This is a genomic window from Paenibacillus sp. IHBB 3054, assembly GCF_051594305.1.
Classification (GTDB): Bacteria; Bacillota; Bacilli; order Paenibacillales; family Paenibacillaceae; genus Paenibacillus_AQ.
The window spans coordinates 57,672-115,342 of the sequence record NZ_JBOFBG010000021.1; the positions used below are offsets into that span (position 1 = coordinate 57,672).

Below are 57,671 nucleotides of genomic sequence, written 5' to 3' on the forward strand. Positions count from 1 at the left end.
AAGATTTTGCTTCCGAGCAAGGACTTACTGTTGACCGTGAAGGCTTTGATGCCGCGATGCAGGAACAGCGTGACCGGGCCAGAGCTGCCCGCCAGGATGGAGCCAGCATGAAGATTCAGGGTGGCGCGCTTGCCGATCTGACGGTTAAAAGTGAATTTGTTGGTTATAATGACTCCGTAACAGAGTCAAAAATACTTGCTATTGTTGTCGGCGGTGAACTTGCCGATACAGCCGGTGAAGGTACCGAGTGCCAGGTGATTTTGGAATCAACACCGTTCTACGCTGAAAGCGGCGGACAGGTCAGTGACACCGGCCTGCTTACTGGAGGCTCTGTCACTGCCAAGGTAACCGGATTGTTCAAAGCACCGCATGGCCAGCATGTTCATCTGGTTACTGTTGAAGCCGGGGAGCTGAAGGTAGGCGAGAGTATCCGCGCGGAAGTGAACCGCGAGCAGCGCGGGGATATCGTGAAGAACCATACGGCAACCCACTTGCTGCATAAAGCGCTCAAGGAAGTATTGGGCGGCCATGTGAACCAAGCCGGGTCTTTAGTAGAAGGCGCACGTTTGCGTTTTGACTTCTCGCATTTCGGCGCAATTACGCCGGAGGAGCTGAGTGATATTGAGCATCGCGTAAATGCTCAAATCTGGCGCGGCCTGAATGTCGTGATCGAGAGCAAGCCGATTGAAGAAGCCAAAGCAATGGGGGCAATGGCCCTCTTCGGTGAGAAGTACGGTAATGTGGTACGTGTCGTTCAGGTGGGTGACTACAGCCTTGAACTGTGCGGCGGCTGTCACGTGTCAAATACCTCGCAAATTGGAATCTTTAAGCTGGTCAGCGAAAGCGGCATCGGCTCCGGCGTACGCCGGATCGAAGCTGTTACCGGCCGCTATGCTTATGAGTTCACGGAGAGCCAGCTTGATTTGCTGAAGCAGTCGGCAGGCTTGCTGAAATCCTCCCTGAATGATGTGCCGAAGCGGATTGACGCGCTGCATTCCCAGGTTCGTGAGCTTTCCCGTGAGAATGAGTCGCTGCAATCCAAGCTGAGCGCTACCTTTGCGGCAGAGCTGACAAGCAGCGTGAAGACAGTGGGCGGCGGTACACAGCTGCTGGCTGTTGCTGTTCAAGCCGGCAATATGGATGCCCTGCGCTCCACGGCCGATGAACTGAAATCCAAGCTGCCTGATGCTGTACTTGTGCTGGGTGCAGCGATGGACGATAAGGTCAACTTTGTAGTCGCCGTACCTCAGGAGCTGGTGAAGAAAGGCTTCCATGCTGGCAAGCTGGTCAAAGAGGTTGCTGCGGTATGCGGCGGCGGCGGTGGCGGCCGGCCGGATATGGCCCAAGCCGGCGGTAAAGATGCCTCCAAGCTTGGCGAAGCACTCGTTAAGGCTGAAGAGCTGGTAGCTGCACTGGCGTAAACATCAGGCTACAGGGATTCCCAAGGTAGCTGTCAACTAACACTAAGGCAGATCAGCCTAGGCTGATACGCTGCCTGCGAACAAGGTAAAAGCATGTGAGACAGAGAAGCAGCGGTACTGAGTGCTCCATATCAGTGCCGCTGCTTTATTCAAAAAAATAAAAAGTTTTGAATTTTTGCGAATATTCGCCTTTCATGGTATTCTGCAATAGCTTAAAAGCCAAAAAAATCTATATTAATGTAGATAAAATGCCAAAAAAAGCGTTATTATTGTGGCAGGATTTCCTCGTTGGGGCATGAATATGTTATGATGAAGGCAGCAAGTAAGCTGTACAGCAGCAACTTTGCGAAGCTGCCCTTTTTGGGTGATTTTGCAGAAGGAAGGTGTCACAAATGGACTCCATGGACAAAACGGTTAAATTCAATGTGAAGGGCGATGAAAAGGAAGCTTCTCCCCAGGAAATCTTGCTCGCCGTATACGACGCGCTCGTGGAGAAAGAATATCATCCGATCAATCAGATCGTTGGATATCTTCTTTCCGGAGATCCGGCTTACATTCCGCGCCATAACAATGCGAGAAGTTTGGTCCGGAGGAAAGAACGTGATGAGCTGATTGAGGAACTGGTCCGTTTCTACCTTGCCAATCATCGGGTGGATCAGCCGAAATGAAGAAGCTGGGTCTGGATTACGGCGACCGTAGAATCGGAGTCGCCACAAGCGATATTTTCGGATGGACAGCCCAGGCTCTAGAGACGATTGAGCGCCGCGGAAACGGGAATGAGTTCGAACGGATCCGCGAACTGGTGAAAGAGCACGAAATTGGAGAAATTGTGGTTGGGCTTCCGAAAAATATGAATGGCTCAGTTGGACCGCGTGGTGAAATCTGTATAGAATTCGCCGGCCAGCTGCGGGAACAACTCGAATTACCCGTACACCTTTGGGATGAGCGTCTGACGACAGTATCCGCTGAGCGGGTGCTGATTGAAGGGGACGTCAGCCGGAAGAAACGCAAAGGGATTGTGGACAAAATGGCCGCAGCCTTGATTTTGCAAAATTTTTTGGATGCTAACAGTAAAAGGTGAGGGGTGCGCGGATATGACAAACGAGCAGATCGGCCAAGAAGAAGAACCGGAAATTATCTATATTCCCGATGAGGAAGGTAATGAAGAGGAATTTGAGGTCATCATGAAGTTTGAAGTCGACGGTTCGGATGCAAAGTATATGATGGTGGTTCCACTCGATTCCGAGGATGAAGAGAGCGATGAGGTGTATGCGTTCCGTTACGAGGAAGATGGTGACGACCTGCAGCTCTTCATGATCGAGAATGACGAAGAATGGGCCATTGTTGAAGAGACTTTCAATACTTTGGTAGACGAATTGGACGGAGGAGCCGAGAATGACTGATTTTTCCGCCGAACAAGCGGTATGGACATCTAAGCTCAAAGAAGTATACGGAGAAACAGTGGAACTGGAAGACGAGCAGGGTAAATCTTCCGTTTACGATATTATTGCCGAGTTTGAAGTCGGTGACCGCGCATATGCGGTGCTGACCGGTTCCGGAAAAGACGCGGAGCAGGAGATTCTGCGGATTGTAGTTTCGCCTGACGGTCTTCCGGAGCTGGAGAGCATCGTTGACGATGAAGAGTGGGAAGATATTTCCGAGCTGTACGATGAGCTGACTTTTCCCGCAGAGGACACGGAATAAGCATCTTTATCTGTATGCAACATTATGTTGAGCATGAAGAGGGCGGAATTTTCCGCGCTCTTTTTGCTTGATATACGACCATAAAAGGTTGATGCAGCGTTCTCATGAAATTTATGTTGAATTTAAGACAATACAATTTTATACTTTATAGTCGGAAAGTGAGGAGTCACATTTGAAAGCCGCAATCCGCGCTGTGCTCATTATTATCCTTTTGCTGGCATTGGCAGGAGGGGGAGGAGCATGGTATATCTGGAATGGCATGCAGCCGATAGAGCCTGCAGGGCCAGCCGTCACGTTTACGATAGAGAAGGGCATGGGGAGTGCGGAAATCGCCAGCCTGCTCGAAGACAACGGCATTATACGTAACGGAATGTTCTTTAGGGGATATCTGAAATGGGTCAAGGAAGGGTCAAGCTTCAAGGCCGGCACCTATACGGCAAGTCCAGGGGACACCTATGATGAGCTGATTGCCCGGCTGAATGCCGGGGATGTAGTGAAGGAAGATACGGTGGTGTTCACCATTCCCGAAGGATTCACGGCGAAGCAGATAGCTGAGAAGCTTGCAGAGGCTTGGAACCAGCCGGCCGATGTGTTTCTGAAAATGATGAACTCGGGGGCGGGGCTGACTGCGGTAAATACGCTGAAGATTCCGGAGGACGCTAGTTTACGGCACCGGCTTGAGGGCTATTTGTTCCCGGAAACGTATGAGCTCGCCAAGGACAGTACACCGCAAGAGGTTATTGAAGCCATGCTGGAGCAGCTGTCGAAGAAGCTGGACAGTATTCCGGACTGGCAGGCGCAGCTTGCGGAGCGCGGATTGTCGCTGCATGAACTGCTGACCGTAGCTTCTCTCGTGGAGCGGGAGGTAGTTGTGGACGAAGAACGTTCGCTTGTAGCCGGTGTTATTTACAACAGGCTGAAGAAAGGCCAGAACCTGGAGATCGACGCAACTGTCCAGTACCTGCTGGACAAGCAGAAGGAAAGACTGCTGAATAAGGACCTGAAGGTCGAAAGCCCGTACAATACGTACCGGAACCCGGGTCTTCCACCTGGCCCTATCGGAAGTCCAGGCCTTGCATCGATTCAGGCCGCACTTGCGCCGAAAGCCTCAGAGTACTATTTCTATGTGACCAAAAAAGACGGCACGCAGGGACATCTGTTCGGCAAGACCTATAAGGAACATTTAGCCAATATCAAAAAAAGTGAACAAAATCAGTAGGAAACCTGTAAAATGATAACTGTTGCCGTTCCAGGAATTCCAGTAGGCGTTTTAGGGTTTAGGGGGGAATTCTCCCTCTATTTTAAATAAATGATGATGAGCTGGACGGATGAATTTAGGAGGAATCAACATGAATAACAAACCGGAGCTGCTGGCAACGGCGGCTTCCTTGGAAGAAGCGCGTGTATTGCTGGATGCCGGGGCAGATGCGCTCCTCATCGGGGATGACCGTTTCGGCATGCGACTTGCCGGACACTTCTCGCTGGAGGACACTGCGGCTGTCGTTAGTCTGGCTCACGGCAAAGGCCGCAAGGTGTATGCCGGTCTTGGCGGGCTGATGACGAACCGTCTGCTGGATGAACTTCCTGCTTATGTGAAGGCGATCGGTGAGCTTGGCGTTGACGGCATTGAATTCGGAGATCCAGCGGTGCTGGCGGCTGTGAAGCATGAAGCGCCGGGCATGAAGCTGCACTGGAATGCGGAAATGACCTCGACCAATTATGCCACAGCGAACTATTGGGGCCGCAAGGGAGCTTCGCGTGTCGTTCTGGCCCGTGAATTGAATATGGATGAGATGACGGGTATGGTACCGCTGCTGGAGATCGAAGCCCAGGTACAGGTCCACGGCATGACGAATATATACCATTCCAAACGCAAGCTGGTAGAGAGCTATATGTCGCATCAAGGCCGTCCGAGTGAAGGAGGAAGCCTTGGCAAGGAGCGCGGCTTATTCCTGATTGAAGCAGAGCGCCAGAATGAGAAGTTTCCGATTTATGAAGATGTCAACGGGACACATATTATGAGTTCCGATGATATTTGCATTCTGGAGGACCTTCATCTGCTGTTGGGTGCCGGAGTACACAGCCTGAAGATTGAAGGGCTGCTGAAGCCAGCTGCCTACAATGCCGCTGTAGTTAAGGCTTACCGCCATGCGATAGACCTCTACACCGCTGATCCGGCAGGTTATGCGTTCCAGGAGGAATGGATGGACGGAATCCGGGCGCTGCAGGACCCTGAGCGTGAACTGACATTCGGCTTTTTCTACAAGGAACAGGTATATTAAAATATAAATAAGCAATGACTCAGCTTTTTAAAATAGCTTGTTGTTTAAGCAACATAAAGGTGTAGCAGTGGAGGGGAAGTTTGGAACTGTAGGAGCGATAGCGTACGCCTTTAGGTTTGGATTTCTACCGTGGCTAACAGTTCAAATCAGGAAATCCAAACCTAACAGCGGCCGGAAGTCCAAACATTCCCCGCAGCTGCGTCCAGCACCAGAATGGAAGGTTTTTAAGCTATTTTAACAGGTGAGGAATATGGAGGGGAGAACAGGAATGGGAACCATGACAAAGCCTAAGTTTAAGGGCAAACGTTACCGTCTGGACAAACCGGAGCTCCTTGCTCCGGCGGGTAATCTGGAGAAATTGAAATTCGCCGTGCATTATGGTGCGGATGCAGTATATATTGGAGGCCAGAAATACGGCCTGCGCTCCGGAGCAGATAACTTCAGCTTTGAAGAAATGCGCGAAGGCGTGGAATTTGCCAAGAAATACGGGGCCAAGGTATTTGTTGCCACCAATATCTATGCCCATAATGAAGATATCGCCGGGATTGAAGAATACCTGCGCAATCTATATGAAGCCGGGATTGCCGCCATTATTGTAGCGGATCCGGCCATCGTCGATACCGCGCGCCGCCTGGTGCCGGGCCTTGAGGTGCATCTCAGTACCCAGCAGTCCACACTGAACTGGCAGGCTGTCTCTTTCTGGAAAGAGGAAGGTCTGCCGCGTGTTGTACTGGGCCGTGAGACCAGCCTTGAAGAGATTGCCGAGATCAAAGCGCATGTGGACATCGAGATCGAGAGCTTTATCCACGGAGCCATGTGCTCCTCGTATTCCGGACGCTGCGTGCTGTCGAATCACTTCACGGACCGCGACTCCAACCGCGGCGGCTGCTGCCAGTCGTGCCGCTGGAAATATGACCTGTTCGAAGATGCCCGCCCGGAGGGCACATGGGTATCCGAAGAAGAGCAGGCCGCAGCCCTTTCGTCCCCGCAGCCTCTTGAGCCCGGTGTAACCCAGCTTCCACTGCATCAGCCGGAGGATAACCAGTTCTCGATGGGCTCCAAGGATTTGTGCATGCTGGAGAGCATTCCCGATCTGATTGAGGCCGGCATTGACAGCTTCAAAATTGAAGGCCGGATGAAGTCGATTCACTATGTGGCGACTGTAGTCAACGCCTACCGCAAGGCCATTGATGCTTACATGGCCGATCCGGAAGGTTATGAGCTGAAGCCGGAGTGGCTGGAAGAGCTGCAAAAAGCGGCAAACCGTCCGCTGAACACCGGATTTTTCTACGACACCCCGGATCATGAGGATCATATCTATGAGCCGGAGGAAAAAGCGGCTCCTTATGATTTTGCCGGATTGGTGCTGGAGTATGATGCCGAAAGCGGCATGGCTCTAATTCAGCAGCGCAACAACTTCAAGCCGGGGCAGGAAGTGGAGTTCTTCGGCCCGGACAACACCTTTTTCAAGCAGACCGTCGGAGAGCTGTGGGATGAAGAAGGCAACCGGCTTGACGTTGCCCGCCACCCGCTTCAGCGTGTCCGCATGAAGGTAGACCAGCCGGTAGCTTATTTCGATATGATGCGGAAGAGAAAATAATTTTATTATTTATTTACAAGGGATGCTCTCATTTTTTTGAAGAGCATCTCTTTTTTTTGCGCTCCCGCCAAAATTCGGGATAATCTTAGGAAATATAAAATATTCTCTGGGAATTTGTAAAGAAAACTAAGAAAAAAGACCCAATATGCCGATATATATTTCGTGAACGCTTACATACATCTTCTAAACTAATTGGTAGGTGATGGTAATGGGGGCTCCCGAGCGTGAAAAAAGAGGAGAACAGCAGAAAGGGAGAAGGATGAGAGTGGGGAAGAACAAGAAGAAACCGGTGACAGTACAAAAAGCAGAGAAAAACCGCACAAGTGAAACACAGACAGCAAGCAAAAGTAAGGTCAAGAAAGTGCGCGACAAGATAACCCTTAAGGGGGTGCTACATACTTCGTTACGTCAGGTGAAAAGGGTCAACCCGCTGAAGTCAGTTGGCGTCAAGCTGTTTTTGATTTTCTTATCTTCAATTGTTATTGTGGTACTGCTCTTGGGACTGTTGTCCTATAACAAGGCCAAGAATACGATTAAAGATAATGTATCAGAAGCTAACCGGCAGACCATTATCCAGACCTCTGATAAGCTTGATATTATTATCAAACAGTATGAGAATCTGGCACTGCAACTGTATTTTGATTCGAAAATGCAAAGTGATTTGACGGATTTGGCTTCCGCAAGTTCCAATTATGATAAATTTGTAGCTACCGATTCAATAAGCAAGAAGCTATCCAGCCAAACGACAACGGATTCGAACATTGTGGCTATTTCACTGATTCCGCAGTCAGCGGACTATAGTGTAATTACAAGCGGCAACTCCGGACTGAAAATGGATGGAATAAGAGATCAGGATTGGTATAACACGGTTGTAGGCCGTACTCAGGAATATGAATATTATTACTCCAAGGAAACCAAAGCATCCCAGAACTACTGGTTCTCGACGGCCATTGAAGGTGATAAAGGGAAGAATATCGCGATGGTAAGATCCCTCAAAAACATGGGTTCCAATTCAGGATATGTAATCATGCTTGAACTGAAAAATACACTGCTGGAGGAAGCCTTCAAAACTGTTTCCCTCGGAGACGGCTCACGGATTCAGCTTGTGGACCCGGATGGTATAGTAGTCGCTTCTAATGTACCTGCTGATGATGGGGTGGCTTCAGAGCTAGCCTTCATCAAGGAGAGCAAGAGCAACAACGCAAGTCAGGAAGCCAGCGATGCCGACGGCAAGGATGTGCTGGCAGTGTATAATCCCTTGACCAAAGCTGACTGGAAGCTGACCGGAGTGGTGCCTACCGGCGAGCTGGTGAAGGCAGCACGTCCGATTCTGTTCACGACTTATCTGGCGGCGCTTGCCGCAGCCGCGCTTGCGGTAGTGCTAGGGTTCTGGATGGTCCAGATGATCGCCAAACCGCTGGCACGCCTGAAGGATCTTATGGTTGAAGGTTCAAAAGGTGACCTGAGCGTGCGTACTGAATACGTATCTAAGGATGAGATCGGCGAACTGTCGGCCTCCTTCAATACAATGATGGAACGGATTACAGAGCTGGTTGCACAGACAACGGACACAGCCCGTGAAGTGCTGGATACCGCTGGTGAGCTTGGTGAAGCTTCCCGCAAGACTGCCATTTCCGCGAAGGAAATTGCCGCTGCTACGGAAGAGATCGCCGGTGGTGCAGGAAGTTTGGCTTTGGAAGCTGAACGCGGCAATGAACTGACGGATCTGATCGCTACGCAGATGCAGAGCGTTATCGCTGCTAATGCAGAGATGGATGAGGCGGCCCGTGGTGTCGGTGAAGCCAGCGGACACGGAGCGAAGCAGCTGGAAGAGCTGCTGAAGCAGACAGGCCGTACCGGAGAGATGACAACCGCGCTAGTGGATCGTGTCAACGATTTGAAAGAAACGGTATTCTCTGTAATCAAAGTGCTTGATGTTATGAAGAACATTACACAGCAGACGAACATTCTCTCATTGAATGCAACTATTGAAGCAGCAAGAGCGGGCGAAGCAGGCCGCGGGTTTATGGTCGTGGCTGGGGAAGTCCGGCAGCTGGCGGATCAATCCAAGCAGTCCATTGCCCTTGTAGCCGGGATCACCGATAAAATCATGGCTGAAATGAACGAGACAGTAACTGTGCTGTCCGAAGTTGCACCGCTCTTCAAGCAGCAGATGAGTTCGGTGAAGAGCACAAGCGATATCTTCGTATCGGTTAAGGGACAGATGGAGGATTTCATTACAAGCCTCGAATCAGTGACTGGAGCCATTGGAAGCCTCAATCATTCCCAAGGTGTCCTGTCAGATGCCATGGGTAATGTAAGTGCGGTAGCGCAGCAATCCTCAGCCACTTCGGAAGAGGTAGCCTCACTCAGCAGCGAGCAGCAGAATGTGAGTGATCACCTCGTTTCGCTGTCAGGCAAGCTGGAGAGCGTTTCAACTCAGCTGAAGGATAAGCTGGCGCTGTTTACCATTAAATAAATCATTAGAGTTCTGCAGGTTTTTGAGCGAATAAGGCCGTTTCTTCCACAGGAAGAAGCGGCCTTATTCCGCTTTAACAGGTTTCAATGCTTCGGCAAAGGGTTATGGAACCAATCTTCGAAGTTAACTTGGAACTTTGCGTGCTATCTTCTTGTACAACCACAAGCTAACACGTATAATGATTTTGTTAGGCAAATTGTTATGAATATAAGAAAAGTTAGGTAAACGCCATTGAAGGAGAAGGGCCGTATGAAAGGTAAACGCAAATACAACTGGTGGTCCTTTATCGGGGATATGAGCATGGAACGCAAGCTGCTCCTCGTCTTTCTGATTATCATTACACTCCCGCTTTCTTTTATCAGTGTAATCAGCTTCAAGAGCTACTCTAAGTCTATCGAGTATAATACCATCGCTTATTCAGAAAAGCTGATCGATCAAATGATGGACGGGATTGATGACTACATAGAGGATATGAAACGAATCTCATCCATGCCCGCTTATGTAAACGATATCAAGCAGAACCTGCTGCGCTCGAACCGTTATTATGAGCAGAAGCAGGCCATGACGGGCGAGACGGACAGTTCATCGATTGCACCCGGTGATTTTGATCTTTTGCTGTCTATACAGCGGGGGATCGAAGGAAATATATCCTTCATCAATAATATCAAACGGGGCACGAATTCCGTGTATATTTTTGACGGCTATGGCAACGGTTATTATTCGGCCAAAGACGGAGGCGTCCGGTTGGATCTGAAGCAAAGCTACAAGTTCTGGAGCGAGCAGGCCAAGTATTCCAGCGGGGAAGCACTGCTTTTCGGCACTCAGGCATACACAAGCAATCTGCAAAGCACCCGGTATGCGTTCACGGTTGTCCGTAAAATTGTCGACGGCCTGTGGAATCCAATCGGACTGATTGCGGTGGATGCCAATATCAGCAACATGGAAAATCAGGTCGCCGAACTGGATAAGGTTACGCATGGCAAGTCATTAATTGTGGATGAGAACGGAAAAGTTGTGTATGACAGCGATCAGAAGCTGCTGACGACGGATATTTCACACACATTGCTGTACCGCAAGGCACAGGGCAGCGCCGGGAGCTTCTACGATACGGTGTCCGGCAGGGATAGGCTGAATATATATTCAAGCTCCTCCAAGACCAATTGGAAGGTGATTATCTCCATTCCGGTCGATGAGTTGACCCGCGATGTGAAGCTGACCCGCAATGTGACCTTTGCCGCAACGCTGATTATTATTGTGCTGGCGCTGATTATTTCGATTATTTTATCCTTTGCTTTGACCAAACCGTTGACTCAATTGATTCAGCTAATGAAAAAGGTGCAGAACGGCGATCTTGATGTCACCTTCCGAGTCAAACGCCGGGATGAAATTGGCCTGCTGGGTCACCAGTTCAACCGGATGCTTGCCCGGATCAGGCAGCTGATCGAGGATATCTACCGGATTGAAGAGCAGAAGAAGGAGGCGGAGCTGCAGGCGCTGCAGAGCCAGATCAATCCTCACTTCATCTATAACACACTGGAGTCTATCCGCATGACTGCAGAGCTTAATGACGATGTGGAAGCCGCCGACATGATCTCCATACTGGGCAAGCTGCTGCGATACAGCACGAGTGAATTAACCGGCAAAACGACGATGAAGCAGGAACTGCTGTATGTGCGCAACTACGTAGAGCTGCTGGGCAGCCGTTATCCCGGGCGTTTCCTGCTGGAGATTGATGTCCCGGAGGAGCTTAACGAATACTCCATCATTAAGCTGGTCTTCCAGCCGATCATAGAGAACGCTGCTTATCACGGATTGGATGACAGCAAGCCGCAGATGCATCTCGGTATTAAATGTGAGATTACGGAGCATAAGCTGCTATTTCATATCAGCGATGACGGCTGCGGTATGGATCAGGACACGCTGGAGAAGCTCAATGACAGCCTGAAACGTGAGACACCTCGAAAGAAAAGCATCAATGGAGGCATCGGTATGAAAAATGTGCACCAGCGTGTACAGCTGCATTATGGTGCGGGTTACGGCATTGAAGTGTTCAGTGAGGCCGGGAAAGGGACGGATGTAATCTTATCCCTGCCACTGCTGGAGCCAAGCGAACGAACGGATGGCGAGAGCTAGAGAGAGGGGGAAACACCTTGAAGAGGATTAAAATGCACTGGCCTGTGCAAACGGTGCTGCTGGTTCTGCTGCTGCTGTCAGCGGGTTGCGAGAATCGCAGCAACAGCAAGGAGCCTGCTGCATCAGCTGCCGTAGACGGGGGCGCATCCAGTCTGTCAGGCACGATTGTCATGCTGACGAATCGAATTGATCTGATTGAGAATGGAACCTTCAAAGGGTATGCCGACCAGTTTAAAAAGAAGTATCCGGAAGCTAATGTGGAATTCGAAGGCTTGTCCAATTATGCGAGCGACATTCTCGTCCGATTATCGACCAAGGACGCCGGGGATGTTCTGCTGCTGCCCGTCAATTTGCCGGCGAAAGAGCTTGAGCTTTTTTTTGAGCCGCTGGATAATGAAATGTCCGCCCAGGAAAGATTCACCACATTCGCCACTTACGGTGGCAAGAGGTACGGATTATCTACAGGTACGACAACCAGTGGGATCGTTTATAACAAGCGGGCTTTCGAGCAGGCGGGCATTACGCAAATTCCGCAGACCCTTGAACAATTCTACGCTGCCTGCGCCAAGCTGAAGGCGGCGGGAATTACCCCCGTCTACTTAAATTACGGAGCCGTCTGGCCGCTGCGGGAATGGGGAAATACTATGGTCAATTTTATGACCGGTGATCCCGAATACTTGAACAACATGGTTCATGAGGACAGCCCGTGGCAGATTGATAATGCATGGGGGCAATCTCTGTCCATTGCCAGAACGATAATTGACAGGGGTTATGTGGAGGACGAGCTGTTCTCAAACAATTGGGAGATTTCCAAGACCAAGCTGGCGAAGGGGGAGGTCGGCATGTATCTGCTCGGAAACTGGACGATCCGCCAGGTGCTGGATGCCGGTGCTTCCGAAGGGGATATCGGATTCTTCCCGTTTCCGTATGACAATAGCAGTGAACATTATGCTCCGCTCAATCCGGACTGGTTCATTGGAGTCAGCAAATTCAGCAAGCATAAGGAGCTTTCCAAGGCCTGGGTGGAGTATTTTGTAAAAGAGACCTCTTACACGGCTGACTGGGGCTTCCTGCCTCCTGAGGGAGCTGCAGAGCCTTCTATGGAGCAATTTCGTGAGTTTCTCTCCTACAATCCCCGGTTGGTTGAGGCTACGGTGCAAAGTGACGCCTTCATAGAAATGGCGAACAGGGCGAAGCTGTCGTTCTGGTCAGGAGATTATATTCAGGAGCTGCTTGCCGCGCCGGATTTACAGCAGTCTTTTGACATGTTGAATGAGAAGTGGAAGGAAGCGCGTCAGGGGCAGCAGGCTTCTCCGCAGCCATAAACGGGAATTGTTTTTTAAATCAAGATTATTTTGGAGGGTTTTCATATGGCTAAAAAGGTTACCATGCAGAAAATTGCCGATCATCTCGGCGTATCCAAGTTTGTCGTCTCCAAATCGCTTTCAGGCAAGGGCGGCGTCAACGAAACAACCAGAGAGCGGGTAATCCAGGCTGCTTCACAGCTTGGCTATTTCACACAGAAGAATGCATACGTGCAAAATATAAAACGTTCCTCCCAGGGCTCAGGGAGCGACCGGAATAAGCAGTCGGTGCTGGTGCTGATGCCCAATATCCGTTCACAGACTCAGGATTCCCTCTATTGGGGCAAAATTGTTGACGGTATCGCACTTGCACTGGATCAGGAAGGCCTCGGAATGGTGATTGTTTCCGAGCATCGTGCAGATAATTTCGTCAATATTTTGAACCCGAACGGTCTTCTCGGTCTGGTTGGGGTAGGACAGATTTCTACCTCGCTGCTGCTGGAGGTGCACCGTATCGGACTGCCGATGGTGCTGATTGATCATGAAGATCCGCTAATTCCGAGTGATACAGTATTCGCCAACAATACTGATTCCATGAACCGGCTGAGCAACCACCTGATGGCAACTGGGCATAAGCTGCTGCATTTTATCGGTAATATCCGCTACTCGCGCAGCTTCCGCGACCGCTGGATCGGCTTCCGCAGCGCCCTGGAAGAGAGTGAGCTGAAGCCCCCTGCCGGTGATGACGAGATGCTTCAGCTGGAAGGTATGGATGACGCAATCATTCAAGAGCAGTTCAACCAATGGATGGCGAAGCGGAAAAAAGCCAAAACCATGCCGACAGCGCTAGTCTGCGCCAATGATTTCATCGCGCTCACAGTCAGCGAGGCGCTGAAGGAAGAAGGCTTCTCCATACCAGGCGATATCTCGGTTACGGGATTTGACAACATCGAGGATGCAACAAGAGGTATTCCGCCGCTTACTACTGTGCATGTACCCAAGGAGGCAATGGGCCGGGCGGCAGTGGAGAAGCTGCTGAACCGCATTCATAATCCGTCAGCACCTCTGGAGAAGATTCTGATCGCTGCGGATATCGTCCACCGGGATTCAGCGGCCGGACCGCAGAGCTAAAGGGAAGGTGCAACAGCGGCCGGAAGTCCAGATATTCTCTGTAGTCACGGCCAATCCCATACTAGAAGAATTATAAGTTTATATAGGAGGAGTTTTAATGAGTTATAATGTACACCTTACCCGGACCGAACATTGGACCGAAAGTATGAATAATCCGATATCCCTCGAAGAGGCAAAGTCCTGCTTTGACCAGAGAGATGATTTTAAGTATACTAATATGCTCTCCTTGAAAGGCCCATTCGGAACAATGAGCCTTGAAGGGGATTTCTTTCATTGGTCTGTCGAAGATTTCAGTGTGCCGTTCAGCTATAAGGAAGGCAGAATTACTGTACACAGAGCGGATGAGTTTGTCATTGACAAAATGATTGAAATCTCTGCTGCGCTGGGAGCAAGAGTACAAGGAGATGACGGCGAACTCTATAGCTGATTCGCTGCTCTACTTTACGATGAAGACAGGAGGAGATGGAATGAACCAGACGTTAGCAGATCCGACAGAACACCCGGATTGGAGACTGCCGCATTCGTTTGAATGGTATGCCGGACTGGGAGGGGCAACGGGGAAATATACGTACCCCTGGAATTCCACGATCACGGGGCCCGATGCGGAGGCGATGTTTGCCGAGGAGGTTGCAGGGCTGGTTCCAGGGAAAAGAGTGCTCGATATCGGCTGCGGCCACGGGGATTTTACGATTCGCTGGAGTCCTGTGGTGAAGCAAATTGTCGGGCTGGACGTCACTGCTGATTTCATTGAAACGGCCAGCAGCACTGCGCTTTCTAATGTTTCTTTTGTTACAGTCAATACCAAGCACAAACTTCCCTTCGAAGACGGACAATTTGATTGTGCTTACAACCGTAAAGGCCCGACCTCCGCATACTCCGATCTTACGAGAATCCTCACTAAAGGCGGGAGGCTGCTTGCTCTCCATCCCGGCGACCGTTTGTCGCCAGAGCTGTCCCGGCTCTTTCCCGGGCTGTTTGCATCTCAGCCGGAAGGAACTCCGGTACTGGACAAGATCAATCAACGGCTCGAGGCAAGTGGATTTACAAGCGCTGAAATCGAGATTGTTACGAGTGTGCAGTATTTTCATGAGCCGCTGGATATTGTGCGGTTGCGCTGTTTTGGCCAGTCACCAGCGGTTCACGAAATGGTGTTGCAATGCATGCCTGAGATCAGCCGGATCTTCAATCAGCACCAGTCATCCCAAGGGTTGCAGGCAACCTTGGATAATTACATCGTTCGCGCAGCGGTGTAAGTTGGTACTAAGTCTGCTTAAATCTCAAATAATAGGAAAAAGTGCAAGTATAGTTTCTCTTTTTGCGCTGTTCCGCCACCTGTATCATTTGGCCTGAATCCAAGAGAGGTTATTGGGGCAATTTAGAAGGCATCATCAGCACCTGTAGCTTTAATTGCATTACCTGCAACTATTCAAGGCATAAGCAGATTATTTCTAGAAATAATTGCATTTCATGCAGTTAAAAATAATAAATTCACCCATTTGATCTGAAATCCTCCAATATAAATGTACGGAATGCAACTATACTCGCGGTGGCAGTGGAATTTACGTTTTTAAGTGTACGAAGTACAATTAAGTCGCACTGAGAGTGGTGAATTCGGCCAAAAAGTCATACGGTCATTCCGCTTGCCGGTCTTACCTCAGCCCATATAAATATATAAAAAGAGTCCGCCAGGAGATCAACCTGGCGGACTCTTTTTACGTAGGAAGTGTAGGTAATTATAGCTGCAAGTTACGGTCGATCAGTGCGATGCGCTGTTGTACGCAGGCATAGGAACGGAGCGGATCTTCCGGTGTATTCAGCACATAGTCGAGCATTTGGTCAACTGTAGTGGTAGCTACATGAATACGGGTGTCGGAGGATGCGTAGTAAATATAGATTTCTCCGTTATCGCGGGCAATTACACCGTTGCAGAACACAACGTTGGATACGTCGCCGACACGTTCTTCACCGTCTGGAGCGATGAAATGGCCGCCAGGAGCATGGGTAACTTTGTTCGGCTCATTCAGGTCCGACAGGAAAGCATAAAGCACATACCGCAGTCCTGCTGCTGTATTGCGCACGCCATGGGCGATGTGCAGCCAGCCGCGCAGAGTTTTGATTGGAGCCGGGCCTTGGCCGTTCTTCACTTCTTTGATGGTGTGATAGTAGCGCTGATCCATAATGGACTCGCTGGTAATTACGGCATTTTCGATTGTATCGGACAATCCCCAGCCGATGCCGCCGCCGGAACCGGCGTCGATGAAGCCATCCTGCGGACGGGTGTAGAAGGCATATTTTCCATCCACAAATTCAGGATGCAGCACGACATTGCGCTGCTGGGCGGAACCGGTCTTCAGGTCAGCCAGACGTTCCCAGGTCTTCAGATCCTTGGTGCGGGTGATGCCGCACTGGGCTACAGCACTGGAGAGGTCGCCGTGCGGAGCATCCGGATCTTTACGCTCGGTGCAGAACAAGCCATAGATCCAGCCATCGGCATGTTTAACCAGACGCATGTCGTAGACATTGATATCCGGGTCTTCTGTTTCAGGTAATACAACCGGATGGTCCCAGAAGCGGAAACCGTCTACACCGCTGTCGCTTTCGGCTACGGCGAAGAAGGATTTGCGGTCATTGCCCTCAACACGGGCTACGATATAGAACTTGCCATCCAATTCAATGGCGCCCGGGTTGAAGATGCCATTAACACCGATTCTTTCAGCAAAATAAGGATTGGTTGCCGGATTATAATCATAACGCCAGATCAGCGGGGCATGCTCCGCGGTGAGCAGCGGATACTGATAACGGTCATAAGTCCCGTTGCCGTAAGGCACCTTCTCATTTTTGCGTCCGATCAGGGCTTCATAACGTGCCGTTAGTTGCTCTTTGCGTTCTTCGAATAAAGTTGTCATTAGATATTCTCCTTTATAGTTGATTTAAGACGTTCGATCATCTCGAAGCAGGCTCTGCTGTTATGATAAGGACATTTCCAGGCGCTGACTTTCGGCTCATGCGCGAGCGGCTGCAGCTTCTCGTCAACACCCCAGTACCATTCGCCATACTTGCGGTCCACTAAATAGCTGTCAATAAAGTTCCAGGCGCCTTCGGCAGCATTCAGGAACCGCTGATTCCCTGTCAGCTGATAGGCATTGAAGAAGCCGACAACAGCTTCAGCCTGCGGCCACCAGTCCTTATCTTTGCTCAGCAGCCCGCTGCCGTCGGCCTCATTCCAGATGCCCCCGTCGCTTGCGATGCCTTCTTCAAGCGCAGCTTCTGCCATGCTCAGGGCAACTGTGCGCACGCGCTGGAGCAGCTTCTCATCGCCAAGCACCTCTGCGGCTTCCACCAGCAGCCAGCTGCCTTCGATATCATGGCCGTAGGAGACGAGCTCGGATTTCACATGCCACTCCTCATCCAGGAACAGGTGGAAATGCTTGCCTTCACCGTCAATGATATGATCAAGCATCGTTTCGATCAGCCTGGACAGCTTAACCTTAAGCTCTTCGGATTTCCATACACGGTACAGGCCGGTATAACCCTCCAGCACATGCAGATGCGTATTCATCGACTTCTTCTCATTCATATCCTTGGCGCTTAGCGACAGATCATCCGTTACTTGCCATTCACGCGACAGTGCTTCGATATATCCTTTATAAAGCGGATCATAGCCGTGCTTCTCCAAGAGACGGAACAGCTCAACCGCTTGTTCCAAGGCTTGCAAATTTCCCGTAGCATGATGGAACTCGGCTAGCGCGTAGATGGCAAAAGCCTGGCCGTATACTTGCTTTTTCGGCTGGGAAGGCGCACCTAAAGCATCAACCATCCAGTAAAATCCACCGTATTCCTTATCTGTGAAATGCTCCAGCAGGTAGCTGTAGGCACGTTCAGCCATGGACAGGTATTCTGCTTTGCGGTACATGCGGTAAGCACTCGCAAACGTCCAGAGAATCCGTGCATTAAGCACAAGGCTTTTCTCTGCGCCTTCGACAACATTCAACTGGTTATCAATTTCGCCAACAAAGCCGCCGTGTTGCTCATCCAGCGTGTGTTCCATCCAGAAGCCGAGAATATTGTCCTGCAACTCCGCTTCCAGCTTCTTTAGCCAATCTTCGGGTGAGTTCTTCATTTTTCTGGTCCACTCCCATCGTTAGTTATTGATTTTGGAGCCATAATACGCTTTAATGACACCTGCTGCCGACTTCCCGTACATGCAGTAATCATCATTGTCTGCCGCCTCTTCAAGCGGGTAGAGGTGTGCAGGCCAATCCCATAACATAAAGCCCCGTACCCATTCACGGCTCTCACAGCTGCCGAACATCGCCTGGTAGAACCGGTGTTGCTCTTCTTCGCTGGGTTCACCTTGTAACGTCCAGTCATTGGGGATAGCGGCGCTCCCGGTACGGCTGGGACAGCCGGCTTCCATAAAGAAGAATGGTTTGTTGTGTAACTTCACCACGGCTTCAATCCGGTCAAGCTGGGCTTCCCAGTCCTGTTCCGGGTAATATCCGCTGGAGGAGATCACATCGAGGTCATCCCACCAGGTCACGTTATCCTCCTGGTATTTGTCGCAATTGTAAGTAATGATCCCGTGGTAGACCTTGCGTACCTCAGCGATCAGGGCCCGCCATTCGGCTTCACGCCGGTCGGTCTGAACCAGCTCACAGCCGATGCAGAACATTTCGCAACCGCTTTCTTCAGCGATCGCAGCATAATGCAGGATAAAGTCAGTATAAGAGCGGAACCACTCCGACCATTTGGGCTCGCAGGGAACATCCTTGTCGAAAAAGTTAATATGAGCGCGCCAAGTGCCGTCTGCACAATTGACAATCGGCTTCAGGCAGACCTTTAAAGTGAGCTCTTTGGCCTTGCGGATCGCCCAGACTACTTCTTCGTCGGTGACTGTCGGCTTCTCCCAGTACGGAATTTCCGTGGATTGCGGAGTGGCCTGAATGGCGCTGAAGGCAATTGCGGTCCAGTTCGCACCCGTAACCGATTTCATAAGCCCCATCGAAGCTTCGGCTGCTTCAGTAGTCCAGGTTCCGCGTCTGCCCATAAAGCCCCAGGTGACACCTCCGACATATTCATTAAGCAGTGACATTTGGAAACCTCGCTTTACTTGGAAGAATAGATAAAATAATGCTAACAAATAATAACTTTTCGTTAATTTGTTATTATAATATTGTTATTTATTAATAACAACAATACAATTTAGTTATATACCTTTTTGTGTTTGATTTCAAGGGGGAATTAATTAAAGTAAACTGAAGACTATAAAAGAGCAACACAACACATTTTCTAACCGGCTAATGAGGCATATAATTGAAATGGTAGCGCAATCATTCGCGAGCGGATTTACAATTGGAGGCGGTTTCGAATTGATTAAGGTCATGATTGCGGACGATGAGGAAGTAATACGACGCGGGCTGGAGAAGATTACTTCCCGCATGGACTTGGAAGTGGAGGTCATTGGCTCATACGGCAATGGACAGGAGGCTTGGGGGCATCTTTCCAAGCTGGCCCCTGAGGATATTGATCTCCTGATTACGGACATCAAGATGCCGAGGATGGACGGCTTCAAGCTGATAGAAGAGGCCAGGGGCCATATGAAAAATTTATCCATCGCTGTGCTGAGCGGATTTAGCGAGTTTGATTATGCCCGGAGGGCCATGCGTCATGGCGTACTGGATTACCTGCTTAAGCCGATAGAGAAGGCACAATTGTACGAGCTGTTGAAGCGGGTGGAGGAGAACAAGGAACTGAAGATTGCCGTACCTGAACAGGAGAATCCTCCAGCTCAGGCTGCCGAGGGTGGAGAGCATTATGTGGTTGAACAGACCAAAAGCATTCTGGAGAAGGAATATGGCCAAAATTTTGAGCTGGAGCGTCTGGCAGAGACCGTTGGCATGAACGCAAGTTATATCAGCCGCCTGTTTAAGTTCAAGACCGGCCAGACGATAACGGATTATCTTATCGGTATTCGTATCGCAAAAGCCAAGGAGCTGCTGATTTGCCAGCCTGATCTCAAAAACTATGAAATTGCCGAAAGGGTCGGTTACAGCGATCCTGTATATTTTAACAAGCTGTTCAAGAAAATGTGCGGAATGACACCAAAGGATTACAAAAGCGGATGCAGGACTCCGAAAAGCTAGCATTCGGCACAAAGTAATCTGCTCTTTAATAGGAAATGATTCGTGAAAAGGGGGGCGAAAGCCCTCCTTTTCAGGTTGTTTAATATAAGATAGATAACAAATTTAAATTTAGAAAAACAAAAATAACAAATTGAAGACCAGAAAAAACAATTGAAACCATCGTTTTGGCTCTGGAAACGATTTATAATATATTTGTAAGCGATACCATCATTCTTTTCATAACGATTGCAGACAAAACACGAGTTAACGGTGATTTATCTCAATCACGAGTGATATGGAGTGTTAGTATTTTGTTATTTAGAAACGTGAATAAAAGAGAGGGGTCAAAAGCAAATGAAGAAAAGCAAAGTAATGGCTGGTTTAATGGGACTTACGCTAATGGCTGGCTTGTTCACAGGCTGTTCATCGAACAACAACGCGGAGAATGAAACAGCGAACAATAAAGGAAACGCCGGAACCAACACGGAGGCTACTGCTGCTCCTGAAGGTGATGCCGCCAAGGACATCAAAGGCGAAATCACTGTGATTACACAAAGAACGGATATTGTTGATACCGTATTCAAAGATTACGCAGCAAAATTCAATGAGAAATATCCGGACGTAAAAGTGAACTTTGAAGCACTTTCCAGCTATGAGGATCAAATCAAAATCCGTATGAGCACCGACGATTACGGTGACGTGCTGCTGCTGCCTACAAGCGTAGCGATCAAGGATCTGCCGGACTTTTTCGAGCCGCTGGGCCAAATGTCCGACCTTGAACAGAAATATACAGGGCTTGAAGAACGTTCGGTAGACGGAGTTTCCTACGGTGTTCCAATCACTGTTAACTTCTCCGGCGTAATTTACAACAAACAAGTATTTAAAGATGCGGGCATTACGGAAACACCGAGAACGATGGACCAGTTCATGACGGCTCTGCAGAGCATCAAAGATAAAACCGAAGCTGTTCCGCTGTACACGAACTATGCAGCCGGTTGGACATTGACTCAATGGGAATCGGATTTGGCTACCGTTGCCGGCAACCGCGACTATGTCAATATCGCTCAAGTGGCTTCCGATGATAACTTCGTTAAGGGACAACCTCACTATGACCTGTACAAAGTACTGTACGATGCAGCTAAGAACGGGTTGATTGAAGAAGATCCTACAACAACAGACTGGGAATCTTCCAAGGCTGACCTGGCTAACGGAAAAATCGGTACCATGATGCTCGGATCCTGGGCGATCGGCCAAATTAAAGGAGTGGCTACAAATCCTGACGATGTAGGCTTCATGCCATTCCCTACCAATGCCGAGAAGGTTCTGGTTCCGCTGTCTGATGACTACAACCTGGGTGTCAGCGTTCACAGTAAAAATAAAGAAGCAGCAAGAGCGTGGTTGGACTGGTTCATTAATGAATCCGGCTATCCGACTACTGAAGGCGGCGGCATGAGCCCGGTTAAGGGTGCTGAGCTTCCTGAAATCCTCAAACAATTTGAAGGCATGGAAGTAACCTTTGATACACTGGCTCCTGCTAAAGCTGGAGAAGAAGGCTGGGTTGATGCCATCGACAAGGAAGCTCAAATTGGCCTATGGCAGCCTGACTTCAAGAAAGTGATCATTGAAGCGGCTATCGGTAACCGCAAAGATTCCTATGACGATATCATGAAAGATCTGAACGATAAATGGAAAGAAGCAAGAGCAAAAGTTACCGCTGCAAAGTAAGTGCCGGTGATTGCTATAACATTTTAACTTGATAAAACGCAGGGTGAAGAAAGATTCAAGAGAACGGGAAGATGCTCAAAGAGGCATTTTCCCCTTCACTTTTGCGGCCTGGAGCTGGATTTGGAGTATAAAGCATTTGTTCTTAGGAGGTGTGGAGAGTGCCCAAATTGTCTAACTTGAGTTATAAAAATCAGCGGATTTTGATTATTTTTCTATTTTCGTTGGTTCCGCTTCTTTTACTGTTAACCTTCTCGTATTTACCGGTGTTCAAGATGTTCCAGTACAGCTTCACGAGCTGGGATGGACTCAGCAAGAAGATGGAATATGTAGGGCTCGAAAACTATAAGACCATCTTCACCAAACCGGAGTATTTTTCCGTATTTAAAGTCAGTTTGTATTACTTCTTCGCTACCTTTATCCAAATGGGACTGGCGCTGTATTTTGCCACCATTCTAAGCTTTAATGTCCGGATGAAAAATTGGTTCAAGGGAATTCTGTTCTTCCCGACACTGCTTAACGGTGTGGCTATCGGTTTTATCTTCCTGTTCTTCTTCAAGCCGGAAGGGACTCTCAATACACTGCTTGATTTGTTGGGACTTGGAGCCTGGCAGCAGAAATGGCTGCTAAATCCTCATCTGATCAATATTTCCCTTGCTTTTGCCTCCGTCTGGAGATACATGGGAATGAACTTTATCATCTTCCTTGGAGCGATTTCCTCTATCGGAAGTGATATTTATGAAGCTTCGGAAATTGACGGCGCCAACCGCTGGCACCAGTTCAGACATATTATTATTCCGAGCATCAAGCGTATATTGCAGCTCAATCTGATTCTCGCGGTAAGCGGAGCGATCGGTGTCTTCGAAATTCCGTATGTCATGACCGGCGGGTCTAATGGCAGCAGCACGTTTGTCATCCAGACCGTCGATGTGGCCTTCAAATACAGCAAGCTTGGCCTTGCTTCCGCAATGGCCGTATTGCTTCTGGGCATAGTTATACTTGTTACCATTTTACAGCGTGTTCTGATCAAGGAGGAGAAGTAAGAACTATGCATACTTTTAAATATACCGCTGCTTCTTTCTTCAAATACCTCACCTTACTGTTAGGAGCGCTGGTGGCACTTATTCCAATAGTTGTCGTCCTTTTCGCTTCACTAAAAACAAACGCCGAATATGCTTCGACCGGACCGCTAACACTGCCGGAAAATTGGCTGAATTTCTCGAACTACACCAAGGCTTTTGTCGACGGCAAAATGCTGCTCGGCTTCAAGAACACGATCATTATCGTGGTGATTTCCATCGCCGGTGCAACGCTGACCGGTTCGATGATGGCTTATATCCTGTCCCGCTTCAAATTCAGAGGCAGCAAGCTGATGATGGGCGCCTTCCTGCTGGCTACGCTGATTCCGGGTGTGACGACTCAGGTGGCTACGTTCCAGATCATCAACTCCCTGGAACTGTTCAATACCCGCTGGGCACCGATTTTGATGTACCTGGGTACAGATATTATCGCCGTTTACATCTTCATGCAGTTTCTGGATTCGATTTCGGAGTCGCTTGATGAGTCTGCGATGCTGGACGGGGCTTCGTATTGGACCATTTACTGGCGGATTATATTGCCGCTGCTGAGTCCTGCCATTGTAACGGTCATTATCGTAAAGGGCGTAAATATCTACAATGACTTTTACACCCCATTCCTGTACATGCCAAAAAGTGACCTGCAGGTCGTCTCGACTGCGCTGTTTAAATTTAAAGGCCCGTACGGTTCGCAGTGGGAGGTTATCTGCGCCGCGATCATGATTGCGATTATCCCGACACTGGTCGCTTTCGTCTCTTTGCAAAAATATATTTATAACGGGTTTGCGCAAGGTTCTGTAAAATAGTTACAGGTTCAGGTTCAGGTTCAACACATTACATTTAAGAACTGCAGCGGAGCTGCAGTACCTTTGGAGGGAGACTTAACTATGAAAGAAGTAAAGTTGATTGGAAATGATTTGCCGAATATCCCATGGCAGGACAGACCTGCAGGAAACGAAAACCCGGTCTGGAGACATAATGACAACCCGGTAATTAAACGCAATCCGGCTAAAGGGGTTGCACGGATTTTCAACAGTGCGGTTGTTGCTTATGATGGCAGCTTTCTCGGTGTATTCCGCGTAGAGGACAACACGACCCGTCCACATCTGCGGATGGGCTACAGTGTTGACGGTCTGGACTGGAAAATCGACGATCAGCCGATTCAATTCATTGATGAAGAAGGCAATCCGTACATGCCGCGTTATGCCTACGACCCTCGTCTGGTGAAAGTCGAAGATACCTATTACATCATCTGGTGTACGGATTTCTACGGCGCGGCTATCGGTGTAGCGAAAACCCAGGACTTCAAAACCTTCATCAGCCTGGAAAATCCGTTCCTGCCGTTCAACCGTAACGGCGTGCTGTTCCCTAAAAAAATCAACGGCAATTTCGTGATGCTCTCCCGTCCGAGCGACAGCGGACATACCCCGTTCGGGGATGTGTTCCTGAGCGAAAGCCCTGACTTCGTCTACTGGGGCAAACACCGCCATGTGATGACCAAAGGCGGTCAAGGCTGGTGGCAGAGCACCAAAATTGGCGGCGGCCCCGCTCCGATTGAAACTTCCGAAGGCTGGCTGATGTTCTACCATGGCGTAACCGGAACCTGCAACGGTCTGGTATACAGCATGGGCGCAGTTATTCTGGATAAAGATGAGCCGTCGAGAGTGAAATACCGCTCCAAGAACTTCGTCCTGACACCGGAAGAATGGTACGAAGAAAGAGGTTTCGTGAACAATGTGCTCTTCCCTTGCGCCACGCTGAATGATGCCGAAACCGGCCGCATCGCCATCTATTACGGCGCTGCAGATACTTATGTAGGCGTTGCTTATACGACTGTTCAGGAAATCGTAAATTACGTGATTGAAACCCATGAGGAAGTCGGCGACGACGCGGGCTTGGGCAAGATCTAATACAGGTGGTTAAGGAGAAGATGATAAGTGACTAATGAACGATCCCTGCCCCAATTAAAAGCCTACAGGGGCAGCAGCCCGAAGCCGGAAGATTTCGATCTATTCTGGGAACGGGCGCTAAACGACCTTAACGCCCAGCCGCTTGATTATGAACTTGTGCCTGCGGAATTTACCAGCGAGCTGGCGGAATGTTTCCATCTCTATTTTACCGGCGTAGGCGGAGCAAGAGTGCACTGCAAATATGTAAGACCGAAGAAGGCGGCGCAAGGAAAGGGGCCGGGCGTTGTCATGTTCCACGGTTACTCCTGCGATAGCGGGGACTGGATGGAGAAGGTCACTTATGCCGCTCATGGAATCAGCGTGCTGGCAATGGACTGCCGGGGACAGGGCGGGCCGTCCGAAGACAATCTTACAGTGCAGGGCACCACGATCCGCGGTCATATTATCCGTGGTATTGATGATCCCAATCCCGATAACCTTTATTACCGCAACGTATTTCTGGATACCGCCCAGACGGCGCGTATTCTGATGGCGATGCCTGAAGTTGACCCGGCGCGGGTTGGCGCTTTCGGCCTGTCGCAAGGTGGCGGACTTACTGCAGCCTGCGCATCGCTTGAACCGCGCATTGCCATAGCTGTGCCGGTTTATCCGTTCCTGTCCGATTACAAACGGGCCTGGGAAACGAATATCACAACCTCGGCGTATGAGGAGATCAACTACTATTTCCGCTTTTTTGATCCGCATCATATGCGCGAGGACGAAATTTTCAACCGGCTGGGTTATATTGATATTCAGAATTTGGCGGACCGCATCCAGGCTAAAGTGCTGTGGGTGACTGGTTTGGCGGATACGATCTGTCCTCCTTCAACACAATTTGCTGCATACAATAAAATCACAGCATCAAAAGACCTCATGGTTTATTATGAATACGGTCATGAGTATCTTCCATATCTTGCTGATCGGACGCTTCAGACGTTCATGACCTTGTAACGGGTGTAATCCGTGCAAGAAAACAGTAGATTTGGCGGTGAATTTTTTTGAGCAAGCAAGCAAAAGGCAGTAAAGGGTTTCTAACCCGGCTGCATCCCTCCAAGTCGCTGGGGATGCGGCTATTTCTCGTGTTCTTCATCGCCACGATGGGAATTGTCCTGTCCCTCGGATACACCTCGTATTCCGTAGCCAGACAAACGATCGAGAACAACGCGCTGTCCTCCAATGAGCAGACGGTCCTACAAACGGCAGAGAAGCTGGACGTAATATTGCTGCGGTTTGAAGACAGCCTGGGACAGCTTTTTTACAACAAGGATATTCAGAATGCCGTAACGCAAGGAAATCAGTCTCCTGCAAACTTCGGGCAACATCAGGAGCAGTCTAAAGTGATCATGGGGGAGCTGGACCATTGGCTCTCTGCAGTAAGCGGGATACAAGCCGTGTACCTTGTACCGTTAAATGCCAGTCTCCCTATCTCTGCTACGGGAACGACTGACAGCGCCTTTGTGGAGGAGATCCGCGCATCCTCCTGGTTCAAGCAGCTGCAGGAGAAACCGCAGAGCTTATGGATCACGCAGGCATTGAAGCAAGGGGACCAGTCGGGAGTGCTGCATTTCGCCAAATCCATCGCGGGGGATGCCGGTGGCACCGGCTACATCGCTGTCTGCGATATCAAGACTACAGAACTGGAGAACCATCTCAGTAAAGTCAATCTGGGAATGGACTCCTACATTCAATTGCTGACGGACAAAGACGAGCTGATTGCCTCTTCACAGCACCAGGAGGCAGATACGTATCTGCGGCTGGGCGGAACGCTGCTGAAAGGCGTTAATCAAACCTCAGGCTCGCTGCCGACCAAGGACGAGGAAGGCGAATCCATTCTTGCGGTGTACGGCACACTGGAGAGCTCCGGCTGGAAAGTACTCGGGGTGGTGCCTGCTGAGAATCTGATCAAGGATGCCGGCCGTATTCTTAACACTACGTACATAGCGGTAGGCGCAGCCGCAGTAATTGCCATTATGATCGGCTTGTGGATGGTAAGGATGGTATCGAGGCCGCTCTCAAAGCTGAGGCACTTGATGTTTCAGGGAGCCGAAGGCGATCTGCGTGTGCGGACCAAGATCACTTCCCGCGACGAGATCGGCCAGTTGTCCAGCTCCTTCAATGCAATGATGGAGCGGATTACAGAGCTGGTTATCCATACCAACGAGACCGCCCGCGAAGTGCTGGAGACCGCCGATGCACTAGGCAGTGCATCACGCAAGACGGCTGCTGCGGCAATGGATATTGCTGCGGCGACCGAAGAGATTGCCGGCGGCGCTGGCAATCTGGCTCTGGAAGCGGACCGCGGAAACGAAATGACCGCGGCAATCTCCGGGCAGATGGATATGGTTTTTGCTGCCGCCCATGAGATGGAAAGCACGGCGCATAGTGTAGGACAAGCTAGTGAAGAAGGCGTTGTGAAGTTAAAGGAATTGCTGGGCAGAACACAAACGACAGGCGAAATGACCCATCATCTCGTGGTGAAAGTCAATGAATTGAAGGAAACTGCTTCTTCGGTGATTAAAGTGCTTGAGGTTATGCAGAATATTACGCAGCAGACTAATATCCTGTCACTGAATGCTACGATTGAAGCGGCAAGAGCGGGGGAGGCCGGCCAGGGCTTTATGGTCGTGGCCGATGAAATCCGCCAATTGGCTGACCAATCCAAGCGTTCCATTACGGTTGTAGCTGAGATTACCGACAAGATCATGAACGATATGAATGAGACTGTGGCTGCGTTGTCGGATGTAGCTCCGCTGTTCAATGAACAGGTGACTTCTGTCCGCAATACCAGCGACATCTTCGTATCCGTACAGGAACAGATGAATCATTTCATCGACCGGCTGGAATCTGTCTCTTCATCGGTCGACGGACTTAACCAGTCACAACGAGTGCTGTCAGAGACGATTGGCAATGTCAGCTCCTTCGCCGAGGAATCATCAGCTGCCTCCGAGGAGGTTGCTTCCTTAAGCGGTGAGCAGCAGAATGTGAGCGATTATCTGGTTGAACTTTCCGGCAAGCTGGAACATGCTTCAAGCATGCTTAAGGAAAGACTGTCCAAATTTAGTGTCTAACCATCCTGCATGCAAAAAAGCAATGCATCCATTACACCGCTCCACCCATTTACGGGTAGAGCGGTTTTTTGCCATACCTTGAACGTCCCATGTAATAAATTAGCAAGGTGGGCATAATAGATCCCAGGAACAACACAATCGGCTATCCGCACATACATTCAGGAGGAATGGCATTGCATAAGGTAATCCATAAACGTATATTCTGGGGCCTGCTTATTTTGTCGTCACTGCTTGCAGTCCTCATTCTAAGGCTGGCATGGGTTCAACTGCTGCTTAAGAATCAGCCGGTCCCCGGTGCGGAATATTCTCTTGCCCAGATGGCCGAGATTCAGAGTGAGCGGGAGACCGTACTGGACAGCGGGCGTGGCCGGCTCTATGACCGCAGCGGAAAGCCGCTTGCCGGTGAAACCGTTTGGGCGGCAGCCTTTTTTCCGCAGGAAGAACAACCTGCTGCTGACATTAGCCCGGGAGCGGAAGCGGGAACGGAACCTCAACGTCGTCTTGCCGCGATCCTCGGAGTCCCGTATGAGCAGCTGCAGAGCAGAATCTCCGGAGTGAAGGAGCCGTTTCTATGGCCCTCTGCCACAACCAAGACCCCCCAGGCGCTGACACCGCAGCAGGCACAAGAAGTGGAGCATTTGGGTCTGGGCGGGGTCAGAGTCCTGCCGTTCTCCCGCAGATATGAGAATGAAGCGTCAGGACGGCAATGGCTGGGGTATATGTCGGAGGCTTCCAAGACGAAGGCAAAGGACTCGCCCACAGGACTTAGAACTCCACTGACCGGAACGGATGGGCTGGAGAAAACCCTGGAACCGCTGCTTCAGGGTGTTGGTCACACGGAGGCATATGCCCAGGTGGATGCGCGTGGCAACCGGCTTCCGGGCAGCCCTATAAAAGTGAAGGCGCCAGGGAATCCCTATTACCCCTTGTCGATCTATACGACGATTGATAAGCAGCTTCAAGCAGGAATTGAGCAGCTGGTTACGGAGGCGGGATTGAAAGAGGGCGCGGTGGTAGTGCTGGATACCAAAAATGGTGATATACAGGCGATGGTGTCTCTGCCCTTTTATAATCCAGGGCATGTTTCGCCTGAAGGCGGGGAGTGGAATAACCGGGCACTGCAGGCAGCCGCACCCGGCTCCATCTTTAAGATTGTAACGGCCGCAGCCGCGCTGGAGGCCGGGATAACCTCGCCGGACGAGAAGTTCTATTGCTCGGGGCATTATGACAAATTCGGTCTGTCCTGCCAGAACGGCAAAGGACACGGTTCCCTCACGCTGGCGCAAGGGTTCGCCGTGTCCTGCAATACAGTATTTGCTTCCCTCGCCGAGCGGCTGAGCGGCGCGCAGCTTCAGGCCACCGCACTGGCGCTTGGCCTGGGAAGAGATGTGGGCTGGCAAGCGAAGGATACGCTTGGCCTGCCGCTGCTCCGGCCGCTCGCCGGGGAGCAGCCAGGAACGATCTTTACGACCCTGCTGCCGGATGACGGCGGAGCAAGGGTGCAGACAGCCATTGGCCAGCGGGATGCAAGAGTGACGCCGCTGCAGGCGGCCAATCTCGTCGTCACGCTGCTGCATGGCGGCAAGGTTAGAGCGCCGCGCATTCTGCAGCGGGTCGCGTTCAGAAACGGCCAGACGCTTAAGGAGCTGCCGGGACACCTGGCTCCGGCTTCCTCCGGAGAAATCTCGGATTCGACATCCAGGCTGCTGTTGTCCTGGATGCGGCTGGTCGTCACAGAGGGAACCGGCAGACGCCTGCAAGACGCACATTGGCCGTTGGCCGGCAAATCGGGCACGGCCCAGACCCTAGTGAAGGGAGCACCGCGCAACAATCAGTGGTTCATCGGCTACGGTCCGGTTGACCATCCCCGGTATGCCGTATCCATCGCTGTGGAGAATGTGGCCCCCGGCAGTGCCCATACGGCAACCAAGCTGTTTGGTCAGGTATTCGACTTGTTGGCCGCGTCTTCGGGAGCTTGAGATGGTTCTGTTTCACCGGTGACGGGTCCTCCGGCAGTCGAAGGTTCGGCTGCCGCGAACGGCGAAACGATAAATTCCTCCTGAGGCAGATAGATCCAGCGCTGGAGATAACCCTGCTGAATCAGCTCCTTGATCAGAATAAGCAGGATCGGGGACAGGATCAGTCCGGCCACGCCGAAGGCGGACATGGAGAAGATTACAAAGGACAACATCAGAAACGCTGAGGATACGCCGATCGAATTGCCGGTAATCTTCGGCTCCAGCAGTTGGCGCACAATCAGCACAATCGCCAGCAGGACGAGCAGTCCAATCGCAAGCGAAGTATTGCCCACGATAAACAAATAAATAATCCAGGGAATCAGAATCGTCGATACCCCAAGCAGCGGCAGCACATCAAATACAGCGCATACCAGCGCCATGGTGATCTCGTTTCCCGTTCTTAGTATGAACAGACCGACCAGCACAATGACGAAAGTGATGCTGATCAAGATCAGCTGGGCTTTGAGATAGGAACCGATGGCTTTAAAAACGTTCCCTTGGACGAAAGCGAAAGCCGTCTTAAAGGTCTTGGGCATTTTATCATGAGCGATCTTGCGCCAGTCCTTGATCTCCATGCTGAGGAAAAAAGCGAGAATAATAGCGACGCCGAAATTGCCCATAAAGGAGGAGAAAGAGCCAAGCACACCAACCATATACTTAAAGAAGCTGACCATCCATTTGGAAAGAATGTTGGTGGCATCGGTGAAATAGCCATTTATTTTCGTTGTAAGATCAGGCGGCAGCGCATCAATCTGATGCTGCAGATAAGTGGTGGTTTCTTTAAAATGCATTTGAAGCATCTTTGTGTATACGGGTAAGCTATCCGAGAATTGAAGGGCCTTTGTCGCAATGAGCAGTCCTGCACCGAACAAGACGCCCAGCAGAATAATCAGAAACAGCAGTACGGAAATTGCGGAGGCGAACGGTTTGCCCATTCCCTTGCGGTTCAGGAAGCGGGCCAGCGGCTCGATCAGCAGGAATACAAAAAAAGACAGGAATACCGGTGCGGCCAGTTGATACAGCTTGCTGAAACCTAGCATTACGAGATACACCGTCAGCACCACCAAACCAATATCAAAGAAGGTGCGCCAATATTTTTTGTACAGCGGCAGCATAAGTATAAACGACTCCTTTTTCAGATTACTTTTTTAGAAATTTTAACAATTTAGGCTCCAATTCATTGTACACGATTTTAATAAAAAAGCGTCTTTTTCTTTGGTACCTGTGTTAAAATAGGGGGTAACGTTTTTTCGTGGGATTCTGCTCACCTAAAAACCGCGAGACATATTATACTCTACTTGGCCGTACCCAAATATCTGCTTGCAGACGTAAGACGAGCCAAAGTCAACTCTGGAAAAGCGGTGAATATACATGCAGACTTTGCTGCTCTGGTTATTTTACATCTCGACCTTTTATGCGTTCATTCCTGGAATGATCAGCCGGATCTTCGGTTACCGCGTATTCCGCAAAGGGACTGGGCGCTCCGAATTTGCACTGACCTTTGATGATGGTCCCGATCCGCACTATACACCACTTTTACTGGATCTGCTTAAACGTTATGATGCCAAGGCGACTTTCTTTGTAGTCGGGTCGCATGCCGAACAGAATCCGGAACTTATTAAGCGTATGCATGATGAGGGACATCTTATCGGCATTCATAATTATGTGCACAAGAGCAACTGGGTGATGCGTCCCGCTACTGTCAGGCAGCAGATTCAACGCACGGATGATATTATTTACAGTATTACCGGGGAGCGGAGCACCTATTACCGTCCGCCGTGGGGGATAGTCAATCTGTTCGACTTCTCCAAACGCCGCCAGGTTCAAATTGTGCTCTGGTCGGCTATGTTCGGCGACTGGAAAGAGAAGCTCGGCGCAGAACGGCTGACCGAGAAGCTGATCGACAAGCTGAACCCGGGCGAAGTGATGCTGCTCCATGATTGCGGGACAACACTCGGTGCAGATCCGAAAGCGCCGGAGCATATGCTGGTTGCCCTGGAACGGATGCTGGAGGAAGCGCGGCTTCGGGGCTTGCGCAGCATCCGGATCGACCAGATGATCAAGAATGTGCAGAACTCGCCGATTCAGCGGATCTCCTACGGCAAACGGCTGATTGTCGGCCTGTGGCTGGCCTGGGAGCAAGTCTTCCAGTTCCTCTTCCGCTTAAAGACGATCTCACCGGCTGACCCGTTCCTCCATTACCGGCTGCGCAAATATCAAGGCGGCACCGTGCAGATGGAAGGCGGCGAGGTCTTGAACAAAGGCGATAAGGTCATTGAGCTGCATATCGACAACCGGCAGCTGTTCGAGATTGGCCTGAATTCCCGCTCTTCAGCACAGCTTGCGATCCGCATGATCCGCAGGATGGAAAAGGATCTGCCGGTGCTTGCGGAGCAAATAGCCGGCGATGTGGATTTGGCCGAGGCCAAGGCGCTATACGGTGTCAGCATGCTCAACCGCGGGCCGGAAAAATTCGGCTTCATGGTCCTGGATCTGCCGAACGGCTGGTTTGCCCGTTCCTCCAAGTTTTATTTAAGTCTTCTGCTTAGTGTTATTCATCCCTCAGGCGGAGAGAGGCTGAAAGTCCGCAGCGAGGCTCTGATCCCCAAGATGATCCTGATGCCCATCTCACAGCTCTTAGATCAGATGAATCAGCAGCGTCCGCAGAAACAAGCGAAACCGCGTGAGCACAAACGCGAAGAAGAGTTGACCCTGGAAGCTGAACTGCCGGGAGCGACGGTTATGCATTGATTTGAGGGTTCCTGAACTAATATATAATTCGATATAGCTGAACTTGAAATGCCCCGGCAGCCGTAAAATTGGCTGGCGGGGCATTTTTTGTTAAATTCATGATTTATCGTGAGTATAATATGCGGAATAGTTTTTGTTTTTACATTTTGGAAATTCGAACAGAGATCTTAATTAAATACTCTTCATAGCCCCTAACTGAAAGATCATCTAACAAAACATCCTCATAAAAAAATCCCTCTACTTCTATGTTCTTATCCTTAGCATATTTAATTATTCGATCATAAGTTTCACTTACACTTGAGTATCCCTCTGTATGATATGCGATTAAATATGTCCCTTTTTCTCGCTGGAAATTTGAAAAATTTGAATCTTTACTAACTCGAGTAAAAAGGTAATCATAATTGAATGGTTCATTTGCTAAAACTCTTTTTGTATTTCTCATCCAGCCTACTGAATGGGATGCTTCAATACTATAAATATTCAAGTACTTTTCGTGTTTGATCATGGAATCGTAAATGCTTTTATCATTTGTGTAAGGATCAGCCTCTGTTATTACCAAAAACTCTTCGTTATTTTCCTCCATAACAATATCAGCTGAATTGATCTCAGTGGCTGCTTGGGTAATTCGTTTCTTCTCTGATATTATACTTTTCATTTTTTGAAGCTGTTTAATTTTTGAATTCAGCAGCTTCTCTTCTTTATCAAGTAGGGCAATGAACTCATGAGGTGATCTTTTTTTTAAATATTCTTTTATCTCTTTTAATGGCATTTCTAATTCTTTAAGTATTGAAATCACTTTAAAGACATCAATTTGATTAATTGAATAATATCTATACCCATTTTCAGCTGTAAATTCAGGAGAAAGAATTCCAAGTCGATCATAGTGAAATAATGTATCCTTGCTAATACCCAACACTTTTGCAAATTGGCCAGAAGTTAAATGAGTTTGAAAAATTCTCTCCATAAAACCCTCCTTGACTATAGTGTTACACCATACTTTATTATAACCAAGTAACCTTCAAATAGCAGTAATACACGGGGATTCTGATCTATTTGGAATTTTAATATGAGAGGATAAAAAGGAATGGAAATTTTAGTTACAGGAGCAACAGGAACAGTAGGCGGACACATTGTAGAACAACTTCTTTCAAAAGGTGTTGAGGTAAGGGCCTTGTCTCGCAACCCCAAAAACTCAAGTTTTACACCTGAAGTCCATTCTGTAGCAGGAGACCTCAATAATCCTGAAACCCTACAAGTACATCTTCAAACTGTTGACAGTCTATTTTTGATTACACAGAGTGATCAAACAGAGGCCAAATATTTGGCGAACCAAAGAATTATTCAAATGGCAAAAGAGGCGGATGTTAAAAAGATTGTAGCGTTGATGGATTATGAAGGAAACCCAATAGAGAGCATCATTCAAGATAGCGGAATGGACTGGACAATCTTAAGGCCGGCAGAATTTATGAAGAATGCACTTTATTTTTGGGCAGAATCCATTCAAAAAGAAGGGATTGTAAGAACGGGATTCCCTGATGCTTTGAGCGTTAGAATTCACGAAGCAGATATTGCCGCTGTTGCAGTTAAAGCGCTCACCGAAGAAGGTCATCATGGAAAGATATATACTTTAACTGGTCCACAATCGTTATCTAACAGGAGTGCGGTTACACAGATTTCTAAAATTATTGGCAAACCGATTGAGCTAATTGAACTGACTGAGGAACAAGTAAGACAAAACGCCAAAATTCAAGGATTTGATGATGAATTCATAGAAGACTTCATCATAGGAATGGTAAAGAATCCACCTGAAAGCAACTGTAAAGTTTTACCGACAGTAGAACAAATAACAGGAAAACCAGCAAGAACTTTTGCTCAATGGGTTACTGAAAACAAACACTACTTTGAGTAAATTAAGATATCCTCAGCATATTTACATGTATTGCTCAGTCCGCTGACGGGCAGGTTTACGTGATAAAGAAGGAATCACTTAAGGACTGTCGAATATTTTGTTTTATCACGGAGGTGACATATGAAGGCGCGTAATTCTACTTACAATATTGGCAATGTTACTCTAGGTTTTGAAGAAGAGGTTGAGCGGCTGAAAGTACAAACAATGATGGGGTGGGATAAAGAGTTCCGTAACTTACAATGGTATGGGTTGCAGGATGGAATGAGCGTGTTAGAACTTGGAAGTGGTCCCAGTTTCGTTACCGAACAATTACTCCATAGTTTGCCGGAAAGTGAGATTACAGCTGTGGAAATTGATCAAAAGCTACTGGCTGAAGCTAAAAACCGGTTACATCATATCCCTTCGTCCAAACTGCGGTTTGTACATTCATCTGTGTATGACACCGGACTCCCTGATCATTCCTATGATTTTGCTATTGCAAGGTTACTGTTTCTTCATTTGCATAATCCGGTGGAGGCTGCAAGAGAAATTTATCGTGTACTAAAGCCTGGTGGGAAGCTTGTCATTATCGATATTGATGACGGGATTTTTGGAGCGGTTAGCCCGAATATGGATTTACTGCCTTCTGTGATAAAGAAGCTGGCGGATCATCAAGCTGCAAAAGGGGGCAATCGGTATATCGGCAGGGGGCTGCCACGACTCTTAGCACAGGCAGGTTATAGCGATTTAGATATGGATACTGTTATCCAGCATAGTGATCTTCATGGAATGGAAGGTTTTAGACGGCAGTTTGATATTAACCGGTTTAGGGTTTTTTACAATAAGGGAATTATCAATGAAGAAGAATATGAACAATTACAACAAGTCTCTGAGAATTTTAATAATTCCCCTGAAGCCTATGCGATGATGACCTTTGTGATGGCATGTGGTAAAAAACCAGAGGACTGCTGAACGAACGGGCAACCTTATCTTAACAAACACACCAACACGGCAGCTGTTGTACCGGCTGCCGTGTTGGTGTAACATCTGTGCAGAAGATCACACTATTTAGCGTTTATTCATAGCATCCCCGGGTACAGTCTAGTCGCTAATAGGGGCAAATTTATTCTCTACAGTAATATTGGAGAACTTTGCATAGTTCAGTTGCTCAATCACATTTGCAACATCATTGCTGTCAACGGCAAATCCGACATATACCGAACCTTGCATAACGATTGTCCGCTTGCCGACCGGCGTCCATTTTTTTCCGTCTATAGATCCATAAGCATAGAAAGTATCTCCCTGACGGCCAAGTTTAAGCCAATAGCCTTGTTCCACACCATTAATCTTGAACGGAATATCCGGAAGTAGTTGAATCCCGGCTTTTTCGGCAGCAGAAGGGCTGTCTAAAGTTTCGGTCAATACATCGAATTCTCCGCCCTTAAGGTTTCTTCCCGTCAGATAAGATGACCAGGCGGTAGCTTTAAATAACTTCACCCAGGAGAGGCAGAGGGCCGTAGCAGCACTGTCTTCTTTCAAGTCATCGCGGATCATCAGTCCTGTGAAGGCGTGGTTGTCAACGTCTCCAATCTTCTCCAGCTTCGCGGTAACCGCCATATCTCCGTTCATTTCTTTATACACAAAGTGAAAGTCGTCTTTGGCCGCATTGTTCGCATCTGATCGTTCAAGGCTGCCTTCGCTACTTCCAAGCTTTCCGTTTCCTTTAACAGTAATCACATCGCCTATCATGCTTCCGGAACCTTTAATGTTCGGATTGCCGATATCTTTGGAGGTCCAGCCCTTGCCAGCCAAAGCAGAGGAGGAGGTATTGACATGGATGTTGGTGGCAGTGGTTTGTGTCTCATTTCCTTTGGTGTCCGTGACTCTTGCAGAGATATAGTGGGAAGCATCCTCTAGTCCCTTGATCGAATAGGTGTAAGTGTTGCCTTTCTTCACTGCATCTCCAAGATATTTAGATCCATTGTATACAGCAACTTTCTTTATTTTGTGTCCGAATTTGGAAGAAGCTTTGATTTTAACCTCGATCTCTTTCCCTAAAGCAAACTGGGCATTGTTCCTTGGTGCCATGAGGCTGGCTTCAGAATTTTCGGCAACATGGTCCATACCGGCAAGACCGTTAGTATAAAGTTCAAGCCATGTATAACCGCTTTCTGTAATTGTTTTATAGGCATCCTTGATGCCCCAGATATTATTCTTCTTTTCCCACTTGTCGTCTATGCCGTTTTGATTGGTGTCAAATTGATCCTCTCTCTGTTCTTCTACGACACCAAAGGCCGAGATATATCCCCCAACCTCATGTTCCGTGTTGATATATCTTCCCGAGCCTTGCTCTACTTCCGCAACAATTCTTGCGTCGATAGCGCCGCGACGCGGATAGGTAGCTCCCGCTTGTTGCAGAATGCTTTTCAGTAACGGTTGGTTAGCGGGTTTTACACCGGAATTAACGTAATCATCAAATGCTTTATTGGTAGTACCGTGATTTACTCCCGTACTGTCCGCCGAAAGATACGGCTTGCTTACTAAGTTCGTCATTTGGTCACCGCTGTTGTCACCGGAAAATTTCACAGTATCAGAGGATTCATTCAGCAAACCAGTAAGCTCCCCGTTGATTCGGTTCCCCGCGATGTAGAAGCCGCCAAGCTTCTTGGATTCCCCGGCATCAATAACCCTTTGAGTCACGTTATCTCTTGTACCTGGACCGGCAATTTCGATATTGTTCATAAAATTAGTAAAGGTAAAACCCCCGCCATAGGTTCCATTAAAGCCCCAATTATAAATTACGTTGTTGGAGAACTGAACAACTGCGACATGCTCTGCATCCGCAGCACCTGCATAACCACCGCCCAGCCTTGGGTTTCGCGAGGTGTGGTTCGCGTACAGATTGTGATGGAACGTTGTTTTATCTCCGCCTGAAATACCGCCATAGCCATGTCTTCCTTTGGTATGCCCGGACAGAGTCAGACTTTCCGAAATCATGGACCACTGGATTGTACCGTTTTCGCCTCTGTATAACGATAAGGTTTCATCCGTGTTCCAGCTGAAGGAACAATGGTCAATAAGGAAGTAGTTGTTGTCCCTGCCCCAAAGCGCATCCATTGAATCGCTGCCGCTAAATACATTGGTGGCACCCGGACGGAAAGAGATATAGCGAAGAATGATGTTTTCCGAATTGCTGATATCGGTATCCCAGCCTGCAATCGTAATTCCGTTGCCTGGGGCGGTTTGCCCGGCGATGGACAGGTTTTTGATATTATTGAGTCGCAGGGTGCTTTTTAGTTCAATCGTTCCGGAAACATGAAAAACAATCGTACGCCCCTCTTTAGGCGTAGATACAACCCCATACCGAAGCGACCCTTCAATCGGTTTGTCATTGACAGCATAATCTTTGAGGGTGGTTACGATATATACATCGCCTCCCCGGCCACCGCTGGTATAGGCGCCTCCACCTTCCGCGCCCGGAAAAGCAATGATTGAGGCACCTGTAAAAAGCTTGTCTCCATCTGCCTGTCCTGAGGCATCAAGAGGCTGGATTCCTAAAAATGAAAACGCTACCGAAATACTCGTGAAAACGGCTAAAACCTTGTTGAATCGTTTACTCTTTCTGTTCATCTTTTGACGTATAACATGGATGCAGCCTTATCTTGAGGCATTGCTCCTGTTATACTTCCTCCTTTCAGTCAAATGTTGTGGGTACGTACGTGATTTTTGTTTCTTTTTACTGCAACAAGCAGACTACTGCTAATACTTTAAAACTTTTAGGCCGCATTTACCTGCCAAAAAGAAATTATTTTGTGCCAACTATTGCTCTTGGTTCTTGCGCAGATGAGCAAATCCATATTATGTTCTTAGTATTGCAGAAATTTCACTGCTTGGTATTCCGTGACGATAGGGAGGAAGACATGAATATTAAATATCAGCATCGTGACCAGGCGTTTCATTCCTTTATTTCAACCAATAACACCTATCCTCTTCATCTGCACAAGAATGTAGAGATCACGATGGTTTTGTCCGGCAAAATCAATATCAGCATCAATGGACAAGATTATGTTTTGTCTGAGGGGGACATGGCGATCATTTTTTCCAATCAACCTCACAGCTACAAAACGATAGAGAAGAACCAGATTCTGCTGATCTTTTTCGATGCCACATTTCCGGGGGATTTCACGGGGGAGTTGTTTAATCATGTCCCGGATAACCCTGTAATCCCCAAACATCAGATGCTTCCGAGCCTGCTGACAACCTTGTATACACTATATAAAGAACAATGTGACAATCGTTTGCTCAAGGCTTATACCTCTGTAGTACTAGGGCACGCTTTGCCATTATTGTTAATGAAAAAAGTAGACTACAAGAAAGAAATGGATCTCATTCCCAAAATTCTCGCTTATATCGACATTCACTTTTTAGATCATATAAATCTGGATGCGCTTTCAAAAGAGCTTGGCGTCAGCAAGTTTATTATTTCACGCATCTTTTCTGAACAGTTCCACATCTCTTTTCGGGATTATATTAATGGACAGCGGGCAGCCTTTGCCCACATGTTGCTGTTATCGACTACCCATCCGGTCACCGATATCGCGTTTGATTCCGGATTCAACAGTTTGCGCTCATTCTATCGTGTTTTTAAAAAGGAATACGGAATAACCCCTAATGAATTCCGCCGAAAAGTATCCGAGGAGTGAAAATACGAATGTAGTCTAGGCAAATAGAATATGTGTTGAAGAAGGTTCTTTCACTGATACTGATTTCTCTGATCTTAGGTACAGATCATTTAAACATGAAAGTTGTTAGGCTTAAAGATGTTGAGTTCTTTATCGGTCAGGCACTTGAGAAGGATGAACTAACCTACATTCATGCTACCTAGAGCGTGTCTTCAAACTGGAAGAGTTCTGGGGAAGCAGGGATTTAGTATTGAAAGTAGGGTCCCTAAAAGCCCGCAGCGGGTTCGTGTACTCGTATCGGACTCAGGAGACGCTATGGAGAGTAAAACCCCTGTTTATTCTCTTATGCGGACCCAGGCGACCTTATCAGCTCTGCATTCTATCTAAAAACGGCTATCAGAGAGAGATAACTGCGCTGGAGTCCGTTGTCCTCCTGTAACAGGTTAAAAGCCCCAAATAAGTGCAACTCGGTCCGTTTGTGCTCAGAGCGAGGAATACACTTTCCGGACGCACACACACGCCTTCGGAAGAAGAGCGAAGTCTCTGAAACCCCGAGACGTAAGCCTCCGCCGAAAAAACTACCTATTGGCGAAATGCCTTTCTCCGCGTGTGATCAGAAAATGGTACTGTACCCATAATTACTTGGGCATACAGCAGCGGTTTTGGCGGAGAAGCGGTTTGAAGACACGCCCTAGTGAAATGAGAAGTAGTGCACTTGAATCGTCTGCACGCGGACTACATACAGAAATGATCAAATCAGCTAAACAAAAGAGCAGTCCCACATACGTAGTGGGGACTGCTCTTTTTGTCTGAATTATAATTAGGCTGATGCCTTAAAGCTTGATTAGATCTTCAACACGCCGCCCTTGCTGGCATTGGTAACAAGCTTGGAGTAGCGGGCCAGATAGCCGGTTTTAACTTTCGGCTCGAACTCTTTCCAGCCGCTGCGGCGGACTGCAAGGACTTCTTCCTCAACCAGCAATTCGATCTTGCGGTTGTTGAGGTCCAGCTCGATGATGTCGCCATCTTCGACAAAAGCGATCGGACCGCCTTCAGCCGCCTCCGGAGAGATATGGCCGATGCTGATGCCGCGGGACGCGCCCGAGAAGCGGCCATCGGTGATCAGGCCGACCTTGGCTCCAAGACCCATGCCGACGATCTGCGAAGTCGGTGCGAGCATTTCCGGCATGCCGGGACCGCCCTTCGGTCCTTCATAACGGATAACCACGACATGGCCTTCCTTGACTTTGCCGTTCGCGATGCCTTCCAGCGCTTCTTCCTGAGAATCGAAGCAGATTGCCGGGCCTTTATGGTAGCCGCCTACAGAGGCGTCAACGGCACCAACCTTGATGATGGAACCTTCCGGTGCAAGATTGCCGTATAGCACGGACAGACCGCCCACTTCGGAGTAGGGATTGTCCAGCTTATGAATAACCGTGGTATCTTGAATCTCATGTCCACGGACATTTTCAGCCAGTGTTTTGCCGGTAACGGTCATGCAGTCGCCGAAGATGGCGCCCGGTTTCTTCAGCAGCTCGTTCAGCACGGCACTTACGCCGCCTGCCCGGTCCACATCCTCGATGAAGATATCGGAGGCCGGAGCCAGTTTGGCCAGATAAGGCACGCGGTTCGCTACTTCATTGATGCGTTCCAATGGATAATCGATGCCTGCTTCCTGAGCCAGTGCCAGCGTATGCAGGACGGTGTTGGTGGAGCCGCCCATCGCCATGTCCAAAGCAAAAGCGTTGTCCAGAGATTCCTGGGTCACGATGTCGCGCGGTTTGAGATCCAGCTTGATCAGCTCCATGAGCTGGGTCGCCGATTTGCGGACAAAATCTCTGCGTTCTTCCGCTACAGCCAGGATTGTACCATTGCCCGGCAGCGCCAGTCCCATCGCTTCCGCAAGGCAGTTCATCGAGTTGGCGGTGAACATGCCCGAACAGGAGCCGCAGGTCGGACAGCCGAATTGTTCAAGCTCCAGCAGCTCAGCATCATTGATCTTGCCGACCTGATGGGCACCTACGCCTTCAAATACAGAGGTAAGGGATAACTTCTTGCCTTTGCTGTCTACGCCGGCCTTCATCGGGCCGCCGCTGACGAAGATGGTCGGGATGTTGACGCGCAGTGCGCCCATCATCATGCCCGGGGTGATTTTATCACAGTTAGGAATGCAGACCATGCCGTCGAACCAGTGGGCGGAAACGACGGTTTCCAGCGAGTCGGCGATAATCTCGCGGCTTGGCAGCGAATAGCGCATACCGATATGGCCCATCGCAATCCCGTCATCTACACCGATCGTATTGAATTCGAAGGGAACGCCGCCAGCTTCACGAATGGCTTCCTTAACAATTTTGCCGAACTCTTGAAGATGCACATGACCCGGAACGATATCAATATAGGAATTGCAGACCGCGATAAACGGCTTGCCGAAATCCTCCTCTTTTACTCCGGCTGCCCGCAGGAGACTGCGGTGTGGAGCCCGGTCAAAGCCTTTTTTAATCATGTCTGAACGCATTTTCTTGGCTGCCATAATGAAATTTCCCCCCTGAAAAGTTTGTTAGCTTCAGCTTCCGTGAATGTATCCAATCTCACTACGGAAGTTATTGCCTGGTGTCGTATAGTGTCGCATTAACGCATCACAATCCCAAAAGCTGCGTGTCTGCGGTTTATAGATAGAACGGGGTCCAGCTTCTTAAAGGAGAAGTAGGGCGAAGCCGTTTCTATAAAAAATAAGACCGATTAAGCTTAAACGGTAAGCTGCCATGAATAGCAGCCAGCCATTGTTATTAGTGAGTCTATCACAAAAGGCCTCTTTTTTCTACCGGACAATGTGAAGTTTGTCGGATGACGCAATGGGCCGAGGGGCGCAGAAAAAGCCTATCCCCGGAGGGGGAGGATTTATTTGGAAGTGCATCCAGAGGGGATTATAATCCGGAAGAAGCTGACGGACAAGCAGGATTGTATTTTCCTCCCACTCTAGACAACTTAAGGAGACCTCAGTAAGATGGTACTTAGCTTTTTATGGGAGGTGCTGGAAGATCCGGGATTGTCCATCATATCACTGAGGAGGAAAGAAAATGTCACAGCGTACAACCTTTTTTAATCCGATTGCAGCAAGTTCAGCTGACCCGTGGGTATTCAAACATACCGATGGCTGCTACTACTTCATGTCTACCCGCTCCAAAGGTCTGGAACTCACCCAATCCAGTACTTTGACCGGTCTTGCGGAAGGCCGTAAGAAATTAATCTGGTCTCCCGAACCGGGAGGCAGCTACAGCTACAACCTGTGGGCGCCGGAGATTCATCACTTGGATAACAAATGGTATATCTACTACACCGCCAATGACGGCGGAGGCGATGAGTCGCGCCGAATCTGCGTGTTGGAGAACGAACAGCCTGATCCGCTGGAAGGGGAGTGGGTGTGGAAAGGTGCGCTGCAGACACCTGTTCCTGGCTTGGATGGTACCGTGATGAGACTGCGGAATGAGCTGTATTTCCTGTATGCGGGATATGGCCATTTCCCTGAGTACGGATCAGCTGTTTATATTATGCGGATGAGTGATCCCTGGACGGTTGCAGGGGAACATCGTCTGCTCACCGCTCCAACCTTGTCTTGGGAGAAACAAGGCGGTATGGCCATTAACGAAGGCCCGGTGATCCTGCAGCGCAACGGCCGCATTTTTCTGGTATATTCGGCGAGCACAACATGGTCTGAGGATTATGCACTGGGTATGCTCACAATGAGCGAAGCTTCTGATCCTATGGAACCGCTATCATGGGAGAAATCGATGCTGCCTGTATTTTGCAAAAGTGTGGAGAACGGGATTTATGCTACCGGACATAACAGCTTTACCCGATCACCCGATGACCGGGAGGATTGGATCGTCTATCATGCGCTTCCTGCCGCTGGAGCGGATGTAGCTTTGCGGGCAACCCGGATCCAGAAATTCGGGTGGAAGCCGGATGGAACACCGGATTTCGGGGTTCCCTATAGCGATAATCATGCCTTGACCGTGCCGTCGGGCGAATAAGTGCTGAGGATCAAACAAATATAAAATCAAGATAGAAAAGGCCATTTGTTACAATAATACTGTAACAAACGGCCTTTTCATGCGAATTGAAGTCCAGAAAACATTCTGCTGTAAATAACGGATTAAACGGCTAATTATCAAGCGTTATTAGGTATTGCATAGTTTTTTTAAATCATTTTGTACTCAAATAGTAGTCTGATAGGCCGGATTATTTGTTTAATAGAGACTTGAAACATTACAAAAATATTGTTTGAAAGCGTTGACAATAGAGATTAACATGCTTATAATTCGATTTAAGATACAGAAAAGCTGTATCAATCACATGATTTTTATGTCTGATCATTTTACAGGTAAAAGGGGAGCAGTCGGCATGGTGCAAAGGAGCGTGGTTTCAAACGTTGGGTTCGCCTAAGATATTGCGGAACTTATTTTATAGTGGGAGGTTAAGTATGAAGAACAATACAAAGCGTCTTTTAAGTCTTTTATTTGTATTAATACTGATCATTTCGACTGTAACAGCATGCAGTGGCAATAAGGCAGAAGATGGGGCCGGAAATAGCAGTAACTCCAACAAAGAGAACACATCCAATGCACAAGACCCGGTTGATTTTAAAGATATCAGCGGAGACATACGCGGCAATAAAGCGCCCACACAGGAGCAAACCGACGAAGTGAATCATTCCTTGAATGATACATACCTCGGCGACGTTTATGATGAAGTGATTCCAAGCGATTATTCAGCTTATCCTGTTAAAGGAGACGTTGTTCTGGATGTCTGGATGCCTGCAAATTCCAATATCCCGGATATGAACAATCATGTGGTCCAAAAACAGGTGGAGCAATTAACAGGAATCAAGGTAAATTTCATCACGCCGCCAATCGGCCAGGAAGCCGACGCCTTTACTTTGATGATTTCTTCAGGTGATCTTCCAGACATTATCATTGAGCCGGGACGTTATCCGGGCGGTCTGGAAGCGGGTGTAAATGACGGCGCTTATATCGATCTGACAGATCTGATGGAAAAAAATGCACCGAACTATACGAAATGGCGCAATTCCGATGAATCGAGGAGAAAAACTACAGTCACTGATGACGGCAAGCTGCTGGGCTTTTACGGGATCGCCCCGTATTCCGAATGGACCTGGTTTGGAACGCTGATTAAGCAGGAGGCGCTGGACAAAACAGGGCTTGAAATTCCGAATACGATTGATGAATGGCATACCTTTTTGACCAAAGCAAAGGAAGCCGGATACAAAGCACCGCTTAATTACGGATCCTCTTACGGGCAAATCTTTACCGGCATCATTAATGGTGCATATGGAGTATGGGATTGGACCTTCCTCGATGAGAACGGCAAAGTGGCCTGGGGACCGGCACAGCCGAAAGCCAAAGAATACCTGTCGACCATGCAGCAATGGAACAAAGAAGGACTGCTTAACCCGGATTGGGCAACGGCCGACTTTAACCAAAGAATGGCAAGCGCTATTTCGGGGGACACCGCTGTGATGATGGATTCTCCGGATACGATGTGGAGCTACTGGAAAGAGCAGAGCAATATCGACTTTGTGGGAGCGCTGAATCCGGTTCTGAACAAGGGGGATAAATCGGCCACTACGTACAAGAATTTTAAAAGGGCAGGGACTGAAGCTGCGATCACTACCCAAAGCGAGAATGTGGAAGCGGCAATGGCCTGGCTCGATTTCAATTACAGCAAAAAGGGCTGGGAATTGATTAACTTTGGCGAATACGGAAAGGTACATCTGATAGATGAGACGGGAATGCCTTATTATCCGGAGGACAGTTATATCTTTAAGGACCCTGAAGGTCAGCCGGTATCGACTACTTTATATAAATACCGCATGCATAGCTGGCCGAATATCCGTGATGAGCATCATGCCAACCCGCTGATCGCCACCAAAGGAAGCTACTCCGGCGATATCCGGAAATTCTGGACTGAAAATATGGATACCAGCATGGCCATGCCGCCGATTTCCTTTACCAAAGAGGAAGCCTCACGGGAAGCCGAGCTTGGCAACCAGCTGTCGACACTCCGTGGAGAGTATTTTGCAAAAATCATAATGGGTGAAATGCCGGTTGATGCCTATGATAAATTTTTGAAGGAAGCTCAGAGTATGGGACTGGACGAATTTTTAAGTATCCATCAGGCAGCCTTGGATCGATATAACAAACGATAGGTGGTTGTTTCATGATCCAAAAGGATTTGAAGAAGAACTGGTTTGTCTATCTGTTGGCTGTTCCTGTAGTTGCGTGGTTTCTGATCTTCTGCTACGGGCCCATGTGGGGAGTTCTGATCGCCTTCAAGGATTTCAAGCCCTTGCTGGGGTTTAGCGAGAGCGACTGGGTAGGGTTTAAGCATTTTATTGATTTTTTCCAAGGGCCGTATTTTTGGAGAGTCGTTAAGAATACCCTGCTTTTGAATGTTTGGGGGATCACCTTCGGATTTACCGCGCCGATTATTCTAGCTTTAATGCTGAATGAAATCCGCGGGGCCAAGTTTAAGAAAACGGTTCAAACCATTACCTATATGCCTCACTTTATTTCACTGGTGGTTGTATGCGGGATCATTCATATTTTTGCCGCAGATGAGGGGATCATTACACAAATCCTTCAATTTATAACCGGAAAAGAGTACTCCTCACTGCTTGGCTATTCTTCTTTCTTCCGGCCGATTTATACGTTCTCCGGCATTTGGCAGAGCATCGGCTGGGACAGCATCATTTATCTCGCCGCGATGAGCTCCATTGATACTTCATTATATGAGGCGGCTGAAATTGATGGCGTAGGACGGATAAAGAAAATGTGGCATATTACGCTGCCTCAGATCAGTCCGGTCATCATCATTCTTTTTATTTTTGCAATCGGCGGGTTAATGTCTTCCGGTTACGAAAAAATTATCCTGCTGTACAATCCTCTGATCTACGATACTGCTGATGTCATTGCATCCTATGTTTACCGCCGCGGCTTAAGAGAAGCCAGTCTCAGTTATTCTACGGCTGTGGGATTAATCAGTTCGATCGTTAACTTCGGGCTGCTGTGGATGACCAATAGAATAGCCAAACGCAGATCCGAGGTCAGCTTATGGTAAGAAAGAGGGACAGCCATGAAAGATAACCTGCAGCCTAAAAAGAAAAAAATCAGGAAGCATAGATCCACAGGGGACAGTATATTCGATTTCACCCTATATGCCTTATTAACCGCATTAACGCTGGTGTGCTTTTATCCTATCCTGCATATCTTGTTTGCTTCCGTCAGTGACCCGGGCTCCTTAGTGGCTCATAAAGGAATCTTGCTGAGACCGCTGGGTTTCACTTTGGACGGCTATAAGCTGGTGTTTAAAGATAACAGTCTGATCAACGGGTACAAAAACACGATTATCTATGTAGGGTTAGGCACGTTAGTCAATATGATCATGACCATACTGGGTGCCTATGTGTTATCCAGGAGAGATTTATACTTCAAAAACTTTATTATGATCCTGATTACGATCACCATGTTCTTTGGCGGAGGGCTGATTCCCTGGTTCTTATTAATGAAGGATATCGGCTTATACAATAATTTGTGGGCCATGATTTTGCCAAGCGCTTTAAGTACATGGAACATCATTATCTTACGGACCAGCTTTCAAGCCATTCCGCAGGAATTGGAAGAAGCGGCTACGATTGACGGGGCGAGCCAGGCCCATATTCTAACGAAAGTCATTCTGCCCTTGTCCAAAGCCACACTGGCCGTAATCTTTTTATACTACCTTGTCGGAAATTGGAACTCCTGGTTTAATGCGATGGTGCTGCTAAAAGACAGAGAGCTGTTCCCGCTGCAGTTATTAATGAAGGAAATATTAGTAGCCAATGACGCAACCGCAACCTCGATCGGCAGCGCAGGTGGAGTAGTCATCGACAGTGCACAGAGCCAAACGGCTTTCCGCGAACTCGTTAAATATTGTGCGATTGTCGTTTCTACGCTTCCTATATTAATGGTATATCCATTCCTGCAAAAATACTTTGTCAAAGGGGTTTACGTAGGTTCGATTAAAGGATGAGGCAATAGACTATATAAAATGAAATAGAAATTAATAAACAGGAGTGAAGTACACCATGTTGACAGAGGCAAGCAATACACAAGTTCCGCGTCCGGAGTATCCAAGGCCCGAGTTTCTCCGCAAAGAGTGGCTGAGCTTGAACGGAGAATGGGATTTTTGTTTTGATGATGAACGGGTTGGTGAGGATGAACGATGGTACCTGGTCGATGCTCCCGCTTTATTTACAGAAACCATCCAAGTTCCCTTTGCGTTTCAGAGCAAGCTGAGCGGCATTGAAGATCCCTCTTTTCATGATGTGGTGTGGTATAGAAGAAGCTTCGAGGTCCCGGAGGCTTGGGACGGCAAGCGGCTTGTCCTTCATTTCGGTGCAGTGGATTATTTGGCAAAAGTCTGGGTAAACGGGCAACTGGTGGCGTCACATGCAGGCGGTCATACGCCGTTTCAGGCAGATATCACACCGTCGCTGATTAAAGGAAGTAACACCATTGTGCTGCGGGCGGAAGATTTCAGCCGGGATGTAACCTTGCCGCGGGGCAAGCAATACTGGCTGGAACAGTCCGCTGCCATCTTCTATACCCGCACGACCGGAATCTGGCAGAGTGTCTGGATCGAACCGTTGTCAGCGGTACATCTGAGCAAAACGAGGCTGACGCCTGACATTGACCGCAATGAAATCCGCATCCGGACGTTCCTCCAGGGGTTTAAGGCTGCGGATGAGCTTAAACTTCGCATAACGGTATCGTATAGCGGTGAAGTGGTTGCGGAAGATCAATACGCGATCAGGAATGCCGAGCAGCATCGGACCCTCGGACTGGGTGATTTTACGGATCATGGTCTTGGACGCCTATGGAGCCCCGAGCATCCGAATTTGTATGACATTCAATTCGAGCTGCTTCGGAATGGCGAGGTAGTCGATGAGGCTGCGAGTTATTTCGGCATGCGCAAGGTATCTATTGAGGACGGCAGGTTGTGCCTGAATAACCGCCCGTATTTCCAGAGACTGGTGCTGGACCAGGGATACTTCCCGGAGGGGATTCTAACCGCGCCTACGGACGAAGCCTTGAAGCGTGATGTAGAACTGGCGAAGGAAATGGGATTTAACGGAGTAAGAAAACACCAGAAGACAGAAGATCCCCGTTTCCTGTACTGGTGCGACAAGCTTGGTCTGCTCGTCTGGAGTGAAGCAGCCAATGCCTATGAATATTCTGAAGAGTATGTCCGGCGGTACACCAGCGAATGGCAGGAGATCATTGAGCGGGACTATAATCATCCAAGCATCGTGGCCTGGGTTCCGCTGAATGAGAGCTGGGGAGTTCCCAATGTCCAGATTGATACACGCCAGCAGCAGCACGGACTGGCGATGTATCATTTAACAAAATCTTTGGATGAAATGAGACCCGTTATTTATAACGATGGTTGGGAGCATATGACTACGGATCTGGTAACCATTCACGACTATGAGAGTCGCCAGGAAGTGCTGGAAGAAAGATATGCCACGGCAGAATCCGCCGTGAATGCGATGCCGGCGAACCGCAAAATATTTGTCGGCGGAGCTTCCTATCAAGGCCAGCCGATTCTCGTATCGGAGTTTGGTGGGATTGCCTTCAAGAAAAGCGACTGGGAGGGCTGGGGTTATTCGGGAGCAGAGAATGAGGAGGACTTCCTGATTAAGCTTAAGGCAGTGGTGGACCCGATGTTCACTTCACCGGTGATTCAAGGCTACTGCTATACCCAGCTGACAGATGTCGAACAGGAAATCAATGGGTTGCTCACTTATGACAGAACGCCCAAAGCGCCGCTTGAAGCCATTCGCAATATTATGATGCATAACCATAATAAATAATATTTTACAAAAGGAGCTACACAATGGCACATCTACCAACGCTTCCCCGTCCTGAATATCCCCGTCCCGACTTCGTCCGGCCCGAGTGGATCAATCTGAACGGTCAATGGCAATTTGAGATTGATCATGGCAAAAGCGGAAAAGAACGCGGTTACCCTGACAAAGGACATGATCTCTCGGGAACGATAACGGTTCCCTTCTGTCCGGAAAGCAAGCTGTCCGGCGTAGAATATACAGATTTTATGGCAGCCGTATGGTATAAACGGGAGTTTACCTTGCCGGAGAACTGGACCAATGGCAGAACACTGCTGCACTTTGGTGCAGTTGATTACATGGCGGAGGTGTGGGTTAACGGAGTCTCCGTAGGCACGCACCGCGGCGGGTACACTCCGTTCAGCTTTGATATTACCTCCAATCTGTTGCCAGGCGGAAATGTCATTTCCGTCTATGCTGAAGACGATGTCCGTTCCGGGCGCCAGCCGCGGGGCAAACAAAGTGAAATGTTCCACTCGCATGGCTGCGACTACACACGGACTACGGGGATCTGGCAGACAGTATGGCTTGAGCAGGTGCCTGACGCTTATTTGTCGGACATGAAGGTTGTCCCCGATCCCGACAATGCTAGCGTGCATCTCGAAGTCAAGGTGCACGGAAATGTATCGGGAGATACGCTTACCGCTTCTGCTCTGTATGACGGCAGATCCGTCGGGGAGACCAGAGTCCTTGTCTCCGGACACTCCGTAAAACTTACCCTTCCGCTCTCGGAGGTTCACTTGTGGGAGGTTGGCAACGCCAGACTGTATGATCTGAAGCTGTCCCTGCATACACAGGGCCGGGAGAGCGATACGGTCGATTCTTATTTTGGCCTCAGAACCGTATTGCTGGATGGAATGAAATTCCTGATCAACGGAAAATCGGTGTTTCAGCGTCTTGTGCTGGATCAGGGATTTTATCCGGAGGGGATCTATACCGCTCCAAGCGATGAGGATCTGCGCAAAGACATCGAAATCTCCATGGGACTGGGCTTTAATGGTGCGAGACTTCATGAGAAGATTTTCGAGCCGCGTTTTCTGTATTGGGCTGACCAATTAGGGTATCTGGTATGGGGAGAGCATGCGAATTGGGGGCTGAATATCACTGGAGCGGAGAGCTTGGCCCAATTCCTTCCGGAATGGCTTGAGGGCATGCAGCGGGATTACAATCATCCTGCGCTGATCGGCTGGTGTCCTTTTAACGAGACCTGGGACAGGGACGGCACCAAGCAAAACAACGATGTGCTGCGGATTGTATACGAGGTTACGAAACGAATGGACCCGACGCGTCCTGTAATTGATACAAGCGGCAATTTCCATGTGGTAACGGATATTTTTGATCTGCATGATTATGATCAGAACCCGCAGACGTTCCGGGAAAGATATGAACCGATGAAGGATGGCGGAGAAGTGTTCAATACCTTCCCGGACCGGCAAACGTATGAAGGCCAGCCTTATTTCATCAGCGAGTACGGCGGAATTTGGTGGAATCCGCTGCAGAAAGACGAGAAGTCCTGGGGTTATGGGGACCGTCCAGTAACTGAGGAAGCGTTTATTGAACGCTACGAGGGACTGACCCATGTTCTGCTGGATCATCCGATGATGTTCGGCTTCTGCTATACCCAGTTATATGACGTGGAGCAGGAAGTGAATGGCCTGTATACCTATGACCGGCAGCCGAAATTTGATCCCGAAGTGATTCGCCGCATCAATTCGCGTAAGGCAGCCATCGAAGAGTAGAGCCTTCTAATATCATCCGAAAGGAACGTGAAGGGTTATGAAGGGAAATATTCGCAATAAGTGGCTGCTGGCCATAGGCGTACTCCTTATTCTTCCAATGGGTCAGGAAACATATGCCGTCCCCAGCCATAACAACTTCTACAACGTAGTCATGCAGGATGGAGCGGACCCTTGGGTTTATAAGCATACAGACGGGTTCTACTATTTCACCAAAACAACCGGCGGCAATGTTACCCTCTGGAAGTCCGCCCAGCTGACTACGATAGATGCTGCTCCCACTAAGGTTGTGAATACAGGCGGCAGCGGCATATGGGCACCTGAGCTGCATTATATTAACGGGGCTTGGTACATCTACTACGCGATGGACGACGGAGACAATGTGAACCACCGGATGTATGTCATGGAGAATACCTCCGCCGATCCGACAACGGGAACCTGGCAGTTTAAGGGCCAGATCACAGATGCGGCCGACAAATGGGCTATAGACGGCACTGTGCTGCAGGTGAATGGCGAGCTGTATTTTATCTGGTCGGGCTGGGAGGGCGATATCAATGTGCGGCAAAATCTGTACATTGCCCATATGAGCAATCCTTGGACGATTGATTCCGGCTGCATAGAGATTTCAAGACCCACCCATAGCTGGGAAACCAACCATTCCCCGCATGTAAATGAAGGCCCGCAGGTGATAGTGCGCGGGGGTGTCATCAGTCTGGTCTATTCGGCAAGCGGAAGCTGGACCGATGATTACTGTCTGGGACTGATCACAGCAGACACATCCAGTGATCTAATGAATCCCGCATCCTGGGTTAAACGCAGCCAGCCTATATTCAGTTCAGCAAACGGACTTTACGGGCCGGGGCATCATTCGTTTACTACATCTGTAGACGGCACGGAGGACTGGATCGTCTACCATGTCGCCAAATACAGGGGAGCCGGATGGAACCGCGAGGTTCGCACGCAGCCCTTCAGCTGGAATGCCGACCAGACGCCTAATCTCGGTGCTCCCGCAGATCCTGATCACCCGATTGCTTTGCCATCCGGCGAAGCCCCTCATTTCCGTTATGAAGGGGAAGAGGGGATATTTGGTGGAGAGGCTTATGCCTCAGCCAGTCCCAAGGGCTCGGGAGGTCTTAAAGCGGGTCATCTGGATACAGCGGCGAGCTACGTGGAATTTTCAGTTCAGGCGGCATCTGCAGGCGAATACATTCTTTTGGCCCGGACGGCGAACGGAACGGCTGGCGGGAATTGGTCCAATCTTCAGCTTAGTGTCAATTCAGGACCTTCCAGCCCGTTTTACATCACCAATAAAGGCTGGGAGAACTGGGGGCTCTCCACAGCCCGGGTGCAACTGAAGGCAGGACAGAACAAGATCCGGTTTGCGAAAGGCGAAGGATACGGAGAAATTGATTTCATTGATATCAAACCTGTGAACAGCAGACTTAATTGTTTTTCAGTTCATTAGGAAGTAAGATAAGTATAATGATTAGGAAATAAGGAGAGCTGAATTGTGCTGGAACTTAGCTTAAATGACCCGGACAAACTGGTCACGGTGACCCATGCCTTATCAACCCGCTCGAGGGTTGATATTCTTCGGCTCTTAAACTCTAAAAACTTAAATATTATCGAAATAGCCGAGAAGCTGAAGCTTCCGGTTTCGACGGTAGCGAGCAATATCAAAGTATTGGAAGCGGCTGAGTTAATTCATACAGAATTAGTTCCGGCCTCCCGCGGGGCGATGAAAGTCTGCAGCAGGAATTACGATGATCTCCACATTGCCTTGAATCTGAAAGAGCCGATGCCGACGGGAGTAACCCATGTCTATGAAGTAGAGATGCCGATCGGCCATTACAGCGATTGTGAGGTATCTCCTACATGCGGGATGGCGAATAGCGAGGGCCTTATTATCAGAGATGATGAACCGTCGAGCTTTTATCACCCTAAACATGTCAACGCACAGCTGATCTGGCTCCGCAAAGGATTCCTGGAATATTTGCTGCCTATGGATATCCCCTCCGGAGCGCGAATTGAATCGCTTGAGCTGTCTATGGAGATGTGTTCCGAAGCTCCGAATTATGACCAGAACTGGCCTTCGAATATTTCCGTATGGGTGAATGGTTCGGAGATCGGCATGTGGACCAGTCCCGGTGATTTCGGTGACCGGCGCGGCAAACTGAATCCGAATTGGTGGTGGGATGGATCCACACAATACGGGTTTCTCAAGACCTGGCGTGTTGACCATGAAAAGACGACACTCGATATGGAGAAGGTGTCGGGTGTTACCTTAGATGATCTTCTGATTAACCGCAGCCCCAAATTGCGGCTGCGCATTGGAATCAACCCTGATGCTGTTCATCAGGGCGGGTTGAACCTGTTTGGCCGCCAATTTGGAGATTACGAACAGCATATTATTATGCAGGTGAAATATACGATGGAGCAGGATGAAGCAAACTTGTAGCTCTATCTACTCTCCATCATAAAGGGGGTGTCTCAAAAGCCGTGAAGGAATTGGCTTTTAAGACACCCCCCTTTTATTGTCGCGAAAGATCATAGGTAAGAGCTTGAGTGGACGTTCCGCGAATGTTCACTATTCAACAAGGAAAATAACAGCTGTGCGTATCGTTAGAAGGCGGAGCTTACTGCCTCTATATCACGCTAGAGTCAGGGTGTACGGCGCAGAGCGGTCCGCTGCAGGGTGATCATCCAGTCGACAGAAGGCTCGACAATCGGGTGAAGCAGACGTTTTACCCCGGGCTGGGCCAGCAGCACCGTAGAGAGGATTGCGCAGAGTAATAGAACAATTGTCCCGGCGGCGTTGCCGATATAGGCGTACACTCCGGAAATGGCGGCCAAACGCACGATAAAGCCATGCAGCAGAAAGACATAGAGTGTGCGGCGGCCCCAGTCAGTCATACGGTTAACCTGGTAAGGCACCCAGCCCAGAAAAGCCAGGGAAGCGGTGATTTGCAGAGCGTAGACTGCCAGCCGGTACAGACCCGCATACCATTCGCCTGCCCCAAGCTGCATATAAGTCATGCTCCCGTACAGCCAGCCCATTGGAAACCTGGAGCCCAGTACAGCCAGGAGGGCAAAAATCAGGAGAGAGAATGCGGCTGCGGCAATTTTGACATACTTCTGAACCCATTTGGCAAAGGTACTAAATGAAAAATGATAGCCGATTACGAAGAAGGGTAAATATACGAAGGTGCGGCTGATGCTGAACCAGACCCCGTCAAGCTGTAAATATCCGACGGCCACTCCCGCCGCTACGGCGAAGGCGATTTGTGCCGCTCGGGACCATTTGCTCATCCCCAGCATCAGGAGACGCCAGCAGGCATGACTGGCCAGAAACCATAGGAGCAGATAAGGGGCGAAGAAGGAATGTTGGATATTGGATACATGGAAGAGGGAAACGTCCAGTGCTGAGTATAGGCTTTGAAAAATAAGATATTGCATTGCGATCTGCAGCAGCACCTTGCGGCCTGCGGACCCGGTGAGGCTCTTTCTGGCGAAATAGCCTGTTACGAGCACGAAGAGCGGCATATGAAAGCTGAAGATCCACATGTAAAGACTGTGCATTCCATCCATGCGGCTGATCAAAGGTTCAATGGCGTTGCCTACAAATACGGTAACAATAAGCATGAAACGCAGGTTAAGGAAAAAAGTTTCTCCGCGCGTTTCCAGCGTGTTTTCCCTGGTCATGACCTAACCTCCAAATTATGCACTGTGGAAATTACTTTAATTTTAAAATACAAGATTTTCGAAGAATAAATTGTGAAATACATCACAATGGTAAGCGCTATCACCAGACTCAATTGTGGCGATGTGTTGAAGGTTGTTTGATTTACTTGATTCCTCTATAATTTTTGTATGCAGTACCCGGGAGTGAACACTATTGAAAATAAGAATCACCAGACGCGGCATCCTCATAGCACTGTTTTTGTTTTTAATTGTGGCGGGGTTGCTCTTGTGGAAATACTTAACCCCTTATGCTCCGGCAGAGAAGGCCGAGTCTGCGCTAGTGTCCGCCGGAGGTGTGTCTGTTGAGCAGAACGACAACTGGATATCTTTTGAGCCCACGGTCATTTTGGGGACGGCAGTGATTTTTTACCCCGGCGCATTGGTGGAAGCGGAGGCTTATGCCCCGCTTGCCAAACGGATTGCCGCTGCCGGGCACCCAACCTATATAGCCCGCATGCCGCTGAATCTCGCGGTCATCAAGGGCGATGCCGCAGATGAAATCATCCGCGTGCATCCCAAGCAGTCTTTTGTGCTCGGCGGTCATTCGCTGGGCGGTGTGATGGCGTCCCGTTATGCGTCAGAACATCCGGATCAGCTGAAGGGTGTCTTTTTTCTCGCTTCCTATCCAGATGAGAAAGGCAGTCTGAAGGACACTACATTGTCCGTATTATCCCTGCTCGGTACGGAGGATGAGGTTGTTGACAGGGACAAATACAACGAGGGACGTTCCTATCTGCCGGGCAATACGGTATATTTCTCGATTCTGGGCGGAAACCATGCCCAGTTTGGAAGTTATGGGCCACAAAAAGGTGACGGTACAGCAACGATTACCGAGGATGATCAGCAGGCCCGCACAGCACGAACGATGCTGGACTGGATGGGAAATCTGCGGTAGCGGGCTAGTTATCATGGCTATAGATAGATGAGAGGAGACGTATGATGCCACTGCTGCATGTAAAGGATCTCTCCGTGCCTTGCCAAGGCATATTGTTTGACAAGGATGGAACACTGCTCGACCTGCTCGCCACTTGGGGAAGCTGGGCGGAGGAGGTACTGCTAGGTCTCGGCAATGAGCTTGCCCTTATCGGCACCGGATCGCATGTTGATCTGTCCAAGGTGCTTGGCACATCTCATAATGCTGAAGGTAAGGTAATAGGCTATGATCCCGCCGGACCTCTCTCTATGGCAACTACGGAAGAGAGTTATGGCATTCTCGCGTGGCAGCTGTACACTGCCGGAGTTCCTTGGAATGAGGCGCTGGTCCGTGTGAAGGCCATTGCCAAGGATGCGATGAACGGAATGCGCGGACGCCGCACAATCGAGCCGCTGCCGGACCTGCTGCCGTTCTTGCAGCAATGTGCCGATGCTTCCTTACAGCTGGGTGTAGTTACATCCGATGGTGACAAGACCACAGGGGAACAGCTGGACTTACTTGGAATAACCGGTTACTTCCATACTATTGTCACGAGGGACCGGGTATCGAATGGCAAGCCGGATCCCGAGATGGCCGAAACCGCTTGCCGGGAACTGGGCTTGCTGCCGGAGCAGACTGTTATTATCGGTGACAGCAATGCGGATATGCAGCTCGGAAAAGGTGCGGGCTTACGCTTATCGGTCGGCATCTCTTCTGCCAGAGCGGCTGGACATCTGCAGGATGCCGACATCGTCGTTTCCGGCTTTCATGAGATCCGCATTACCTGTTAATAAATAACTCGTAGAAAGGGTGCGTGTGCAGACTATGGATCCATTGCAAACTTTGGCTTCCTGGATCAAGGATAGCGGAAACATCGTTTTTTTCGGAGGAGCCGGAACATCCACGGAGAGCGGTATTCCGGACTTCCGCTCAGCGGCGGGTTTATACCAGACTGAGCATAACTCGCCTTATCCGCCCGAGGTGATGCTGAGCCGCAGTTTTTTTATGTCCTCGCCGGACATTTTTTTTGATTTCTACCGCAGCAAAATGATTCACCCGGAGGCAGAGCCAAACGGTGCCCATTTATTGCTGGCAGAGCTGGAGCGGCAAGGCAAACTGAAGGCGGTCATTACGCAAAATATTGACGGGCTGCACCAGCTGGCCGGCAGCCGTGTAGTGCTGGAGCTGCATGGCTCTATCCACCGCAATCATTGCATGGGCTGCAACCGTTATTACGGTCTGGAGCAGGTGATTCAGTCTGCTGAACGGGCGCCCCTCTGCCCGGAATGCGGCGGCATCATTAAGCCGGATGTTGTGCTCTATGAGGAACAGCTGGACCATGATGTGCTGGTTGGGGCGGTCGCAGCGATTGCGGCTGCAGACTTGCTTATTATCGGCGGCACTTCGCTGACTGTTCAGCCTGCAGCCAGCCTCGTCACCTACTTCCGGGGGCGGCATACGGTGCTGTTGAACCGTGACCCGACACCGTATGACCATAGGGCGGATCTAATAATTACCGACCGGATCGGGAAAGTGATGGGAGCCGTTCAGGAACAGCTCTGAGAATCTTATAGATCTCACATCCTGTGCGTATCACTGCAGGTGATTTCAGATTACAAGATTACAACGGCCGCCAGTGGTTTAAAATAGGGTAATGTGACAACTGAGGATACGAGAGGCAGGGATAAGCAATGGTATATGTGGCTAGCGATGAACGGTATGAAGTTATGCAATACAACCGCTCTGGCAGATCGGGACTGAAGCTTCCGGCGATATCACTGGGACTTTGGCATAACTTTGGCGGGATCGACACTTATGAGAATGGCCGGGAGATGATTACCCGTTCGTTTGATCTCGGCATTACCCATTTTGATCTGGCCAATAATTATGGCCCGCCCGCAGGCTCGGCAGAGGAACTGTTCGGCAAGGTGCTCACCCGTGACCTTTCCCCCTACCGTGATGAGATGGTGATTTCTACTAAGGCGGG

The 57,671-nt window shown here is 49.2% G+C and carries 46 protein-coding genes (2 of these 46 cut by a window edge); 38 read left to right on the forward strand and 8 right to left on the reverse strand.

What is annotated here, in order from left to right; genetic code table 11:
* From alaS to ACQ76X_RS21420, 14 genes are all read left to right on the forward strand, one after another.
* Positions 1-1,421, forward strand: partial view of an alanine--tRNA ligase gene (gene alaS, locus ACQ76X_RS21355; RefSeq protein WP_438495874.1) — the 3' portion only. 1,213 nt of this gene lie to the left of the window's left edge; the window shows 1,421 of its 2,634 coding nt (coding positions 1,214-2,634); its start codon lies beyond the left edge, outside the window; its stop codon occupies positions 1,419-1,421.
* Between the two features lie 392 nt (positions 1,422-1,813).
* On the forward strand, positions 1,814-2,089 hold the full coding sequence (locus tag ACQ76X_RS21360) for an IreB family regulatory phosphoprotein (protein ID WP_036696603.1): 276 nt from the start codon (positions 1,814-1,816) through the stop codon (positions 2,087-2,089).
* Positions 2,086-2,502: a Holliday junction resolvase RuvX gene (ruvX, locus tag ACQ76X_RS21365; RefSeq protein WP_038588101.1), complete on the forward strand. Its 417-nt coding sequence runs from the start codon at positions 2,086-2,088 to the stop codon at positions 2,500-2,502. The genes ACQ76X_RS21360 and ruvX overlap by 4 nt, the downstream gene beginning before the upstream one ends.
* A 13-nt stretch (positions 2,503-2,515) precedes the next feature.
* On the forward strand, positions 2,516-2,824 hold the full coding sequence (locus ACQ76X_RS21370; RefSeq protein WP_038588104.1) for a DUF1292 domain-containing protein: 309 nt from the start codon (positions 2,516-2,518) through the stop codon (positions 2,822-2,824).
* Complete coding sequence (locus ACQ76X_RS21375) at positions 2,817-3,125, forward strand: DUF1292 domain-containing protein (protein WP_038588108.1); 309 nt, start codon at positions 2,817-2,819, stop codon at positions 3,123-3,125. Before ACQ76X_RS21370 ends, ACQ76X_RS21375 begins: the two co-directional genes overlap by 8 nt.
* A gap of 172 nt (positions 3,126-3,297) precedes the next feature.
* A complete protein-coding gene (gene mltG / locus ACQ76X_RS21380; RefSeq protein ID WP_438495824.1) occupies positions 3,298-4,344 on the forward strand; it encodes an endolytic transglycosylase MltG in 1,047 nt (348 codons plus the stop codon).
* A gap of 130 nt (positions 4,345-4,474) precedes the next feature.
* Positions 4,475-5,407, forward strand: a complete 933-nt coding sequence (locus ACQ76X_RS21385) for a peptidase U32 family protein (protein WP_438495825.1) — start codon at positions 4,475-4,477, stop codon at positions 5,405-5,407.
* Positions 5,408-5,675: 268 nt separating this feature from the next.
* Positions 5,676-7,007 (forward strand): peptidase U32 family protein, encoded by a 1,332-nt coding sequence (locus ACQ76X_RS21390; RefSeq protein WP_438495826.1) that lies wholly within the window; start codon positions 5,676-5,678, stop codon positions 7,005-7,007.
* A gap of 259 nt (positions 7,008-7,266) precedes the next feature.
* Entirely contained in the window at positions 7,267-9,486 is a 2,220-nt protein-coding gene (locus ACQ76X_RS21395; RefSeq protein ID WP_438495827.1) for a methyl-accepting chemotaxis protein, read from the forward strand.
* Between the two features lie 249 nt (positions 9,487-9,735).
* On the forward strand, positions 9,736-11,619 hold the full coding sequence (locus ACQ76X_RS21400; RefSeq protein ID WP_438495828.1) for a sensor histidine kinase: 1,884 nt from the start codon (positions 9,736-9,738) through the stop codon (positions 11,617-11,619).
* A 17-nt stretch (positions 11,620-11,636) separates the two neighbouring features.
* Entirely contained in the window at positions 11,637-12,944 is a 1,308-nt protein-coding gene (locus ACQ76X_RS21405; RefSeq protein ID WP_438495829.1) for an ABC transporter substrate-binding protein, read from the forward strand.
* Between the two features lie 45 nt (positions 12,945-12,989).
* Positions 12,990-14,054: a LacI family DNA-binding transcriptional regulator gene (locus ACQ76X_RS21410; RefSeq protein WP_438495830.1), complete on the forward strand. Its 1,065-nt coding sequence runs from the start codon at positions 12,990-12,992 to the stop codon at positions 14,052-14,054.
* Positions 14,055-14,151: 97 nt separating this feature from the next.
* Positions 14,152-14,481, forward strand: coding sequence for a hypothetical protein (locus ACQ76X_RS21415; RefSeq protein ID WP_438495831.1), 330 nt, complete (start codon positions 14,152-14,154; stop codon positions 14,479-14,481).
* Positions 14,482-14,521: 40 nt separating this feature from the next.
* Positions 14,522-15,307: a class I SAM-dependent methyltransferase gene (locus ACQ76X_RS21420; protein WP_438495832.1), complete on the forward strand. Its 786-nt coding sequence runs from the start codon at positions 14,522-14,524 to the stop codon at positions 15,305-15,307.
* A 480-nt stretch (positions 15,308-15,787) separates the two neighbouring features.
* Here the strand turns inward: ACQ76X_RS21420 and ACQ76X_RS21425 are convergent, their stop codons facing one another.
* From ACQ76X_RS21425 to ACQ76X_RS21435, 3 genes are read right to left on the reverse strand one after another with little or no spacing between them, the layout of a single operon-like run.
* Positions 15,788-16,960 carry a glycoside hydrolase family 130 protein gene (locus ACQ76X_RS21425; protein WP_438495833.1) on the reverse strand — a complete coding sequence of 391 codons (1,173 nt, stop codon included), beginning with the start codon at positions 16,958-16,960 and terminating at the stop codon, positions 15,788-15,790.
* A complete protein-coding gene (locus ACQ76X_RS21430; protein ID WP_438495834.1) occupies positions 16,960-18,174 on the reverse strand; it encodes an AGE family epimerase/isomerase in 1,215 nt (404 codons plus the stop codon). Before ACQ76X_RS21430 ends, ACQ76X_RS21425 begins: the two co-directional genes overlap by 1 nt.
* Before the next feature lie 21 nt (positions 18,175-18,195).
* Positions 18,196-19,146 carry a glycoside hydrolase family 113 gene (locus ACQ76X_RS21435; RefSeq protein WP_438495835.1) on the reverse strand — a complete coding sequence of 317 codons (951 nt, stop codon included), beginning with the start codon at positions 19,144-19,146 and terminating at the stop codon, positions 18,196-18,198.
* Positions 19,147-19,372: 226 nt separating this feature from the next.
* Between ACQ76X_RS21435 and ACQ76X_RS21440 the strand changes: the two genes are divergently transcribed.
* From ACQ76X_RS21440 to ACQ76X_RS21475, 8 genes are all read left to right on the forward strand, one after another.
* The gene (locus ACQ76X_RS21440) at positions 19,373-20,197 is read left to right on the forward strand and encodes a response regulator transcription factor (RefSeq protein WP_438495836.1); all 825 of its coding nucleotides are present in this window, start codon (positions 19,373-19,375) and stop codon (positions 20,195-20,197) included.
* 333 nt (positions 20,198-20,530) lie between these two features.
* The gene (locus ACQ76X_RS21445; protein ID WP_438495837.1) at positions 20,531-21,901 is read left to right on the forward strand and encodes an extracellular solute-binding protein; all 1,371 of its coding nucleotides are present in this window, start codon (positions 20,531-20,533) and stop codon (positions 21,899-21,901) included.
* A gap of 158 nt (positions 21,902-22,059) precedes the next feature.
* Positions 22,060-22,941 carry a carbohydrate ABC transporter permease gene (locus tag ACQ76X_RS21450; RefSeq protein WP_340893882.1) on the forward strand — a complete coding sequence of 294 codons (882 nt, stop codon included), beginning with the start codon at positions 22,060-22,062 and terminating at the stop codon, positions 22,939-22,941.
* A gap of 5 nt (positions 22,942-22,946) precedes the next feature.
* Entirely contained in the window at positions 22,947-23,780 is an 834-nt protein-coding gene (locus tag ACQ76X_RS21455; RefSeq protein ID WP_038588146.1) for a carbohydrate ABC transporter permease, read from the forward strand.
* 81 nt (positions 23,781-23,861) lie between these two features.
* Positions 23,862-24,884, forward strand: coding sequence for a glycoside hydrolase family 130 protein (locus tag ACQ76X_RS21460; RefSeq protein WP_438495838.1), 1,023 nt, complete (start codon positions 23,862-23,864; stop codon positions 24,882-24,884).
* A 27-nt stretch (positions 24,885-24,911) separates the two neighbouring features.
* Positions 24,912-25,874, forward strand: a complete 963-nt coding sequence (locus ACQ76X_RS21465; RefSeq protein ID WP_438495839.1) for an acetylxylan esterase — start codon at positions 24,912-24,914, stop codon at positions 25,872-25,874.
* A gap of 47 nt (positions 25,875-25,921) precedes the next feature.
* On the forward strand, positions 25,922-27,991 hold the full coding sequence (locus ACQ76X_RS21470; RefSeq protein WP_438495840.1) for a methyl-accepting chemotaxis protein: 2,070 nt from the start codon (positions 25,922-25,924) through the stop codon (positions 27,989-27,991).
* Positions 27,992-28,164: 173 nt separating this feature from the next.
* On the forward strand, positions 28,165-29,970 hold the full coding sequence (locus ACQ76X_RS21475) for a peptidoglycan D,D-transpeptidase FtsI family protein (protein ID WP_438495841.1): 1,806 nt from the start codon (positions 28,165-28,167) through the stop codon (positions 29,968-29,970).
* On the opposite strand, the gene ACQ76X_RS21480 is transcribed toward ACQ76X_RS21475, so the two are convergent.
* Positions 29,931-31,124: an AI-2E family transporter gene (locus ACQ76X_RS21480; RefSeq protein ID WP_438495842.1), complete on the reverse strand. Its 1,194-nt coding sequence runs from the start codon at positions 31,122-31,124 to the stop codon at positions 29,931-29,933. The two genes, ACQ76X_RS21475 and ACQ76X_RS21480, sit on opposite strands and share 40 nt — an antisense overlap.
* A 256-nt stretch (positions 31,125-31,380) precedes the next feature.
* Here ACQ76X_RS21480 and ACQ76X_RS21485 point away from each other — a divergent pair, with 256 nt between their 5' ends.
* Positions 31,381-32,760 (forward strand): polysaccharide deacetylase family protein, encoded by a 1,380-nt coding sequence (locus tag ACQ76X_RS21485; RefSeq protein WP_438495843.1) that lies wholly within the window; start codon positions 31,381-31,383, stop codon positions 32,758-32,760.
* Between the two features lie 139 nt (positions 32,761-32,899).
* On the opposite strand, the gene ACQ76X_RS21490 is transcribed toward ACQ76X_RS21485, so the two are convergent.
* A complete protein-coding gene (locus tag ACQ76X_RS21490; RefSeq protein ID WP_438495844.1) occupies positions 32,900-33,724 on the reverse strand; it encodes a MerR family transcriptional regulator in 825 nt (274 codons plus the stop codon).
* 120 nt (positions 33,725-33,844) lie between these two features.
* Between ACQ76X_RS21490 and ACQ76X_RS21495 the strand changes: the two genes are divergently transcribed.
* Positions 33,845-34,669, forward strand: coding sequence for an NAD(P)H-binding protein (locus ACQ76X_RS21495; protein WP_438495845.1), 825 nt, complete (start codon positions 33,845-33,847; stop codon positions 34,667-34,669).
* A gap of 120 nt (positions 34,670-34,789) precedes the next feature.
* Positions 34,790-35,620, forward strand: a complete 831-nt coding sequence (locus tag ACQ76X_RS21500; protein WP_438495846.1) for a methyltransferase domain-containing protein — start codon at positions 34,790-34,792, stop codon at positions 35,618-35,620.
* 129 nt (positions 35,621-35,749) lie between these two features.
* On the opposite strand, the gene ACQ76X_RS21505 is transcribed toward ACQ76X_RS21500, so the two are convergent.
* The gene (locus ACQ76X_RS21505) at positions 35,750-38,278 is read right to left on the reverse strand and encodes a pectate lyase family protein (protein WP_438495847.1); all 2,529 of its coding nucleotides are present in this window, start codon (positions 38,276-38,278) and stop codon (positions 35,750-35,752) included.
* 89 nt (positions 38,279-38,367) lie between these two features.
* Between ACQ76X_RS21505 and ACQ76X_RS21510 the strand changes: the two genes are divergently transcribed.
* Positions 38,368-39,351: a helix-turn-helix domain-containing protein gene (locus tag ACQ76X_RS21510; protein ID WP_438495848.1), complete on the forward strand. Its 984-nt coding sequence runs from the start codon at positions 38,368-38,370 to the stop codon at positions 39,349-39,351.
* An 823-nt stretch (positions 39,352-40,174) separates the two neighbouring features.
* Here ACQ76X_RS21510 and ilvD read toward each other — a convergent pair.
* The gene (gene ilvD / locus ACQ76X_RS21515) at positions 40,175-41,860 is read right to left on the reverse strand and encodes a dihydroxy-acid dehydratase (protein ID WP_438495849.1); all 1,686 of its coding nucleotides are present in this window, start codon (positions 41,858-41,860) and stop codon (positions 40,175-40,177) included.
* Positions 41,861-42,407: 547 nt separating this feature from the next.
* Here ilvD and ACQ76X_RS21520 point away from each other — a divergent pair.
* The 8 genes from ACQ76X_RS21520 (at position 42,408) to ACQ76X_RS21555 (ending at position 53,488) form a co-directional block, all read left to right on the forward strand.
* A complete protein-coding gene (locus tag ACQ76X_RS21520) occupies positions 42,408-43,361 on the forward strand; it encodes a glycoside hydrolase family 43 protein (RefSeq protein WP_438495850.1) in 954 nt (317 codons plus the stop codon).
* Positions 43,362-43,810: 449 nt separating this feature from the next.
* Positions 43,811-45,556, forward strand: a complete 1,746-nt coding sequence (locus ACQ76X_RS21525) for an extracellular solute-binding protein (RefSeq protein ID WP_438495851.1) — start codon at positions 43,811-43,813, stop codon at positions 45,554-45,556.
* A gap of 11 nt (positions 45,557-45,567) precedes the next feature.
* On the forward strand, positions 45,568-46,467 hold the full coding sequence (locus ACQ76X_RS21530) for an ABC transporter permease (protein WP_438495852.1): 900 nt from the start codon (positions 45,568-45,570) through the stop codon (positions 46,465-46,467).
* Positions 46,468-46,482: 15 nt separating this feature from the next.
* Positions 46,483-47,418: a carbohydrate ABC transporter permease gene (locus tag ACQ76X_RS21535; protein ID WP_438495853.1), complete on the forward strand. Its 936-nt coding sequence runs from the start codon at positions 46,483-46,485 to the stop codon at positions 47,416-47,418.
* A 55-nt stretch (positions 47,419-47,473) separates the two neighbouring features.
* A complete protein-coding gene (locus ACQ76X_RS21540) occupies positions 47,474-49,261 on the forward strand; it encodes a glycoside hydrolase family 2 protein (RefSeq protein WP_438495854.1) in 1,788 nt (595 codons plus the stop codon).
* A 23-nt stretch (positions 49,262-49,284) separates the two neighbouring features.
* On the forward strand, positions 49,285-51,033 hold the full coding sequence (locus ACQ76X_RS21545) for a glycoside hydrolase family 2 protein (protein WP_438495855.1): 1,749 nt from the start codon (positions 49,285-49,287) through the stop codon (positions 51,031-51,033).
* A 37-nt stretch (positions 51,034-51,070) separates the two neighbouring features.
* The gene (locus ACQ76X_RS21550) at positions 51,071-52,495 is read left to right on the forward strand and encodes a family 43 glycosylhydrolase (protein ID WP_438495856.1); all 1,425 of its coding nucleotides are present in this window, start codon (positions 51,071-51,073) and stop codon (positions 52,493-52,495) included.
* A 45-nt stretch (positions 52,496-52,540) separates the two neighbouring features.
* Positions 52,541-53,488 (forward strand): ArsR/SmtB family transcription factor, encoded by a 948-nt coding sequence (locus ACQ76X_RS21555; RefSeq protein ID WP_438495857.1) that lies wholly within the window; start codon positions 52,541-52,543, stop codon positions 53,486-53,488.
* A 203-nt stretch (positions 53,489-53,691) separates the two neighbouring features.
* On the opposite strand, the gene ACQ76X_RS21560 is transcribed toward ACQ76X_RS21555, so the two are convergent.
* The gene (locus ACQ76X_RS21560) at positions 53,692-54,732 is read right to left on the reverse strand and encodes an acyltransferase family protein (protein WP_438495858.1); all 1,041 of its coding nucleotides are present in this window, start codon (positions 54,730-54,732) and stop codon (positions 53,692-53,694) included.
* Between the two features lie 193 nt (positions 54,733-54,925).
* On the opposite strand from ACQ76X_RS21560, the gene ACQ76X_RS21565 reads away from it, so the two are divergent.
* From ACQ76X_RS21565 to mgrA, 4 genes are all read left to right on the forward strand, one after another.
* Positions 54,926-55,666: an alpha/beta fold hydrolase gene (locus ACQ76X_RS21565; protein WP_438495859.1), complete on the forward strand. Its 741-nt coding sequence runs from the start codon at positions 54,926-54,928 to the stop codon at positions 55,664-55,666.
* 41 nt (positions 55,667-55,707) lie between these two features.
* Positions 55,708-56,475, forward strand: coding sequence for an HAD family hydrolase (locus tag ACQ76X_RS21570; protein ID WP_438495860.1), 768 nt, complete (start codon positions 55,708-55,710; stop codon positions 56,473-56,475).
* Between the two features lie 34 nt (positions 56,476-56,509).
* Complete coding sequence (locus ACQ76X_RS21575) at positions 56,510-57,247, forward strand: NAD-dependent protein deacylase (protein WP_342481397.1); 738 nt, start codon at positions 56,510-56,512, stop codon at positions 57,245-57,247.
* 128 nt (positions 57,248-57,375) lie between these two features.
* Positions 57,376-57,671, forward strand: partial view of an L-glyceraldehyde 3-phosphate reductase gene (mgrA, locus tag ACQ76X_RS21580; protein ID WP_438495861.1) — the 5' end (the start) only. Its footprint extends 709 nt past the window's final position; the window shows 296 of its 1,005 coding nt (coding positions 1-296); it begins with the start codon at positions 57,376-57,378; the stop codon falls past the right edge of the window.

Excerpts from the sequence above, each read along its gene's own strand:
- ACQ76X_RS21545 (WP_438495855.1), top strand. The coding sequence starts at position 49,285 with ATGGCACATCTACCAACGCTTCCCCGTCCTGAATATCCCCGTCCCGAC.
- ACQ76X_RS21460 (WP_438495838.1), top strand. The coding sequence starts at position 23,862 with ATGAAAGAAGTAAAGTTGATTGGAAATGATTTGCCGAATATCCCATGG.
- ACQ76X_RS21535 (WP_438495853.1), top strand. The coding sequence starts at position 46,483 with ATGAAAGATAACCTGCAGCCTAAAAAGAAAAAAATCAGGAAGCATAGA.
- ACQ76X_RS21455 (WP_038588146.1), top strand. The coding sequence starts at position 22,947 with ATGCATACTTTTAAATATACCGCTGCTTCTTTCTTCAAATACCTCACC.
- ACQ76X_RS21370 (WP_038588104.1), top strand. The coding sequence starts at position 2,516 with ATGACAAACGAGCAGATCGGCCAAGAAGAAGAACCGGAAATTATCTAT.
- ACQ76X_RS21525 (WP_438495851.1), top strand. The coding sequence starts at position 43,811 with ATGAAGAACAATACAAAGCGTCTTTTAAGTCTTTTATTTGTATTAATA.
- ACQ76X_RS21570 (WP_438495860.1), top strand. The coding sequence starts at position 55,708 with ATGATGCCACTGCTGCATGTAAAGGATCTCTCCGTGCCTTGCCAAGGC.
- ruvX (WP_038588101.1), top strand. The coding sequence starts at position 2,086 with ATGAAGAAGCTGGGTCTGGATTACGGCGACCGTAGAATCGGAGTCGCC.
- ACQ76X_RS21410 (WP_438495830.1), top strand. The coding sequence starts at position 12,990 with ATGGCTAAAAAGGTTACCATGCAGAAAATTGCCGATCATCTCGGCGTA.
- ACQ76X_RS21520 (WP_438495850.1), top strand. The coding sequence starts at position 42,408 with ATGTCACAGCGTACAACCTTTTTTAATCCGATTGCAGCAAGTTCAGCT.
- ACQ76X_RS21550 (WP_438495856.1), top strand. The coding sequence starts at position 51,071 with ATGAAGGGAAATATTCGCAATAAGTGGCTGCTGGCCATAGGCGTACTC.
- ACQ76X_RS21495 (WP_438495845.1), top strand. The coding sequence starts at position 33,845 with ATGGAAATTTTAGTTACAGGAGCAACAGGAACAGTAGGCGGACACATT.
- ACQ76X_RS21500 (WP_438495846.1), top strand. The coding sequence starts at position 34,790 with ATGAAGGCGCGTAATTCTACTTACAATATTGGCAATGTTACTCTAGGT.
- ilvD (WP_438495849.1), bottom strand. The coding sequence starts at position 41,860 with ATGGCAGCCAAGAAAATGCGTTCAGACATGATTAAAAAAGGCTTTGAC.
- ACQ76X_RS21540 (WP_438495854.1), top strand. The coding sequence starts at position 47,474 with ATGTTGACAGAGGCAAGCAATACACAAGTTCCGCGTCCGGAGTATCCA.
- ACQ76X_RS21435 (WP_438495835.1), bottom strand. The coding sequence starts at position 19,146 with ATGTCACTGCTTAATGAATATGTCGGAGGTGTCACCTGGGGCTTTATG.
- ACQ76X_RS21575 (WP_342481397.1), top strand. The coding sequence starts at position 56,510 with ATGGATCCATTGCAAACTTTGGCTTCCTGGATCAAGGATAGCGGAAAC.
- ACQ76X_RS21425 (WP_438495833.1), bottom strand. The coding sequence starts at position 16,960 with ATGACAACTTTATTCGAAGAACGCAAAGAGCAACTAACGGCACGTTAT.
- ACQ76X_RS21385 (WP_438495825.1), top strand. The coding sequence starts at position 4,475 with ATGAATAACAAACCGGAGCTGCTGGCAACGGCGGCTTCCTTGGAAGAA.
- ACQ76X_RS21530 (WP_438495852.1), top strand. The coding sequence starts at position 45,568 with ATGATCCAAAAGGATTTGAAGAAGAACTGGTTTGTCTATCTGTTGGCT.
- ACQ76X_RS21395 (WP_438495827.1), top strand. The coding sequence starts at position 7,267 with ATGAGAGTGGGGAAGAACAAGAAGAAACCGGTGACAGTACAAAAAGCA.
- ACQ76X_RS21400 (WP_438495828.1), top strand. The coding sequence starts at position 9,736 with ATGAAAGGTAAACGCAAATACAACTGGTGGTCCTTTATCGGGGATATG.
- ACQ76X_RS21480 (WP_438495842.1), bottom strand. The coding sequence starts at position 31,124 with ATGCTGCCGCTGTACAAAAAATATTGGCGCACCTTCTTTGATATTGGT.
- ACQ76X_RS21505 (WP_438495847.1), bottom strand. The coding sequence starts at position 38,278 with ATGAACAGAAAGAGTAAACGATTCAACAAGGTTTTAGCCGTTTTCACG.
- ACQ76X_RS21375 (WP_038588108.1), top strand. The coding sequence starts at position 2,817 with ATGACTGATTTTTCCGCCGAACAAGCGGTATGGACATCTAAGCTCAAA.
- ACQ76X_RS21415 (WP_438495831.1), top strand. The coding sequence starts at position 14,152 with ATGAGTTATAATGTACACCTTACCCGGACCGAACATTGGACCGAAAGT.
- ACQ76X_RS21360 (WP_036696603.1), top strand. The coding sequence starts at position 1,814 with ATGGACTCCATGGACAAAACGGTTAAATTCAATGTGAAGGGCGATGAA.
- ACQ76X_RS21430 (WP_438495834.1), bottom strand. The coding sequence starts at position 18,174 with ATGAAGAACTCACCCGAAGATTGGCTAAAGAAGCTGGAAGCGGAGTTG.
- ACQ76X_RS21560 (WP_438495858.1), bottom strand. The coding sequence starts at position 54,732 with ATGACCAGGGAAAACACGCTGGAAACGCGCGGAGAAACTTTTTTCCTT.
- ACQ76X_RS21420 (WP_438495832.1), top strand. The coding sequence starts at position 14,522 with ATGAACCAGACGTTAGCAGATCCGACAGAACACCCGGATTGGAGACTG.
- ACQ76X_RS21440 (WP_438495836.1), top strand. The coding sequence starts at position 19,373 with ATGGTAGCGCAATCATTCGCGAGCGGATTTACAATTGGAGGCGGTTTC.
- ACQ76X_RS21390 (WP_438495826.1), top strand. The coding sequence starts at position 5,676 with ATGGGAACCATGACAAAGCCTAAGTTTAAGGGCAAACGTTACCGTCTG.
- ACQ76X_RS21490 (WP_438495844.1), bottom strand. The coding sequence starts at position 33,724 with ATGGAGAGAATTTTTCAAACTCATTTAACTTCTGGCCAATTTGCAAAA.
- ACQ76X_RS21445 (WP_438495837.1), top strand. The coding sequence starts at position 20,531 with ATGAAGAAAAGCAAAGTAATGGCTGGTTTAATGGGACTTACGCTAATG.
- ACQ76X_RS21485 (WP_438495843.1), top strand. The coding sequence starts at position 31,381 with ATGCAGACTTTGCTGCTCTGGTTATTTTACATCTCGACCTTTTATGCG.